Origin of the sequence: Frigoribacterium sp. PhB160 (genome assembly GCF_003751785.1) — a bacterium.
In the GTDB taxonomy this organism is placed as follows: domain Bacteria; phylum Actinomycetota; class Actinomycetes; order Actinomycetales; family Microbacteriaceae; genus Frigoribacterium.
This window is the reverse complement of sequence record NZ_RKIE01000002.1, coordinates 622,458-677,888: the sequence shown is the minus strand read 5'-3', so window position 1 is coordinate 677,888 and position 55,431 is coordinate 622,458. Positions and strand designations below refer to the sequence as shown.

At 73.6% G+C, this 55,431-nt stretch carries 56 protein-coding genes, 2 tRNA genes and 1 riboswitch (2 of these 59 running past the window's edge); of the genes, 22 read left to right on the top strand and 36 right to left on the bottom strand.

Annotated features, from left to right (window positions below; genetic code table 11):
- Nucleotides 1-134, top strand: the 3' portion of a protein-coding gene (locus EDF38_RS12180) for a Dps family protein (protein ID WP_043597026.1). The gene continues 355 nt to the left of window position 1, outside the view; the window shows 134 of its 489 coding nt (coding positions 356-489); its start codon lies off the left edge, out of view; the stop codon is at nt 132-134.
- Nucleotides 135-210: 76 nt separating this feature from the next.
- Here the strand turns inward: EDF38_RS12180 and EDF38_RS12175 are convergent, their stop codons facing one another.
- The 5 genes from EDF38_RS12175 to EDF38_RS12155 form a co-directional block, all read right to left on the bottom strand.
- Nucleotides 211-1,743 carry an amidohydrolase gene (locus tag EDF38_RS12175; protein WP_123355637.1) on the bottom strand — a complete coding sequence of 511 codons (1,533 nt, stop codon included), beginning with the start codon at nt 1,741-1,743 and terminating at the stop codon, nt 211-213.
- Nucleotides 1,740-2,363, bottom strand: a complete 624-nt coding sequence (locus EDF38_RS12170) for an FMN-binding negative transcriptional regulator (protein WP_123355636.1) — start codon at nt 2,361-2,363, stop codon at nt 1,740-1,742. The genes EDF38_RS12175 and EDF38_RS12170 overlap by 4 nt, the downstream gene beginning before the upstream one ends.
- A gap of 26 nt (nt 2,364-2,389) precedes the next feature.
- Nucleotides 2,390-3,364 (bottom strand): Fpg/Nei family DNA glycosylase, encoded by a 975-nt coding sequence (locus tag EDF38_RS12165; RefSeq protein WP_123355635.1) that lies wholly within the window; start codon nt 3,362-3,364, stop codon nt 2,390-2,392.
- Between the two features lie 96 nt (nt 3,365-3,460).
- The gene (locus tag EDF38_RS12160) at nt 3,461-3,946 is read right to left on the bottom strand and encodes a ribose-5-phosphate isomerase (protein ID WP_123356060.1); all 486 of its coding nucleotides are present in this window, start codon (nt 3,944-3,946) and stop codon (nt 3,461-3,463) included.
- Between the two features lie 91 nt (nt 3,947-4,037).
- Nucleotides 4,038-4,664, bottom strand: coding sequence for a DsbA family protein (locus EDF38_RS12155; RefSeq protein ID WP_123355634.1), 627 nt, complete (start codon nt 4,662-4,664; stop codon nt 4,038-4,040).
- 94 nt (nt 4,665-4,758) lie between these two features.
- On the opposite strand from EDF38_RS12155, the gene pepN reads away from it, so the two are divergent.
- The 3 genes from pepN (at nt 4,759) to EDF38_RS12140 (ending at nt 9,077) form a co-directional block, all read left to right on the top strand.
- A complete protein-coding gene (pepN, locus tag EDF38_RS12150; RefSeq protein ID WP_123355633.1) occupies nt 4,759-7,299 on the top strand; it encodes an aminopeptidase N in 2,541 nt (846 codons plus the stop codon).
- A 168-nt stretch (nt 7,300-7,467) separates the two neighbouring features.
- Nucleotides 7,468-8,472, top strand: coding sequence for a mechanosensitive ion channel family protein (locus tag EDF38_RS12145; protein ID WP_233572418.1), 1,005 nt, complete (start codon nt 7,468-7,470; stop codon nt 8,470-8,472).
- 236 nt (nt 8,473-8,708) lie between these two features.
- The gene (locus EDF38_RS12140) at nt 8,709-9,077 is read left to right on the top strand and encodes a globin (RefSeq protein WP_370275634.1); all 369 of its coding nucleotides are present in this window, start codon (nt 8,709-8,711) and stop codon (nt 9,075-9,077) included.
- Here the strand turns inward: EDF38_RS12140 and EDF38_RS12135 are convergent.
- The gene (locus EDF38_RS12135; RefSeq protein ID WP_123355631.1) at nt 9,074-9,745 is read right to left on the bottom strand and encodes a hypothetical protein; all 672 of its coding nucleotides are present in this window, start codon (nt 9,743-9,745) and stop codon (nt 9,074-9,076) included. The genes EDF38_RS12140 and EDF38_RS12135 overlap by 4 nt on opposite strands.
- Before the next feature lie 21 nt (nt 9,746-9,766).
- On the opposite strand from EDF38_RS12135, the gene EDF38_RS12130 reads away from it, so the two are divergent.
- Entirely contained in the window at nt 9,767-10,639 is an 873-nt protein-coding gene (locus tag EDF38_RS12130; protein ID WP_123355630.1) for an acyl-CoA thioesterase II, read from the top strand.
- 13 nt (nt 10,640-10,652) lie between these two features.
- Here EDF38_RS12130 and EDF38_RS12125 read toward each other — a convergent pair whose 3' ends face one another.
- From EDF38_RS12125 to msrA, 6 genes are all read right to left on the bottom strand, one after another.
- Nucleotides 10,653-11,126, bottom strand: a complete 474-nt coding sequence (locus EDF38_RS12125) for a thioesterase family protein (protein ID WP_123355629.1) — start codon at nt 11,124-11,126, stop codon at nt 10,653-10,655.
- Between the two features lies 1 nt (nt 11,127).
- Nucleotides 11,128-12,813 carry an energy-dependent translational throttle protein EttA gene (gene ettA, locus EDF38_RS12120; protein ID WP_123355628.1) on the bottom strand — a complete coding sequence of 562 codons (1,686 nt, stop codon included), beginning with the start codon at nt 12,811-12,813 and terminating at the stop codon, nt 11,128-11,130.
- Between the two features lie 39 nt (nt 12,814-12,852).
- A complete protein-coding gene (locus tag EDF38_RS12115) occupies nt 12,853-13,329 on the bottom strand; it encodes a hypothetical protein (protein WP_233572417.1) in 477 nt (158 codons plus the stop codon).
- Nucleotides 13,330-13,397: 68 nt separating this feature from the next.
- On the bottom strand, nt 13,398-14,018 hold the full coding sequence (gene ssb, locus EDF38_RS12110; protein ID WP_123355627.1) for a single-stranded DNA-binding protein: 621 nt from the start codon (nt 14,016-14,018) through the stop codon (nt 13,398-13,400).
- 97 nt (nt 14,019-14,115) lie between these two features.
- Nucleotides 14,116-14,361 carry a methyltransferase gene (locus tag EDF38_RS12105; RefSeq protein WP_233572416.1) on the bottom strand — a complete coding sequence of 82 codons (246 nt, stop codon included), beginning with the start codon at nt 14,359-14,361 and terminating at the stop codon, nt 14,116-14,118.
- Nucleotides 14,362-14,416: 55 nt separating this feature from the next.
- On the bottom strand, nt 14,417-14,944 hold the full coding sequence (msrA, locus tag EDF38_RS12100; protein ID WP_123355626.1) for a peptide-methionine (S)-S-oxide reductase MsrA: 528 nt from the start codon (nt 14,942-14,944) through the stop codon (nt 14,417-14,419).
- 117 nt (nt 14,945-15,061) lie between these two features.
- Between msrA and EDF38_RS12095 the strand changes: the two genes are divergently transcribed.
- From EDF38_RS12095 to EDF38_RS12085, 3 genes are all read left to right on the top strand, one after another.
- On the top strand, nt 15,062-16,081 hold the full coding sequence (locus EDF38_RS12095; RefSeq protein WP_123356052.1) for an aldo/keto reductase: 1,020 nt from the start codon (nt 15,062-15,064) through the stop codon (nt 16,079-16,081).
- A 128-nt stretch (nt 16,082-16,209) separates the two neighbouring features.
- The gene (locus EDF38_RS16250) at nt 16,210-16,530 is read left to right on the top strand and encodes a hypothetical protein (protein WP_233572415.1); all 321 of its coding nucleotides are present in this window, start codon (nt 16,210-16,212) and stop codon (nt 16,528-16,530) included.
- A 111-nt stretch (nt 16,531-16,641) separates the two neighbouring features.
- Nucleotides 16,642-17,505, top strand: coding sequence for a hypothetical protein (locus tag EDF38_RS12085; protein ID WP_148061493.1), 864 nt, complete (start codon nt 16,642-16,644; stop codon nt 17,503-17,505).
- A gap of 67 nt (nt 17,506-17,572) precedes the next feature.
- Here EDF38_RS12085 and EDF38_RS12080 read toward each other — a convergent pair.
- From EDF38_RS12080 to EDF38_RS12070, 3 genes are all read right to left on the bottom strand, one after another.
- A tRNA-Arg gene (locus tag EDF38_RS12080) sits at nt 17,573-17,645 on the bottom strand.
- A 49-nt stretch (nt 17,646-17,694) separates the two neighbouring features.
- Entirely contained in the window at nt 17,695-17,955 is a 261-nt protein-coding gene (locus tag EDF38_RS12075; RefSeq protein WP_123355624.1) for a thioredoxin, read from the bottom strand.
- A gap of 86 nt (nt 17,956-18,041) precedes the next feature.
- Nucleotides 18,042-18,326: an oligoribonuclease gene (locus EDF38_RS12070; RefSeq protein WP_123355623.1), complete on the bottom strand. Its 285-nt coding sequence runs from the start codon at nt 18,324-18,326 to the stop codon at nt 18,042-18,044.
- Nucleotides 18,327-18,454: 128 nt separating this feature from the next.
- Between EDF38_RS12070 and EDF38_RS12065 the strand changes: the two genes are divergently transcribed.
- The 5 genes from EDF38_RS12065 to EDF38_RS12045 all read left to right on the top strand — a co-directional run bounded on the left by EDF38_RS12065 (nt 18,455) and on the right by EDF38_RS12045 (nt 21,729).
- A complete protein-coding gene (locus EDF38_RS12065) occupies nt 18,455-18,910 on the top strand; it encodes a MarR family winged helix-turn-helix transcriptional regulator (protein WP_123356048.1) in 456 nt (151 codons plus the stop codon).
- A 74-nt stretch (nt 18,911-18,984) separates the two neighbouring features.
- Nucleotides 18,985-20,190, top strand: coding sequence for an MFS transporter (locus EDF38_RS12060; RefSeq protein WP_123355622.1), 1,206 nt, complete (start codon nt 18,985-18,987; stop codon nt 20,188-20,190).
- Nucleotides 20,191-20,242: 52 nt separating this feature from the next.
- The gene (gene orn / locus EDF38_RS12055; RefSeq protein WP_123355621.1) at nt 20,243-20,863 is read left to right on the top strand and encodes an oligoribonuclease; all 621 of its coding nucleotides are present in this window, start codon (nt 20,243-20,245) and stop codon (nt 20,861-20,863) included.
- Between the two features lie 40 nt (nt 20,864-20,903).
- Nucleotides 20,904-20,976, top strand: a tRNA-His gene (locus EDF38_RS12050).
- Nucleotides 20,977-21,447: 471 nt separating this feature from the next.
- On the top strand, nt 21,448-21,729 hold the full coding sequence (locus tag EDF38_RS12045; protein ID WP_123356046.1) for a metallopeptidase family protein: 282 nt from the start codon (nt 21,448-21,450) through the stop codon (nt 21,727-21,729).
- Here the strand turns inward: EDF38_RS12045 and EDF38_RS12040 are convergent.
- The 5 genes from EDF38_RS12040 to EDF38_RS12020 form a co-directional block, all read right to left on the bottom strand.
- Nucleotides 21,726-22,322 (bottom strand): hypothetical protein, encoded by a 597-nt coding sequence (locus EDF38_RS12040; RefSeq protein WP_123355620.1) that lies wholly within the window; start codon nt 22,320-22,322, stop codon nt 21,726-21,728. The two genes, EDF38_RS12045 and EDF38_RS12040, sit on opposite strands and share 4 nt — an antisense overlap.
- Nucleotides 22,315-23,109, bottom strand: coding sequence for an energy-coupling factor transporter transmembrane protein EcfT (locus EDF38_RS12035; protein ID WP_123355619.1), 795 nt, complete (start codon nt 23,107-23,109; stop codon nt 22,315-22,317). Before EDF38_RS12035 ends, EDF38_RS12040 begins: the two co-directional genes overlap by 8 nt.
- Entirely contained in the window at nt 23,106-24,596 is a 1,491-nt protein-coding gene (locus EDF38_RS12030; RefSeq protein ID WP_123355618.1) for an ABC transporter ATP-binding protein, read from the bottom strand. Before EDF38_RS12030 ends, EDF38_RS12035 begins: the two co-directional genes overlap by 4 nt.
- A 12-nt stretch (nt 24,597-24,608) precedes the next feature.
- Entirely contained in the window at nt 24,609-25,268 is a 660-nt protein-coding gene (locus tag EDF38_RS12025) for an ECF transporter S component (RefSeq protein WP_233572414.1), read from the bottom strand.
- Nucleotides 25,260-25,370, bottom strand: a riboswitch (TPP riboswitch). Its footprint overlaps the gene before it by 9 nt.
- Nucleotides 25,371-25,407: 37 nt before the next feature.
- Nucleotides 25,408-26,355 carry an NAD-dependent epimerase/dehydratase family protein gene (locus EDF38_RS12020; protein ID WP_370275628.1) on the bottom strand — a complete coding sequence of 316 codons (948 nt, stop codon included), beginning with the start codon at nt 26,353-26,355 and terminating at the stop codon, nt 25,408-25,410.
- A 159-nt stretch (nt 26,356-26,514) separates the two neighbouring features.
- On the opposite strand from EDF38_RS12020, the gene glgX reads away from it, so the two are divergent.
- The 3 genes from glgX to treZ all read left to right on the top strand — a co-directional run bounded on the left by glgX (nt 26,515) and on the right by treZ (nt 33,016).
- Nucleotides 26,515-28,713 carry a glycogen debranching protein GlgX gene (glgX, locus tag EDF38_RS12015; RefSeq protein ID WP_123355616.1) on the top strand — a complete coding sequence of 733 codons (2,199 nt, stop codon included), beginning with the start codon at nt 26,515-26,517 and terminating at the stop codon, nt 28,711-28,713.
- A complete protein-coding gene (locus tag EDF38_RS12010; protein ID WP_123355615.1) occupies nt 28,710-31,151 on the top strand; it encodes a malto-oligosyltrehalose synthase in 2,442 nt (813 codons plus the stop codon). The genes glgX and EDF38_RS12010 overlap by 4 nt, the downstream gene beginning before the upstream one ends.
- Before the next feature lie 107 nt (nt 31,152-31,258).
- Nucleotides 31,259-33,016, top strand: a complete 1,758-nt coding sequence (gene treZ, locus EDF38_RS12005) for a malto-oligosyltrehalose trehalohydrolase (RefSeq protein ID WP_123355614.1) — start codon at nt 31,259-31,261, stop codon at nt 33,014-33,016.
- Nucleotides 33,017-33,073: 57 nt separating this feature from the next.
- On the opposite strand, the gene EDF38_RS12000 is transcribed toward treZ, so the two are convergent.
- From EDF38_RS12000 to EDF38_RS11965, 8 genes are all read right to left on the bottom strand, one after another.
- On the bottom strand, nt 33,074-33,625 hold the full coding sequence (locus tag EDF38_RS12000) for a DUF805 domain-containing protein (protein ID WP_123355613.1): 552 nt from the start codon (nt 33,623-33,625) through the stop codon (nt 33,074-33,076).
- A 272-nt stretch (nt 33,626-33,897) separates the two neighbouring features.
- Entirely contained in the window at nt 33,898-34,701 is an 804-nt protein-coding gene (locus EDF38_RS11995; RefSeq protein WP_123355612.1) for a polyprenol monophosphomannose synthase, read from the bottom strand.
- A gap of 57 nt (nt 34,702-34,758) precedes the next feature.
- Nucleotides 34,759-35,442: a class F sortase gene (locus EDF38_RS11990; protein ID WP_123355611.1), complete on the bottom strand. Its 684-nt coding sequence runs from the start codon at nt 35,440-35,442 to the stop codon at nt 34,759-34,761.
- Nucleotides 35,442-36,623 (bottom strand): glycosyl hydrolase family 8, encoded by a 1,182-nt coding sequence (locus EDF38_RS11985; protein WP_123355610.1) that lies wholly within the window; start codon nt 36,621-36,623, stop codon nt 35,442-35,444. Before EDF38_RS11985 ends, EDF38_RS11990 begins: the two co-directional genes overlap by 1 nt.
- A 143-nt stretch (nt 36,624-36,766) precedes the next feature.
- Nucleotides 36,767-37,633: a DUF4397 domain-containing protein gene (locus EDF38_RS11980; RefSeq protein WP_123355609.1), complete on the bottom strand. Its 867-nt coding sequence runs from the start codon at nt 37,631-37,633 to the stop codon at nt 36,767-36,769.
- A gap of 86 nt (nt 37,634-37,719) precedes the next feature.
- Nucleotides 37,720-39,714: a glycosyltransferase family 39 protein gene (locus EDF38_RS11975; protein WP_123355608.1), complete on the bottom strand. Its 1,995-nt coding sequence runs from the start codon at nt 39,712-39,714 to the stop codon at nt 37,720-37,722.
- The gene (locus EDF38_RS11970; protein WP_233572413.1) at nt 39,711-41,225 is read right to left on the bottom strand and encodes a glycosyltransferase; all 1,515 of its coding nucleotides are present in this window, start codon (nt 41,223-41,225) and stop codon (nt 39,711-39,713) included. The genes EDF38_RS11975 and EDF38_RS11970 overlap by 4 nt, the downstream gene beginning before the upstream one ends.
- A gap of 3 nt (nt 41,226-41,228) precedes the next feature.
- Nucleotides 41,229-41,762 carry a GtrA family protein gene (locus EDF38_RS11965; RefSeq protein WP_123355607.1) on the bottom strand — a complete coding sequence of 178 codons (534 nt, stop codon included), beginning with the start codon at nt 41,760-41,762 and terminating at the stop codon, nt 41,229-41,231.
- Nucleotides 41,763-41,895: 133 nt separating this feature from the next.
- On the opposite strand from EDF38_RS11965, the gene EDF38_RS11960 reads away from it, so the two are divergent.
- On the top strand, nt 41,896-42,900 hold the full coding sequence (locus EDF38_RS11960) for an aldo/keto reductase family protein (protein WP_123355606.1): 1,005 nt from the start codon (nt 41,896-41,898) through the stop codon (nt 42,898-42,900).
- A gap of 122 nt (nt 42,901-43,022) precedes the next feature.
- A complete protein-coding gene (locus EDF38_RS11955) occupies nt 43,023-43,574 on the top strand; it encodes a YceI family protein (protein WP_123355605.1) in 552 nt (183 codons plus the stop codon).
- 98 nt (nt 43,575-43,672) lie between these two features.
- On the opposite strand, the gene yidC is transcribed toward EDF38_RS11955, so the two are convergent.
- Entirely contained in the window at nt 43,673-44,449 is a 777-nt protein-coding gene (yidC, locus tag EDF38_RS11950) for a membrane protein insertase YidC (RefSeq protein WP_123355604.1), read from the bottom strand.
- A 63-nt stretch (nt 44,450-44,512) separates the two neighbouring features.
- The gene (locus tag EDF38_RS11945) at nt 44,513-44,818 is read right to left on the bottom strand and encodes a DUF6412 domain-containing protein (protein ID WP_123355603.1); all 306 of its coding nucleotides are present in this window, start codon (nt 44,816-44,818) and stop codon (nt 44,513-44,515) included.
- Nucleotides 44,819-44,953: 135 nt separating this feature from the next.
- Here EDF38_RS11945 and EDF38_RS11940 point away from each other — a divergent pair, with 135 nt between their 5' ends.
- Entirely contained in the window at nt 44,954-45,511 is a 558-nt protein-coding gene (locus tag EDF38_RS11940; protein WP_123355602.1) for a TIGR03086 family metal-binding protein, read from the top strand.
- Nucleotides 45,512-45,626: 115 nt separating this feature from the next.
- Nucleotides 45,627-47,327 (top strand): long-chain-fatty-acid--CoA ligase, encoded by a 1,701-nt coding sequence (locus EDF38_RS11935; RefSeq protein WP_123355601.1) that lies wholly within the window; start codon nt 45,627-45,629, stop codon nt 47,325-47,327.
- Nucleotides 47,328-47,399: 72 nt separating this feature from the next.
- Here EDF38_RS11935 and lepB read toward each other — a convergent pair whose 3' ends face one another.
- From lepB to EDF38_RS11920, 3 genes are all read right to left on the bottom strand, one after another.
- Nucleotides 47,400-48,011 carry a signal peptidase I gene (gene lepB / locus EDF38_RS11930; RefSeq protein ID WP_123355600.1) on the bottom strand — a complete coding sequence of 204 codons (612 nt, stop codon included), beginning with the start codon at nt 48,009-48,011 and terminating at the stop codon, nt 47,400-47,402.
- A 37-nt stretch (nt 48,012-48,048) separates the two neighbouring features.
- Nucleotides 48,049-48,966 carry an oxygenase MpaB family protein gene (locus EDF38_RS11925; protein ID WP_123355599.1) on the bottom strand — a complete coding sequence of 306 codons (918 nt, stop codon included), beginning with the start codon at nt 48,964-48,966 and terminating at the stop codon, nt 48,049-48,051.
- A gap of 139 nt (nt 48,967-49,105) precedes the next feature.
- Complete coding sequence (locus EDF38_RS11920; RefSeq protein WP_233572412.1) at nt 49,106-49,924, bottom strand: SDR family oxidoreductase; 819 nt, start codon at nt 49,922-49,924, stop codon at nt 49,106-49,108.
- 188 nt (nt 49,925-50,112) lie between these two features.
- Between EDF38_RS11920 and EDF38_RS11915 the strand changes: the two genes are divergently transcribed.
- Nucleotides 50,113-51,795 (top strand): long-chain-fatty-acid--CoA ligase, encoded by a 1,683-nt coding sequence (locus EDF38_RS11915; RefSeq protein WP_123355598.1) that lies wholly within the window; start codon nt 50,113-50,115, stop codon nt 51,793-51,795.
- Nucleotides 51,796-51,847: 52 nt separating this feature from the next.
- Nucleotides 51,848-53,275 carry a serine hydrolase gene (locus EDF38_RS11910; RefSeq protein ID WP_123355597.1) on the top strand — a complete coding sequence of 476 codons (1,428 nt, stop codon included), beginning with the start codon at nt 51,848-51,850 and terminating at the stop codon, nt 53,273-53,275.
- A gap of 8 nt (nt 53,276-53,283) precedes the next feature.
- Here the strand turns inward: EDF38_RS11910 and EDF38_RS11905 are convergent, their stop codons facing one another.
- The 3 genes in view from EDF38_RS11905 to EDF38_RS11895 are tightly spaced (each overlapping or abutting the next) and all read right to left on the bottom strand, a layout consistent with a single transcriptional unit that may run on beyond the window.
- Entirely contained in the window at nt 53,284-53,739 is a 456-nt protein-coding gene (locus EDF38_RS11905) for an SRPBCC family protein (RefSeq protein WP_123355596.1), read from the bottom strand.
- Nucleotides 53,736-55,241 carry an NAD(P)/FAD-dependent oxidoreductase gene (locus EDF38_RS11900; protein ID WP_123355595.1) on the bottom strand — a complete coding sequence of 502 codons (1,506 nt, stop codon included), beginning with the start codon at nt 55,239-55,241 and terminating at the stop codon, nt 53,736-53,738. Before EDF38_RS11900 ends, EDF38_RS11905 begins: the two co-directional genes overlap by 4 nt.
- Nucleotides 55,238-55,431, bottom strand: the 3' end of a protein-coding gene (locus EDF38_RS11895; protein WP_233572411.1) for an SDR family oxidoreductase. Its footprint extends 826 nt past the window's final position; only the last 194 of its 1,020 coding nucleotides appear in the window; its start codon lies beyond the right edge, outside the window; its stop codon occupies nt 55,238-55,240. Before EDF38_RS11895 ends, EDF38_RS11900 begins: the two co-directional genes overlap by 4 nt.

Here is a 55,431-nt window from a genome sequence, read left to right as displayed (position 1 = left end):
CCTCGCTCGTCGCCGTCCGCGAGGCGATCGACGAGCTCGGCGAGCTCGACGCCTCGAGCCAGGACGTCGCCATCGAGATCTCCCGCGGCCTCGAGAAGGACCGATGGTTCCTCGCCGCGCACGTCGCCGGCTGAGCGACGCACCCCGACCGAGGACGACGGCCGCTGCCCCTCGGGGCGGCGGCCGTCGTCGCGTGCGGGGCGACCGCCCTCAGAGCGCCCGGTGGGTGAAGCGGCCGGCGAGCAGGGTCGCCGAGACGACGAGGCTCCGCAGCTCGGCGTCGGTGGCCGTCAGTGGGTCGGCCTCGGTGACGACGAGGTCCGCGACGGAGCCGGCCTCGACCCGCGACCGGCCCCCGGTCGACGCGGCGAGCGCGGTGCGGGCCGCGATCCGCTGCTCGGGGTGCCACGGGTCGCGGCCGTCCCGGGCACGCCAGACGGCGGCGGCGATCGCGACCCAGGGGTCGAGCGGCGCGACCGGGGCGTCGGACCCCAGCTGCAGCCGCACGCCCGCCGCCGCGAGGCTCTCCCACGCGTACGAACGCCCGGTGCGGCCGGCCCACAGCCGGTCGGCGACGTCGCGGTCGTCCATGGCGTGCTCGGGCTGCACGCTCGCGACGATCCCCAGCCGTGCGAACCGGGCGAGGTCGGCCGGGTCGAGCAGCTGCGCGTGCTCGATCGACCCGCCGCAGCCGACCTCCTCGAGGGCGTCGAGGGCCGACGCGTTCGCCGCGTCGCCGATGGCGTGCACCGCGGGGACCAGGCCCGCCGAGGAGGCGCGCCTCAGGTGCGCGACGAGCGCCTCCCGGTCGTAGGTGGCCACGCCGTGCGCCCCGGGGTCGCCCTCGGTGCCGACGTACGGGTCGTGGCACCACGCCGTCCGCGTGCCGAGCGAGCCGTCGGTGATGACCTTCGCGGGGCCGACCGTGACGAGGCCGTCCGTGCCGGGGACGACGTCGCCGGTGCGCAGGCCCCGCGCGATCGCCTCGTCGAGGTCCTGCGGGTAGACGCCCGCCCGCACCCGCAGCGACGTCGTGCCGGCGGCCACGCGCCGTGCCCAGCGGTCGACGGAGAACGTCATCTCGAGGTCGACGATGCCGACGACGCCGCGCGCGGCCGCGGCCCGGGCGGCCTCGCCCACCCACTCGTCGAGCTGCCGCTCGGAGACGGCGCTGACGGCCGTGCTGACCGCGAAGGCCTCGGCCTCGCGCAGCAGCCCGGTCGGGTGGTCGCCGTGGCCGTGCGCCGCGAGGGCGCGGGAGTCGAGCCAGACGGAGTGGAGGTCCTTGCTGACGAGCACGACCGGCACGTCGCCGCTCACCGCGTCGAGGAGGGCACGGGTCGGCTCGTCGGCCCAGAGCGCGTCCTGGAAGCCGTAGCCGACGAGCGGCTGGCCGGGCGCGAGCGGCCTCGACCGCAGCCGCTCCCCCACGAGCGACGCGGCCTCGGCGGCGGACCGGGCCGACGACACGTCGAGGCGACGGCGGACGAGCGCCCACTGGTCCATGTGCACGTGCGAGTCCCAGAGCCCGGGGCCGAGCCAGCGGCCGTCGAGGTCCACGACCTCGACGTCGGCAGCCGTGCCGACCCCGGCGGAGGGCTCGATCACCGCGACGTGCCCGTCGCGGAGCAGCACGTCGACCCGGTCGGCGTCGCCGGGGGCGTGGACGCCGGTGAGGCGGGCGTTCCTCAGGAGGACGGGACGCGCCTCCGCGGGTCCGAGGTCGGAGATGGGGCCCGTCATCGGCCGTGCACCCGGCGCATCTCGGCGGCGAGCGCGGGCTGCGCGTAGTGCTCGCCGTGCTCGAGCTCGGCGACGATGCGGTCGACGACCTCGGGCGCCTTGTTCTGGCTGAGCTTCGCGCGGGCGTCGAACCGTCCGACCCGGAGGCGGATGCCCACGGTGCCGAGGGCCATGCGCCGAGCACCCTCCTCGTCGAGCTCGAGGCTGACCGGCTCGGGCATGACGGCCTCGAAGTGGTCGACGAGCTCGCCGAGCACGCGGTAGTTCTCCTCGGCCGAGAGGATCTCGGGCGTGCCCCAGAGGTGCGCGGTGACGTGGTTCCAGGTGGGGACGATCTGCTCGGCCGGGTACCAGGCCGGCGACACGTAGCCGTGCGGGCCCTGGACGATCACCATCACCTCGTGCTCGCCGAGCTCGTGGGAGCGCTCGTCCGGGCGCCCGACGTGGCTCACCAGCACGATCGCGTCGGGGTCGGCAGGGTCGTCCTCGAGCACCACCGGGTAGTGCGAGGCGACGATGCCCGCCGCGGTCGACGACACGATCGTCGCCCACGGGTTCTCACGGACGAGCCGCTTCACCTCGTCGACGTCGGACAGGACGAAGTGGGGGGTGTGCCTCATGCGAGAACACTGCCACAGGAGGCGCGTCACACCTGGTCGGTCGGGCACCAGTAGAGCTTGCGGCCCGCGGCCATCTCCATGACGATGTTCGTCCCGCAGACGCGGCACGGCAGGCCCTCGCGGTGGTAGACCCAGTGTCGGTCGGCGCGGCTGCGCAGCGCCTTCGCGTGCTGGGCCTTCGTGAGGCCGTCCATCGTCATCATCTGGCCGAGCTCGACTCCGCTCTTCAGCAACTTCGTCCAGTCCTTGTACAGGGCCCGCAGGACGTCCTCGGGCACCTGGTTCCCGGGCGTGTGCGGGTCGAGCCGGGCGCGGAACAGCAGCTCGGCCCGGTAGATGTTGCCGATGCCGCTGACGACCGACTGGTCCATCAGCAGCAGGCCGATCGGCGTGCGCTTCTTCCGCACCGTCGCGACGAAGCGGTCGCTGCCCTTCTTGGGGCCGTCGACGAGCGGGTCGGGCCCGAGCTTCGCGATCGCGGCCGCGACGCCCTCGTCGTCGAGCACCTCGCACTTCGTCGGGCCGCGCAGGTCGCCGACCACCGCGTCCGTGAGCAGGCGGACGCGCACCTGGCCGACCGGCTCGGGCGGGAACGACTCGATGTCGTCCTCCGCCTTCTCCTGCTCGGCCATGCGCACCCGGCTGCGGCGGGGCGCCCCGATGCTCGACATCGAGTCCTCGCCGTCGTCGTCGGGCGTGGCCTCGGCCTTGCGCGTGCGGGCCCGGCGGGTGCGTGACTCGGCCATCGAGTGCCCGGTCGCGATGTCGCCCGCGAAGTCCCACGCGCCGTAGAGGCCGAGGTGCACGTGCAGCCAGAGCCCGTTGTCGAACTCCAGGAACATCTGCTTGCCCACCGCCTTGGCGTCGACCATGGTCGCGCCGTCGAGCTTCTCGGCCCCCGCGGCGAAGCGCCCCTGCGGCGAGCTCACCTCGCAGCGGCTGCCGACGAAGGTCTGCTCGAACTGGTTGGCGATGCGGTGGACGGAATGGCCCTCGGGCACGGTGGGATCCCTCTCGGTCGGGCGACGCGGCACGAGGGCCGGGACGACGGAGCGGCGGGGCCGTCAGCCGGCCCCGCCGCCCTCGACGTTACGTCGTCAGTCGACCGGGTGCCCGGCGATCGCGCCGGTGGTCTCGTACTCGCCGACCTGGGCGATGCGGCGCACGTGGCGCTCGTCGTTGCTGAACGGCTCGGCGACGAACGTGTCGATGAACGCGAGGGCCTCGGCCTCGGTGTGCTGGCGGGCCCCGATCGCGATGACGTTGGCGTCGTTGTGCTGCCGGGCGAGCTTCGCGGTGGAGTCGTTCCAGACGAGGGCGGCGCGCACGCCCTCGACCTTGTTCGCCGCGATCTGCTCGCCGTTTCCCGAGCCGCCGAAGACGACGCCGAGGGCCTCGTGGCCGGCCCGCTGGTCGCGGACAGTCGCCCGCGCCGCCGCGATGCAGAACGACGGGTAGTCGTCGAGGGGCTCGTAGCTGGTGGGTCCGTGGTCGGTGACCTCGTGGCCGGCGTCGGAGAGGTGACGGATGACGGTCTGGCTGAACTCGAGGCCGGCGTGGTCGGTCGCGACGTGGATGCGCATGGTGATCATCCTAGAACCGGGCGCGGGGGCGGCCGACGCCGTCCGCGCCTCCTCGTCGGGGTCGTCCCGGAGCACGAGGAGGCGCGGCTCGTCAGTCGAAGACCGGCCCCGTCGTGCGCGTGCGCTTGATCTCGAAGAAGCCCGGGTACGAGGCCACGGCCACGACGCCGTCCCACAGGCGGAGGGCCTCGTCGCCCTTCGGCGCGGGCGAGATGACGGGACCGAAGAAGGCGACGCCGTCGACCGCGATGACGGGGGTGCCGACGTCCTGGCCGACGCGGCCGATGCCGTCGAAGTGGCTGGCACGCATCTGCTCGTCGTACTCGTCGGTGTCGGCGTGCCGGGCGAGGTCGGCGGGCAGGCCGACCTCGGCGAGCGCCGCGGGGATCACGACGTCGGCGTCGGTCTCGCCGCCGGGGTGGATGCGCGTGCCGAGGGCGTCGTAGAGGGGCTTGACGACCTGCTGGCCGTGCAGCTCGCCCGCGGCCGTGACGAGGCGGGTGTAGCGGAGCATGCGGGCGAAGTTGGCCCTGTACTCGTCGCTGACGTCGGCGTCCTCGTTCAGCACGGCGAGGCTCATGACGTGGAAGGTCACGTCGAGGTCGCGGTGGCGGGCGACCTCGTCGACCCAGCGGCTGGTCATCCAGGCCCAGGGGCACGAGGGGTCGAACCAGAAGTCGACGGAGGTGTGGGGAGCGGGGGCGACGGTGTCGGTCATGCGCCCCAGTGAACACCCCGGGCCGGGAGGGCCGGTCTAGGCTCGTCCCCGGACCACGAGTCCCCCACGACACCTGACGACGCTAGGAGCAACCGTGCCCGGAGAGAACCTGACCCGACTCGAGGCGCAGGAGCGCAAGAGCGTCGTCGACGTGCAGTCGTACGACGTCGAGCTCGACCTGACCCGCGGCGAGGAGGTCTTCGGCAGCACGACGACCGTGCGCTTCACCGCGACGCCGGGCGCCTCGACCTTCATCGACGCCCTCACGCGCACCGTGCACTCGGTGACGCTGAACGGCGCCGCCCTCGACGCGGCCGCCGTCTCGGACGGCGTGCGCATCCAGCTCGCCGACCTGGCCGCCGAGAACGTGCTCGAGGTCGTCGCCGACGCCGAGTACACCAACACCGGCGAGGGCCTGCACCGCTTCGTCGACCCCGTCGACGGCGAGGTGTACCTCTACTCGCAGTTCGAGGTGCCCGACAGCCGTCGCGTCTTCGCCGTGTTCGAGCAGCCCGACCTCAAGGCGACCTTCCGCTTCGTCGTCACCGCTCCCGCCCGCTGGCAGGTCGTCAGCAACCAGCCGACGCCCGAGCCCGTGGTCGACGGCGAGTCGGCGACCTGGAGCTTCTCCCCCACGCCGGTGCTCTCGAGCTACGTCACGGCGATCATCGCCGGCCCGTACGACGTGGTGCGCAGCGAGCTGACGAGCTCCGACGGCCGCACGATCCCCCTGGGCATCTTCACCCGTCGCTCGCTCACCGAGCACCTCGACGCCGACTACATCTTCGAGAAGACCCGTCAGGGCTTCTCGTACTACGAGGAGAAGTTCGACTTCCCCTACCCCTTCGACAAGTACGACCAGCTCTTCGTGCCCGAGTTCAACGCCGGCGCGATGGAGAACGCGGGCGCCGTCACCTTCGTCGAGACCTACGTCTTCCGCAGCAAGGTCACGGACGCCATCAAGGAGCGACGGGTCGTCACGATCCTGCACGAGCTGGCCCACATGTGGTTCGGCGACCTCGTCACCATGAAGTGGTGGGACGGCCTCTGGCTCAACGAGTCGTTCGCCGAGTGGGCGTCGACCATCTCGACCGCCGAGGCGACGGAGTGGACCGAGGCCTGGACCACCTTCCAGGCGATGGAGAAGAGCTGGGCCTACCGCCAGGACCAGCTGCCCTCGACCCACCCCGTCGTCGCGACCATCAACGACCTCGAGGACGTGCAGGTCAACTTCGACGGCATCACGTACGCCAAGGGCGGCTCGGTGCTCAAGCAGCTCGTCGCGTGGGTCGGCATCGACGCCTTCTACGCCGGCGTCGCGGCCTACTTCACGAAGCACCACCACTCGAACACCGACCTCCGCGACCTGCTCGCCGAGCTCGAGGCCACCTCGGGCCGCGAGCTCACCAGCTGGAGCGAGAAGTGGCTCGAGACCGCGGGCGTCAACACGCTGCGCCCCGAGCTCGAGACCGACGCCGACGGCGTCGTCACCTCGTTCGCCGTGCTGCAGGAGGCGACCGCCGAGCACCCGACGATTCGTCCCCACCGCCTCGCCGTCGGCCTCTACGCCCTCCGGGACGGGTCGCTCGTCCGCACCGAGCGCGTCGAGATCGACGTCGACGGCCCGCGCACCGAGGTGCCCGAGCTCGTCGGCCTGCACCGCGGCGACCTCGTGCTCATCAACGACGACGACCTCGCCTACGCGAAGATCCGCCTCGACGAGCAGTCGCTCGCGACGGCGCTCGCGCACCTGTCGGGCATCGCCGACCCGCTGGCCCGCGCCCTCGTCTGGGGCTCGGTCTGGGACGCCACGCGCGACGCCGAGACCTCGCCGTCCGACTACGTGCGCCTCGTGCTCGACAACATCGCGACCGAGACCGAGTCGACGACCATCCGCACGACGCTGGCGCAGCTCGCCCAGGCCGCCCGCAGCTACGTCGAGCCCGCGCGCCGCGCCGCCGTCCTCGCCGAGGTCGGCGACGGGCTCTGGACCCTCGCCCAGGAGGCGCAGGCCGGCTCGGACGCGCAGTTCCAGTTCGTGAAGGCGTTCGCCGTCGTCGCCTCGACCGAGTCGCACACCGCGGCGCTCCGGGGCCTGCTCGACGGCTCGGTCGCGCTCGACGGCCTGACGATCGACACCGACCTCCGCTGGGAGCTGCTCGAGGGGCTCGTCCTCGTGGGCGACGCCGGGCACGACGAGATCGACGCCGCGCTCGAGGTCGACAACACGGCCAACGGCGCCCAGGCGGCCGCGCGGGCCCGCGCGACCATCCCGACGACCGAGGCGAAGCTCGCCGCGTTCGCCTCGATCGTCGACAGCTCCGACCAGCCGAACGCGATCGTCCGCGCCACGGCCCAGGGCTTCCAGCACGTGAACGACCCCGAGGTGCTGCGCCCGGTCGTCGAGCGCTACTTCGCCTCGCTCACCGGCATCTGGGAGACGCGCAGCTACCACATCGCCGACACCCTCGTCTCGGGCCTCTACCCGGCGGCCCTGGCCGACCGGCAGCTCGTCGAGGCGACGGAGGCGTGGCTCGCCGCGAACCCGGAGGTCCCGGCCCTGCGCCGCATCGTCGTCGAGAGCCTCTCCGGCGTCGAGCGCGCGCTGCGCGTCCAGGCTGTCGACTCGCAGTAGCACCGACCGGGGTGCGGGCACCTGCCGGCCCGCGCCTCCGGTGCCGGCCCTCCGCGACCGCACTCCTCCGCCCGCGACCGAGGGCGGGTCCTGCACACAGGACCCGCCGTCGGTCCGTCCAGGGGGCTCACCGCGGGGCCTTGCACCGTCGTGCTTGACTTGTCGGCGATGAACTCGCTCCTCGCCGCCGCCACCGTGCCCGCCCCCTCCGACTTCGACTGGGACGCCTTCTGGGCGATGTGGGGTGTCCCGATCCGCATCGTCGCCATCCTGGTCGTCGCGGTGCTCGTCCGCGTCGCCCTGCACTTCATGATCCGCCGGGTGGTCGACCAGGTCGTCAACGGCATCAAGCGCAAGCAGAACGTCGACGACACGCAGGCGCTCGTCGCCTCGCCGCTCGCGGCCGTCCGCGTCGTGCAGCGCACCCGCACGCTCGGCAGCGTCCTCAACAACCTGGTCACCGTCGTCATCTCGGCGGTCGCCCTCGTGCTCGTGCTCGGCGAGCTCGACTTCGACGTCGTCGCCATCGTCGGCGCGGCGAGCGTCGTCGGCGCCGGCCTCGCCTTCGGCGCGCAGAACATCGTGAAGGACCTGCTCAACGGCATCTTCATGGTCGCGGAGGACCAGCTCGGCGTCGGCGACGTCGTCGACGTCGGACCCGCGACCGGCGTCGTCGAGGCCGTGGGCATCAGGGTCACCCAGATCCGCGACGTGAACGGCGTGCTCTGGTTCGTCCGCAACGGCGAGATCCTGCGCGTCGGCAACATGTCGCAGGGCTGGGCCCGCGTCGTCATCGACCTCGCCGTGCCCTACGCGACCGACGTCGACGCGGTACAGGCCCGCATGCTGGCCACCGCGCAGGAGATGGCGGCGACGCCGAAGTGGGCCCGCACGGTCATCGATCAGCCCGAGGTCTGGGGGCTGCAGTCGATCGCGGAGGAGCACGTCGTGATCCGCATCGTCATGAAGACCCGCACGGCCGAGCGCGACGACGTCGACCGCGAGCTCCGCGCACGGCTGAAGGCCGCCACCGACGAGATGGGCATCACGCTGCCGTCGCTGACCAGCGTCGTGCTCACCGGCTTCGACGGCGCGGGCTCGGTGGGCGGCGCCCGCCCCCCGCGCACCGTGCCCACGCCGCACCAGCAGGCACCGAGGGGACGCCGACGATGACCGATCTGCCCCTGCCGCCCCGCGCCTCCGGGCTGCCGGTCGGGCCGCCGTCGCCCCGCTCCTCCGGGCTGCCGGTGGGGCCGCCGTCGCCCGCCGACCCGGCCGCCGTGCCGGGCGCGCCCGCCGACCCCGCCGTCGCCCTCGCGGCCGAGTCGGGGCCCGCCGTGACGGCGCAGCCGGCGACCCTCCGCCGCGGCCCGGGCGGAGACGCCGTCCAGGGCGTCTTCTGGCAGCAGATCGGCGGCCGCCCGACGTTCGAGAGGCTCGTCCGCCGGTTCTACGAGGGCGTGCAGACCGACGACGTGCTCTGGCCGATGTACCCGGAGCACGACCTCGAGGGCGCGATCCAGCGCCTCACCGGCTTCCTCGAGCAGTACTGGGGCGGGCCGACGACCTACAGCGACGAGCGCGGCCACCCGCGCCTGCGGATGCGGCACATGCCGTTCACCGTGACGCCGGAGGCGCGCGACCGGTGGCTGCACCACATGCGCACCGCGGTCGACGAGCTGCGGCTGTCGCCGCTCGACGACGCGACCCTCTGGGGCTACCTCGACCGCGCGGCCCACGCCATGGTCAACGCGATGCCGCCGGTGGGCGACCGCTAGAGCAGGCCGCCGCGGCGCTTCACGAGCACGTGACCGCGGCTCGTCGTGAGCCGGGTCCACGGGCCGGTCTCGAGGATCGAGACGGGCTCGTCCTCCGCGAGGAAGCCCAGGCTGAGCGCCGCGAAGGCCGCGCCCGCCGGCACGTGCGGGGCCCCGTCGACCGGGCGCGACCACACCTGCGACCGCACGCGGTGCACCACCGCCTCGCCCGCGTCGGTGGGGACGGTCGCGGCCACCTCGTCGATGCCGGCGGAGGCGGCGGACCGGAGCTGCGCCTCCTCCGCTCCCGGCAGCGGCGACCAGCCGCCCCGGGGCGGCGAGATGGCGGCCCAGGTCACCGTGTTCACCTCGATCGGCAGCGTGGCGGTGACCGGCGCGGTGGGGTCGACGACGTCGTTCTGGAGGCGCACGAGGCGCTCGGTCAGGCTGCGCACCGGGACGACGGCGTCGAAGACGGGCGCGTCGTCGAGCTGGAACGTCCGCAGGCCGAGCACCGTGGGGCTCTCGTCGAGCAGGCCCGACGGGTACAGCACGGCGACGTAGACGGCGAGCACGCCGGAGCCGGCGATGAGGCGTACCGAGCCGTCCTCGACGCGTGCGGCGCGGCCGAGATAGGTCGCGAGATCGCTGAGGGACAGGGAGTCGGGGAGGGTGAATGTACGGCTCATCAGCGCCCTAAACTACATCGGATGACCGCCGATCCCCTGCAGAGCCTGCTCGCCACCCTCGACCTCGCGCCCGCCGGCAACGTGGGCGGACAGGACGTCTTCACGGGCACGTCGCAGGACGACCCGCTCGGCCGGGTCTTCGGCGGCCAGGTCATGGCGCAGTCGCTCGTCGCGGCCCAGCGCACGATCGGCACCGAGCGTCCCGTGCACTCGCTGCACGCGTACTTCCTCCGCCCGGGCGACCTGTCGATCCCCATCACGTTCACCGTCGACCGCATCCACGACGGCCGGTCGTTCGCCACCCGCCGCACGCAGGCCTCGCAGGACGGCGTGCCGATCCTGTCGATGATCGCCTCGTTCCAGACGCCCGACGACGGCCTCGACCACCAGGTCGACATGCCCGAGGGGCTGCCCGAGCCCGAGTCGGTGCCGAGCGACCGCGACCTGCTGTCGACAGTCGACCACCCGATCGCGCAGTCGTGGGCGAACGACCGCCCCTTCGACATGCGCCACGTGCCCTCGCCGGTCTACTTCGTCGTCGAGGGGGCCCGCGTCCCGCACCAGGCCGTCTGGCTCAAGGCGACCGGGCCGATGCCCGACGACGCCGACCTGCACCGCGCCGCCCTGCTCTACGCCAGCGACTACTCGATCCTCGAGTCGGTCTACCGCCGCCACGGCGTGCCGATGGTGACGCCCGGCCTCAAGGCCGCGAGCCTCGACCACGCGATGTGGTGGCACCGTCCGGCCCGCGCCGACGAGTGGCTGCTCTACGTGCAGGAGTCGCCGAACGCGGTCGGGGGCCGCGGCCTCGCACTCGGCCGTCTCTACGACCGGTCGGGCGTGCTCGTCGCGAGCGTCGCCCAGGAGGGGATGGTGCGGGTCCCCCGCCGCTGATCCCCGGGCCGACTCACCGTCGTCGGAACGACAGGGGTTCTCCGACGTAGGGCGCCCACGCCGCGCGCTCGACGTCGGAGATGCGCCGCGGCGCCCCGGTCGACGAGTCGACCAGCACGATCGTCGTCGCCGCCTTGGTGAAGAGCTGCGCGGGGACCGTGCCGACGGGCGACCAGACCTCGTAGCAGACCTCGAGGCTGGCGCCGCCGAGCCGGCCGACCCAGACCTGCACGTCGAGGGGCGCCCGCAGGTACGGGATCGGCGCGAGGTACTCGAGCTCTTGCCGGGCGATGAGCGTCATCGTGTCGGACTCGGGCCTGCCGTCGAGCACGGCCGCGCCCGACGTGGGCGCCACCGAGGCGTCGGGCGACCAGAACGCGTCGATGCGCGCCTCCTCGAGGAGGCGCAGCATCGACGCGTTGTTCACGTGCCGGTACCCGTCGAGGTCGCTCCAGCGGACCCGCGTCGGGACGTGCAGCCGCGTCACGTCAGTCGCGCGTCAGCTTGCGGTACGTCGCCGAGCTGGGCTTGGCGGCGTCGGCCCCGAGGCGCTCGACCTTGTTCTCTTCGTACGACTCGAAGTTGCCCTCGAACCAGTACCAGTTGGGGGTGCCGTCGTCGTTCAGGCCCTCCCAGGAGAGGATGTGCGTGGCGATCCGGTCGAGGAACCACCGGTCGTGGGTGATGACCACGGCGCAGCCGGGGAACTCGAGCAGCGCGTTCTCGAGGCTGCCGAGGGTCTCGACGTCGAGGTCGTTGGTGGGCTCGTCGAGGAGGAGGAGGTTGCCGCCCTGCTTGAGGGTCAGCGCCAGGTTCAGGCGGTTGCGCTCACCACCGGAGAGCACGCCGGCCTTCTTCTGCTGGTCGGGGCCCTTGAAGCCGAACTGCGAGACGTAGGCCCGCGAGGGGATCTCCGTCTTGCCGACCTGGATGTAGTCGTGCCCCTCGGAGACGACCTCCCACAGGTTCTTGTTCGGGTCGATGCCGCCGCGGCTCTGGTCGACGTACGAGATGTCGACCGTCTCGCCGACGCGGAGCTCGCCGCCGTCGAGCGGCTCGAGGCCGACGATGGTCTTGAACAGCGTCGTCTTGCCGACGCCGTTCGGGCCGATGACGCCGACGATGCCGTTGCGGGGCAGCGTGAAGGTGAGGTCGTCGATGAGGACGCGCTCGCCGAACTGCTTGTGCAGCTTGTTCGCGTCGATGACCTGCGAGCCGAGGCGCGGCCCCACGGGGATCACGATCTCCTCGAAGTCGAGGACCCTCGTGCGCTCGGCCTCGGTCGCCATCTCCTCGTAGCGGGCAAGGCGGGCCTTCGACTTGGCCTGACGCCCCTTGGCGTTGCTGCGCACCCACTCGAGCTCGGAGGCGAGGCGCTTCGCGAGCTTCGCGTCCTTCTTGCCCTGCACCTGGAGGCGCTCGCCCTTCTTCTGCAGGTAGGTCGAGTAGTTGCCCTCGTACGGGTAGAGGCGACCGCGGTCGACCTCGGCGATCCACTCGGCGACGTGGTCGAGGAAGTACCGGTCGTGGGTCACGGCGAGCACGGCGCCGGGGTACTTGCTGAGGTGCTGCTCGAGCCAGAGCACGCTCTCGGCGTCGAGGTGGTTGGTGGGCTCGTCGAGGAGCAGCAGGTCGGGCTTCTGCAGCAGGAGCTTGCAGAGGGCCACGCGGCGCTTCTCACCGCCGGAGAGGTTCGCGACGTCGGCGTCGCCGGGGGGCGTGCGGAGCGCGGACATCGCCTGCTCGAGCTGCGAGTCGAGGTCCCACGCGTCGGCGGCGTCGATGTCCTCCTGCAGGGTGCCCATCTCGGCGAGCAGCGCGTCGAAGTCGGCGTCGGGCTCGGCCATCGCGGCGGAGACCTCGTTGAAGCGGTCGAGCTTCTGCTTGATCGGGCCGACGCCCTCCTGCACGTTCTCGAGGACGGTCTTCGTCTCGTCGAGCTCGGGCTCCTGCATGAGGATGCCGACCGTGTAGCCGGGCGAGAGCTTCGCCTCGCCGTTGCTCGGGGTGTCGAGCCCCGCCATGATCTTGAGGATCGTCGACTTGCCGGCGCCGTTGGGCCCGACCACGCCGATCTTCGCTCCCGGGATGAAGGACATCGTGACGTCGTCGAGGATCAGCTTGTCGCCGACCGCCTTGCGGGCACGGACCATGGAGTAGATGTATTCGGCCATGGGGTCGAGTCTATCCGTGGGGGGCCGCGCCCCCGCCCCTCACCAGTCGATGGTGCGCGTGGTGCCGACGAGGCACGTGCCGCTGCCGAGCACCGGTGCCGACTGGCTCGAGTAGCCCGCCGCCCCGGCCTGGCCGATGAGGCAGTCGTCGCCCCGCAGCACCGAGAACTGCACGGAGTCGGCGGCGTGGCCGCGCGAGGTCGTGTCGCTCGTCACCTGCATCGCGGTCTTGTCGAAGCCGGCCGCGACGAGCGCGTCGACGATCGTGCGGCCGTCGCGGGCCCCGTCGCCGTCGACCACCTGGCGGGCCACCGAGTCGAAGTAGGCGTACGCCTCCTCCGTCGTGGAGTCGGGCCCGAGGGTCGGGGCCGCCGTCGGGCCGGCCTCGGCCGCCGACGAGGTCGGGGCGGGGGCCGGGGCCTCGGAGGTGCAGCCCGCGAGACCGGCCGCCGCGAGGACGACGGTCGCGACGCGGAGGGCGACCGGGCGGAGGGCGACGATTCGCGTCGTGGTCACGGGGCACCTTCCTCGGGCGGACGACCCGGGCGGGCCGAGACGATCCTACGGGACGGCGGACCGGCCGCTCAGAACGGCGGACCGCCTACGGAGGCGCGCTCGGCAGCGGTCGGCGCGGCTCCCCCGGCACCGCCGTCCGCGGCCCCGTGCGGGTCGGCGAGGGCCTCCGACGGGTCGGCCACGCCCGAGCCGTCGCCCTCGTCGGGCCCGGGCCCCTCGCCGGGCGACAGCGGCGCGGCCCAGCCCGGGCCGGCCTCGGCCGAGGCGGGTGCCTGCGGGGCGGAGGCGTCTCCGGCGGGCTGCACCGCGCCTCCGGACGGGGCCGCGACCGCGGTGCTGGTGCGGAGGTAGGTCGAGCGCCCCCAGCGGAGGTCGTGCCCGACGGTGTCGGCGTCGACCTCGACGGTCGTGCCCGACTTGTCGCCGGACTCCCACGAACGGACGCGGAGGCGCCCCGTCACGACCACGCGGTCGCCCTTGCTCACGCAGGCCGCCACGTTCGCCGCGAGCACGCGGAACGCCGTGATCGTGTACCAGTTGGTGTCGCCGTCGACCCACTCGTCCTTCGAGCGGTCGTAGCGGCGCGGGGTGGAGGCGAGCCGGAAGCTCGCGATGTCGAGCCCGGCGGTCGTCGTGACGGTGCGGGGGTCGGTGGCGGCGATGCCGATGAGGGTGATGGTGTCGTTCATGCCGGGAGTCTGGCGAGGCGGCGCCGGTGCGCGGGACGGCCCCGCGCCTCCGGGTGGAGGACACGGGGCCGTCGACGTCCGGGGAGGGACGACCTGCTCAGTGCTCGCGGAAGTCGGGGTACTCGGCCCCCGGGCCGAGGGCGGCGAACAGCGCGCTCTTGGCCACCGACAGCGTGGGGTACTCGCCGCTGAACTCGTCGCGTCCGGCCAGCCTCACGGCGAAGCCGCCGGCGGTGCGGTGGACGGTGCCGACGGCACCGGCGGGGCCGACCGCCAGCCACGACTGGCCGGTCAGCTCGGGGGCGGCGGAGCCCGCCCGGTCTCGGGTCATGTGGTCGCTCATCGTCGAGCACCTCTCTCCTCTTCGGGGGCCCCGCCGCGGTCGCGACGGGGACGACTCAGGACGCCGCCGCCCACCGGGCGAACGAGCGTCGGACCTTGGCGACCTCGGGCGAGACGACCGCCGCGCAGTAGCCCTGGCCCGGGTTCTTCGCCGCGAAGTCCTGGTCGGCCTCGTCGGCGGGGTGCCAGGGGCCGAGCGGCTCGAGGGTCGTGACCACCTCGCCCTCCCAGGTCGCGGACGCGCGGGCGACGGCCCGGGCGAAGTCGGCCCGCTGCTCGTCGTCGGCGGGGAACAGGGCGGAGCGGTACTGGGTGCCGACGTCGGCGCCCTGCCGGTCGAGCTGCCGCGGGTCGTGGACGGCGAAGTAGACGTCGAGGACGACGTCGGACGGCACGACCTCGGGGTCGAACGTCACCCTCACCGCCTCGGCGTGGCCCGTCGCGCCCGTGGCGACCGACGCGGAGGTCGGGTGCGGGTCGTCGCCGCCGACGTAGCCCGACTCGACGTGCGTGACCCCGTCGAGCGACCGGAAGACCGCGTCGAGGCACCAGAAGCAGCCGCCGGCGAGCACGAACGTGGTCATGTCCCGGGACGGTACTCCCCGGTCGTGCCCGACCGTGCCGCGCAGGCTGGGAGGCTGCCGTGCAGTCGGGGTGCGGCGGCGGTCAGCGGACCGTGGGCGAGCCCTAGGGTGGGCACCATGAGATCCCCCTTCACCCCCTACGTCGCCGACGACGCACGGTACTCGAAGCTCGACTACGTCCGCACCGGCCGCAGCGGCCTCAAGCTCCCGCGGATCTCGCTCGGCCTCTGGAACAACTTCGGCACCGACCGGGCCCTCGAGACGCAGCGCGACATCGTCCTCCGCGCCTTCGACCGCGGCGTCACGCACTTCGACCTCGCCAACAACTACGGCCCGCCCTACGGCTCGGCGGAGGAGCAGTTCGGCCGCATCGTCGCCGCGAACCTCGCGCCGTACCGCGACGAGCTCGTCGTGTCGTCGAAGGCCGGCTACGACATGCGCCCCGGACCCTACGGCGACGGCGGCTCGCGCAAGTACCTGCTCAACTCCCTCGAGGCGAGCCTCGACCGCATGGGCCTCGACTACGTCGACGTCTTCTACTCGCACCGCCCGGACCCCGAGACGCCGATCGAGGAGACGATGGGCGCCCTCGCCACCGCCGTGCACCAGGGCAAGGCGCTCTACGCCGGCATCTCGAACTACGGCCCCGAGCAGACCCAGGCCGCCATCGACGCCCTCGCCGACGAGGGCGTGCCGCTGCTCATCCACCAGCCGCGCTACAACATGTTCGACCGCGCGCCCGAGCGCGGCCTCTTCGAGACGCTCCTCGACAACGGGGTCGGCTCGATCGTCTTCTCGCCGCTCGCCGGGGGCCTGCTCACCGGCCGCTACCTGTCGGGCAAGGCCCCGGCGGGCTCTCGCGCGGCCGAGGGCCGCTGGTTCACCGAGGACGCCCTCAGCGAGACCTACCTCGAGCGCGTCCGAGGACTGAACGGCATCGCGGAGGCGCGGGGCCAGTCGCTCGCCCAGCTCGCCCTCACCTGGGTGCTGCGGCAGCCGGCCGTGACGAGCGCCCTCATCGGCGCGTCGTCGGTCGCGCAGCTCGACGACAGCCTCGACGCGCTGCACGGCGCGGAGCTGTCGGACGACGAGCTGGCGGCGATCGAGCCCCTGGCCGTCGACGGCACGGGGCGCTGACGCCCCGGTCCTGACCCGTCGTCGGCCCGGCCGACGACGCTCCTGGGGTCGTCCTCCGATGTCGGTGGTCGCCCGTAGCGTCCGAGGTGTTCTCGACAGCATCGGCCGGATGACCTCAGGAGCACCTCATGACCAGCACCGTCCTCTCCCCAGCGCCCGTCCGCGGCCTCTCGAGCCTCGGCTCCCCCGTCGCGGTCCTCCCCGACCCGGTCGACCACGGCGCACCTCTCCGCGAGGCACGCGGCGGCCTGCGCATCGTCCAGGTCCGTGACGACCTGGCCCGCGTCACCAGGGCGAACGGCGAGGTGCTCGGCTACGTCGAGCGGCACGACGACCCCCAGGGCGACCGGTTCCGGGCCAAGCGGTTCATCGCTCGGCAGCGCCGCTTCGTCGAGATCGGCGACTTCTGGAGCCGCGGCGACGCCACGGACTGCTTCCGGTTCGCGTGATCAGCGGGGCGGCGTGACGGCGGAGCTCGCAGTTCGCGGGCGCCGCGACGTCCGGCAGCACGCCCGCCGGGTGCGGATCCAACCTTCGACCTCGGCTGTAGTGTTCGCGCCATGCAGTGGTGGAACAGGGTCATGGACTGGATCTCGTCCGACGAGGGGTGGCGGATCGTCTCCGGCGCCGTCGTGCCGTTCGCGGCGATCGTCGTCGCCGGCGTCGTCGCGGCCCTGATCGGTCGCGCGGCCCTCCGCCGGGTCGTCCGCCTGCACGACGACGAGGCCCGCTCGGCCGCCGTCGCCGGCATCGTCTCCGCCGCTCGCAAGGCGTCGGTCTGGAGCTCGCTCGGCGCGGAGGAACGCACCTACGTCGATCACCTCGCCCACGAGAGCTCGGTGCGGCTGCGGCTGCTGCCGATCGCCGGGTCGGGGCTCGCCGCGAACTGGGCCGAGCACGAGCTCGCCGACATCAAGCGCGACAGCGTCAGCTTCAGCTTCCAGGCCGAGCAGTCGCTCGCCGACTTCCGCGACCGACTGATCGACTGGCAGCACCGACCGTCGAAGGCGAAGAAGCTCTTCAAGACCGACCTCGAACGCTGGAGGCACGAGGAGGCCGAGACGGCGTCGACGCCGAACGAACGCCCGCGCGACTGGACGGCCCCGACGGAGCCCGCGACGCCGCGTGCCGCGCCGGAGCGGCCCGCTCCTGCTCCGATGTCGCACGACGCGTTCCGACCTGCGGAGTCCGCGCCGGCCGTCCGACTGGCCGACCCGGCCCCGGTGTCGCCGGCCGCGCCGAGCGCCGCGCCCTCGACGACCGTCGACGACCGTCCGACCGACCCGCGTGAGGCGCGGGCCCTGCCCGTGACGAGCGCCCGACCGTCCGCCGACGACGGCTCGGACGACGACCAGACCTACGGCCAGCCGGTCAGCGCGCACCAGGTGCGTCGCCGCACGAGCCCGGACGCCCGCGACGACTGAGCGGTGCCCTCGGCAGGAATCGAACCTGCGACCAAGAGATGAGAAGCACCACGTGGATCGTCGTCGGTGCCCTCGGCAGGAATCGAACCTGCGACCAAGAGATTAGAAGGCTCCTGCTCTATCCGCTGAGCTACGAGGGCGTCCCGCAACGATAGCGTGCGGCCCTCGCGTCGCGGGGAGCCTCCGCCGTCAGACGGCGAGCGCCAGGGCTCCGAGGAGCTGGTCGAGGCGAGGCACGCCGGCCGAGCGGAACACCGCGTCCCCGTCCGGCCCGACGACCACGATCGTCGGGGTGCTGGTGACGCCGCGGGCCTCGGCGGGCCCGGGCTGGAGGGCGACGTCGGCCACGACCACGTCGAGACCCGGCAGCAGCGCCTCGGCCTCGGCCACGACGGCGCGGGCCGCGTGGCAGGGTCCGCAGAAGGCGGACGTGTACAGCTCGAGCTTCATGCCCTAGGACAACGAGGAGGCGCGGGTGGATGTTCCCCCGCGCCTCCTCGTGGCCGGCTCACCCGCGGGCGAGCCGTCGTCCGGCCTCAGGTGTCGAGGTCGTCGTTGCGGTCCTCCGGGTCGTCGACCGGGTCGCTGTCCTTGACGTCGAGCGAGTAGTGCACCTGCAGCTGCTCGCCGTTCATCTTCGCCTCGCCGGCGGTGTAGACGAAGCCCGTCTCGATGCCCTCGATGAGGACGTAGTCGACGATCTCCTCGTCGTACGACCCGTTCGTGCTGACACGGGTGTCGGTGCGGCCGTCGCTCGGGCCGCCCTCGAAGAAGACGACGTACTCGGATCCCTCGGCCACGGTGGGCTTGCTGTCTGTCATGGGGCCGTTCTACCAGGCGGCGCGCATCCCGCGTCCAGGATCGACCCGCCCACCGTCCCGCCCGGGCGTGCATCCGCACGGGCGTGATGCATAGCCAAGCTATATAGCTGAGCTATATGATGGCCACCATGACTTCTTCGCCGACGGACATCCTCGATTCCCTCCTGTCGTCGACCCATCGCCTGACGCGGATCGCCGCGCAGGAGACCGGCCGCACCACCTCCCCCGCCGTCTGGCGCACGCTGTCGATCCTGACGACCGACGGCAGCCTGCGCATCGGCGAGCTCGCCCGGGCGAGCCGCGTCAGCCAGCCGACCATGACGCGCCTCGTCCAGAACCTCGCTGAGGACGAACTCGTCTACCGCATCGCGGACGTCGACGACTCGCGCGCCTGGCTGATCGCGGTGACGGAGAAGGGCACGGCGGCTCTGCTCGAGTGGCGCGGCCAGCTCGCGGACGCCCTCGGCCATCTCTTCGACGACCTCGACGAGGGCGAGTGGGCGGCCCTCGACCACGCGGCTCAGCTGCTCGCCGCCCGCGTCGGCACCGAGTCGCGCCTCGACGCCGAGGCGGTGACGGCGTGAGCGCCGCGGCACGCCCGGGCGCGGCCGGAGATCCCGGGGCGGGCGGCAGCGCCGGGACGACCCGCAAGCCCCGCATGCTCGAGCAGCCGACGGCCGTCTGGGCCATCGCCTTCGCCTGCGTCGTCGCCTTCATGGGCATCGGCCTCGTCGATCCGATCCTGCCCGCCATCGCCGAGTCGCTGAAGGCGAGCCCGACCCAGACCGAGCTGCTGTTCACGAGCTACCTGGCCGTCACCGGCGTCGCCATGTTCTTCACGAGCTGGGTCTCGAGCCGGCTCGGCGCCAAGAAGACGTTGCTCATCGGCCTCGCCCTCATCGTCGTCTTCGCCCTCCTCGCGGCGACCAGCGGCGACGTGTGGTCGGTCATCGGCTTCCGTGCCGGATGGGGCCTCGGCAACGCCCTCTTCATCTCGACCGCCCTCGCGACGATCGTGGGCGCCGCCTCCGGGGGCACCGCCTCCGCGATCATCCTGTACGAGGCGGCGCTCGGGCTCGGCATCGCGATCGGACCGCTGATCGGCGGGCTGCTCGGCTCGGTCAGCTGGCGCGGGCCGTTCTTCGGGGTGACGACGCTCATGGCGATCGCGTTCGTCGCCATCGTGCTCTTCCTCAAGGGGGGCGCGACCGAGAAGCCGACGCCGACGCCGCTCTCGGCGCCGTTCCGCGCCCTGGCCGTGCCGGCCCTCGGCACCCTCGCGGCGACGGCCCTCTTCTACAACATCGGCTTCTTCGTCCTGCTGGCGTACACGCCGTACCCGTTGGGCTTCGGCGCGATGGGCATCGGGCTCACCTTCTTCGGCTGGGGGCTCGGCCTCGCGATCACGTCGGTGTGGGTGGCCCCGCTGCTCACCGCGCGCCTCAAGCGCACCACCGTGCTGCGGATCGCGCTGCCGTTGCTCGCCCTCGACCTGCTCGCCGCGGCTCTCGTCGTCGGCACGCCCGCCGCGCTCGTCGCGTGCGTCGTCGTCGGCGGCCTCGTGCTCGGCGTGCTCAACACCGTCCTCACCGAGTGCGTCATGGAGGCGACGGACCTGCCGCGCTCGGTCGCCTCGAGCGCGTACTCCGCGGTGCGCTTCATCGGCGGCGCCGTGGCCCCGCCCGCGGCGACGCTGCTCGCCGACCTCATCTCGCCGAGCGCCGCGTACGTGTTCGCCGCTGCCAGCGTCACGGTCGGCCTGCTGGTGGTCGTCCTCGGCCGCCGGGCCCTGCGGCGCGTCGACGACGGCCCCGAGGGCGCGCGCGTCGAGGCCGAGGCGATCTCGGCCGGCGAGGTCGCGTAGGCGACCGGTCCGCTCGACCGGCAGTGTCGGCGGGCCGGTCTAGAGTGGCGACATGGCTTCAACCAACGACCGTCTGGTCTGGATCGACTGCGAGATGACCGGGCTCGACATCGCCGTCGACGAACTCGTCGAGGTGGCGGTCGTCATCACCGACTTCGACCTGAAGCCGGTGCACCCGGGCTTCAGCATCGTCATCAACCCCGACCGGTCGGCGCTCGACAACATGGGCGAGTTCGTGACCGAGATGCACACGTCGTCGGGCCTGCTCGACGAGATCCCGAACGGGGTCAGCCTCGCCGAGGCCGAGTACGAGGTGCTCGAGTACATCCTGAAGTTCGTGCCGACCGAGCAGCACGCCCCTCTCGCCGGCAACACGATCGGCACCGACCGGGCCTTCCTCGCGAAGTACATGCCGCGGGTCGACGGCCACCTGCACTACCGCAGCGTCGACGTGTCGTCGATCAAGGAACTCGCCCGCCGTTGGTTCCCCCGCGTCTACTTCAACGCCCCGCAGAAGAACGGCGGGCACCGCGCCCTCGCCGACATCCTCGAGTCGATCCGCGAGCTCGAGTACTACCGACGGGCGGGCTTCGTCGCCGACCCGGGTCCGACCACCGACGACGTCCAGGCGATCTCGAAGGCCGTCGTGGACGAATGGGCCTCGCGGCTGTAGTAGAGTCTTCTCGTTGCGATCGCTCTGGCGGTCGCACATGGTGGGTATAGCTCAGCTGGTAGAGCGCCTGGTTGTGGTCTAGGAGGCCGCGGGTTCAAGCCCCGTTACTCACCCTGATGAAGTTCCTCCCCTCACGGGGAGGAGCTTTCGTCGTTCCCGGACACCGGCGACGAGTCGCGCGAGGACGGGTCGTGCGCGAGGGGCGTCGGACGCTGGGCCCGCGGGGCCGTGCGACGCCTGCGTGGCCGCGAGCACGGCGCATCCACCGCGCCTCCTGCCGCCTGACCCCCGACCGTCCCAGCCCGTGCGCCCACGCCTGCGCCCTTCCGACACGGTCGAGGGCGGGTCTTCGTGGCCGAGGGCGGGTCGGGACGGGCCCGCCCTCGGGCACGAAGACCCGCCCTCGCGCACGGAGACCCGCCCTCGGCGAGGAGGCGGAGGCGGGCGTGTGCGAGGCTGACCGGGTGGACGACGACGCGACCCCGAGCCCGACACCGCCCGCCGCGGGCATCGACCCGGGCTCGCTGAGCGCCGAGCGGTTCGACGAGCTCGTCGTCGCCGAGCTCGACGAGCTGCCCGACGACATGGTCGACGGCCTCGACAACGTCGTCTTCGTCACCGAGGACCGCCCCGAGGACGGATCCCTCGACCTGCTCGGCCTCTACGACGGCGTCGCACTCACCGAGCGCGGCACGTACGGCTTCGGCGAGCTGCCCGACCGCATCATCCTGTACCGCGAGCCGCACCTGGCGGCGGTCGACACCGAGGACGAGCTCCGCGACGAGATCCACGTCACGCTCGTCCACGAGATCGCCCACTTCTACGGCATCGACGACGCCCAGCTGCACGAGCTCGGCTGGGCCTAGGCGACCTCGACGACCACGTCGGCCAGCTCGCGCGGCCGCTCGACGGCCAGGTGCCGCGCCTCCTGCTCGGCCCAGACGTCCCACCACGGCTCGTAGCTCGCCCCGTCGCGGCCGAGGGCGCGGGCGCGGCGCACCTGAGCGTCGAGCTCGAGCCACACGGTCAGCGTCGCCAGGCACGAGGAGGCGCGGGTCAGCGACCCGGCGCCCTCGACGACCACCGAGACGGCCGGGTCGAGCCTCCGTCGCTCCCCCGGCGCCCCGCGGTCCCAGTCCCACGTCGTCCAGCCCGGGTCCGTCGCGGAGAGCAGCGACGACTCGACCACCCGCGACGCCGCCGCCAGCCCGTGCCAGCCGGGGTAGACGTCGTCGAGGTGGACGAGCTGCACGGGCCCGAGGTCGCGGGGCCAGGCCGCGACCAGGCGACCGGCGAGCGTCGTCTTGCCCGAGCCCGAGCGCCCGTCGACGAGCAGCACCACGCGGTCAGAGCCGACCCGCGCCTCCCGCGCCCGGGTGAGGAGGTCGGCGACGAGGTCGTCGCCGACCCGCGCCTCCCGCGCCCGGGTGAGGAGGTCGGCGACGAGGTCGTCAGGCAAGGACGAACTCCCACGTGCCGGCGAGCACGGCGGCGGTGATCGCCGCCGCGGCGACCGCGACCCCGATCGCGACGAGCACGACGTCGCGCGGCCCGACGGTCGACGGCCGGGCCCAGGTGCGGGGCGCGTCCGAGCCGAACCCCTTCGCCTCCATCGCCGTGGCGAGCTTGCTGCCGCGCCGCACCGAGAGCACGAGCAGCGAGAACGCCTGGCCGCCGAAGCGGCGCACGGCGCCGATCGGCCCGCCGCTGTCGGCCACGCCCCGGGCACGCCGGGCGAGGGCGAGCTGCCGCCAGTCGTCGGCGAAGAGGCCGACCAGCCGGAGCCCGGCCAGCCCGCCGAGAACGAAGCGCGCGGGCAGCCGCAGCACCTGGGCGAGCCCGTCGGCGAGGTCGGTCGGGTCGGTCGTCGCCAACAGCACGATGCCCGGGATCCCCACGGCCAGGATGCGCAGCCCGATCGCGAACGCGAGCGACACCGATCCCTCGGTGACGCTGATCCACCAGAACTGGGCGAGCACCGCGCCCTCGTCCCGCCCGTAGAGGACGGTCGCGACGATCGACAGCGGTGCCGCGAACCACAGCGGGGAGGTCCGCCGCAGGAGCTGGCGGGCGGTCAGGCCGGCCCACGGCAGCAGCAGGACCTCGAGGGCGAGGGCGACCCCCGCCGAGACCCAGTCGATGGACAAGAGCAGCGCGACCGCGAGCACGAGCGCGGCGAGCAGCTTCGCCACGGGGTTGACCCGGCCGACGACGCCGGGCGCGACGACCGGCGCGAGCACGCTCACGCGGCGACCGTCCGAGCGCCGGCGGGCAGCACGAGCCGGTCGTCGGCCAGGGCCTCGACGAACTCGGCGTCGTGGGTCACGGCCGCGACGGCGCTGCCCTCGTCGAGCAGCTCCGCCAGCAGCAGCACCAGCTCGCGCCAGGTGCGGGCGTCCTGCCCGAAGGTCGGCTCGTCGAGCACGAGGAGGCGCGGCCGCGTCGCGAGGACGGTCGCCACCGACAGCCGCCGCTTCTCGCCGCCCGACAGGGTGAACGGGTTCGCGAGGGCCAGGTGGTCGAGGCGCAGCCGCTCGAGGAGGTGGTCGACGCGGTCGGCGACCCGTGCGGGCGGCGCGCCCAGCGCCTCCGGCCCCACGGCGAGCTCGGCCCGCACCGTCGCGGTGAGGAACTGGTGCTCGGGGTCCTGGAAGACGGTGCCGACGCGGGTGAGGAGCTCGCGCGAGCGCCACCGCGACGGGGTCGGCCCGGCGTCGTCGGCGAGCTCGGGCGAGGCGACGAGGCTGCCGCCCGCGGTCGACAGGAGGCCCGCGAGGGTCAGGGCGAGGGTCGACTTGCCCGCCCCGTTCGGCCCGGTCACGGCCAGCGCCCGGCCCGACGAGACGGTCAGGTCGACGCCGGTCGCGACGGCCGGGCCGCGTCGCCCCCGCCGGCCGACCGCGAGGTCGTCGGCGGTGAGCAGGGTCGTCGCCGTCGTGCGGGTGCGCGGCGGGACGACGGGCGCGACCCCGGGCACCCAGACGCCGGCGGCCGTCAGCCGGTCGCGTTCCGCGACGAGCACGTCGTCGGGGTGCCCGTCGGCCAGCACTCCCCCTCCGGCGGCGAGCACGACGACCCGGTCGACGACGGGCGACCAGACCGAGACGCGGTGCTCGACGACGACGAGCGTGGCGCCGGTGCGGTCGAGGGCGCGGTGCACGCTGTCGCGCACCTCGACGACGCCGGCCGGGTCGAGCGAGGCGGTGGGCTCGTCGAGGAGGACGAGGCCCGGGCGCATCGCGAGGGCACCGGCGAGCGCGAGGCGCTGCTTCTGCCCGCCGCTCAGGGCCGACGTCGACGCCGACCGCGGCAGGTCGAGGCCGACGTCGTCGAGGGACTCGTCGACGCGCCGCCAGATCTCGTCGCGGGGCACGCCGAGGTTCTCGCAGCCGAAGGCGACGTCGTCGCCGACGCGGGCGAGCACGACCTGCGAGTCGGGGTCCTGCAGCACGAGGCCGACCCGCCCTCGCTGGTCGGCGGGGAGGCGGCCGTCGACGAGCAGCTCGCCGGTCGCGTCGCCCTCGTCGTCCCCGCCGAGGACCCCGGCGAGCCCCGCCAGCAGCGTCGACTTGCCCGCGCCCGAGGCGCCGAGCAGCAGCACGCGCTCTCCGGGCTCGACGACGAGGTCGAGGTCCGAGACCGCCGGCAGACGGCGACCGGCGTGCCGCCAGCCCCAGCCCCGGGCGTCCACGCGGGCGCCGCGGTCGCCGCGGTCGGCGGACCGGTCAGGCACGACGGGCGCGCCTCAGACGCGCACGTCGGCGCTGCGACCGGAGGCGAACCGCGACAGTGCGCCCGTCCGGGCGAGCCCCCGGGTGGCCAGCCACGACAGCAGGCCGGCCAGCACCACGCCCGACACGACGGCGCTGACGCCGTAGACGAGCTTGTACTCCGGCGCGAGGGCGGCGATCGAGTCGCTGAACGAGGTGTCGAGCAGGGCGACGGCGAGGCCGGCGGCCGCCCCCGAGAGCAGCGCGACGTGCAGCCGCCACGACGAGTAGAGGAAGAGCGCCAGCACGAGCTCGGCTCCGAGCCCCTGAACCACGCCCCAGATCAGCGTCGAGAACCCCCACTGCGTGCCGATGAGCATGGAGACCACCGCCGCCATGACCTCGGTGTAGAGCGCGGCGCCGGGCTTCCGCACGACGAGCCCGCCGAGCACGCCGGCGAAGAGCCAGCCCCCCGCGAGCAGCCCTGAGAGGCCCGGCGTGAAGGCCAGCAGGCCGCTCAGGGGGGTCCAGGCGATGCCCCAGGCCCAGAAGACGACGCCGCAGGCGACCCCGATGACGCTGGCGACGACGATGTCGACGACGCGCCAGCGACGCGACGGCCTCCTCGGCGAGGTGGCGGCGGGTCGCTCCTGGCGACCGGGGGTCGACCCGTTCGCGGACATGGTGACGGACATGTTCTCTCCTCCCTGCGCTGGCATGATCCAGATCAGGTTCGACGGTCGAAGCGTGGATCGCTTCCTCTCAGCCCGGCTCACCGGACTCCCGTGTGTGTGTGGGGCGAGCATACCTCCCGCTCGACCCTGCCCGCGCGGCTCAGCCGAGCGTGAGCTGCCCGTCGGCCCGCAGCCACTCGAGGCCCTCGACGACGGCCTCGACGGTCGTGTACCGGGGCGCGTAGCCGAGCAGCCGGCGGGCCTTGTCGATGCTCATCGAGTGGCTGCGCGACAGGTGCTCCCACGACGCGTCGGCGGACTCGGGGCTGCGCTGCGCACGGAACTCCTCGAACGAGGCGGGCCGCAGCCGCGCCTCCCGGCCGTAGTTGCGGGCGATCTGCTCGGCGAGGCCGCGCAGCGTGATCGCCCGCTCGCTGACGACGTGGAACGACTCGCCGACCGCCTGCGCCGGCCGCTCGACGGCCCGCTGGAAGGCCTGGGCGACGTCGTCGGCGTGCACGTGGTGCACGGTCTCGAGGCCGAGCCCCGGCATCACGACCTCGCGGCCCGCGGCGAGCGCCTCCCACACGTCGAGGTCGAGGTTGCCGACGGCGTTGATCATCGGCCAGCCCGGCCCGGTGATGTGTCCGGGGTGCAGCACCGTGCTCGGCACGCCGCCGGGGCGTCGCGACTCGGCGAGCAGGAAGGCCTCGATCTCGGCCTTCTGCGTGCCGTACTCGCCCTCGGGGGCGCGCCGCGCCTCCTCGGTGACGGGCACCTCGGCCGACGGGCCGTGCACCCAGATGGTGCCGCAGCTGACCAGCACCGTGCCGCTGCCCCGCAGCGCCTCGACGAGCGACCGGGCCGACGCGAGGGTGAAGCAGATCATGTCGACGACGACGTCGGCCCCGAGGGCGGCGACGGCGCGCCCGAACGAGCCGTCGGCGTCGCCCGCGTCGCGGTCGAGCCGCACGCGCTCGACGCTCGCCCACGCGGCGTGCGGCCGGTACGGCTCGGACGTGCCGCGGCTGACGGCGACGACGTCGTGGCCCGCCTGCACGAGCCGGGGCACGAGGTACCCGCCGACGTGCCCGGTGGCGCCGATCACGACGACCCTCACGAGGCCACCGCCACGAGGAGGCGCGGACCGGGGTCGAGGACTGCTGCCGTGGGCAGCGCTGCTGACGTCATGCCCCGACGGTAGGCGCGGCGGCCCTGCCGCGCCCGCTGCCCGTAGGCTGACGTGGTCCACGACCCGGAGGTCCGATTGCACACCTGGCCAGGCAACCCCTACCCGCTCGGAGCCACGTACGACGGCAGCGGCACCAACTTCGCGATCTTCAGCGAGGCGGCCACCAAGGTCGAGCTCTGCCTGTTCGACGCCGACGGCACCGAGACGAAGGTGCCGCTCACCGAGGTCGACGCCTACGTCTGGCACGCCTACCTGCCGACGGTGCAGCCCGGGCAGAAGTACGGCTACCGCGTGCACGGCGACTACGAGCCCGAGAACGGCTGCCGCGCGAACCCGAACAAGCTGCTGCTCGACCCCTACGCGAAGGCGACGAGCGGCGACATCGACTGGGACGAGGCGCTCTTCGCCTACCGGTTCGGCGACCCCGACTCGCGGAACGACGACGACAGCGCCCCGCACATGATGCTCGGCGTCGTCATCAACCCCTTCTTCGACTGGCAGGGCGACCGCGCCCCGAAGTACAGCTACGACGAGACCGTCATCTACGAGGCCCACGTCAAGGGGCTCACCGAGACGCACCCCGACATCCCCGAGGAGCAGCGCGGCACCTACGCCGGCGTCGCCCACCCGGCGATCATCGACCACCTGCAGAAGCTCGGCGTGACGACCCTCGAGCTCATGCCGGTGCACCAGTTCGTCCAGGACAACACCCTCCTCGAGAAGGGCCTCAGCAACTACTGGGGCTACAACACCATCGGCTTCTTCGCGCCGCACGCCGCCTACTCGGCCACGGGCGACACGGGACAGCAGGTGCAGGAGTTCAAGACGATGGTGCGGGTGCTGCACGAGGCCGGCATCGAGGTCATCATCGACGTCGTCTACAACCACACCGCGGAGGGCAACCACCTCGGCCCCACGCTGTCGTTCAAGGGCATCGACAACGGCGCGTACTACCGCCTGATGGAGGACGACCCCCGCTACTACCGCGACTACACCGGCACGGGCAACAGCCTCAACGTGCGGCACCCGCACTCGCTGCAGCTGATCATGGACAGCCTGCGGTACTGGGTGACCGAGATGCACGTCGACGGCTTCCGCTTCGACCTCGCCGCGGCCCTCGCCCGCGAGTTCTACGAGGTCGACCGGCTCTCGACCTTCTTCGAGCTCGTGCAGCAGGACCCGATCGTCTCGCAGGTGAAGCTCATCGCCGAGCCCTGGGACGTCGGGCCCGGCGGCTACCAGGTCGGCAACTTCCCCCCGCAGTGGACGGAGTGGAACGGGCAGTACCGCGACACCGTCCGCGACTTCTGGCGCGGCGAGCCCTCGACGCTCGGCGAGTTCGCGAGCCGCATCACGGGCTCGGCCGACCTCTACGAGCGCGACGGGCGTCGACCGGTCGCCAGCATCAACTTCGTGACCGCGCACGACGGCTTCACGATGCGCGACCTCGTCAGCTACGACGAGAAGCACAACGACGCCAACGGCGAGGGCGGCGCCGACGGCGAGAGCCACAACCGGTCGTGGAACTCCGGCGTCGAGGGCGAGACCGACGACCCCGCGATCAGGGCGCTCCGCGAGCAGCGCCAGCGCAGCTTCCTGGCGACGCTGCTGCTCAGCCAGGGCGTGCCGATGCTGCTGCACGGCGACGAGCTCGGGCGCACCCAGCGCGGCAACAACAACACCTACGCGCAGGACAGCGAGCTGAGCTGGGTCGACTGGGAGAACGCCGACCGCGACCTCGTCGAGTTCGTCGCCGAGGTCATCAAGCTGCGCCACGACCACCCGACCTTCCGACGCCAGCGCTACTTCAACGGCCGGCCCGTCACCCGCGGGGAGGGCGAGCCCCTGCCCGACATCGTCTGGCTGACGACCGAGGGCGACGCCATGCAGGAGGGCGAGTGGAACGAGTCGTACGCCAAGGCGATCGGCATGTTCCTCAACGGCGACGGCATCCGCGGCCGCGACCACCGCGGCGGCCGCATCACCGACGTCAACTTCGTCCTCTACTTCAACGCGAGCGCCGAGACGGTCACCTTCGTCCTGCCGCCCGACGAATACGCCGAGGGCTGGGAGGTCGTGGTCGACAGCACCGTGACGGCCCCGCCGCCGGCGCCGAGCGCCGCCCCCCGCACGCTGACCGCCACGCGGTCGGCCACCACCGTCCAGCCCCCCAGCACGCCGCAGGTCCCCGCGTCGCTGCTCGCCGGCGACCGGCTCCCCGTGGCGGGCCGCTCCCTGGTCGTCCTCCGAGCCACGGCCGAGGAGCAGTCTTGAGCACGTTCGACCACCCCCGTTCCACCTACCGCGTGCAGGTCAAGGCGGGCTTCGACCTGCACGCGGCCGCCGCGCTGGTGCCCTACCTCCGTGACCTCGGCGTCGACTGGGTCTACCTGTCGCCGGTGCTCGAGGCCGAGCCGGGCAGCGACCACGGCTACGACGTCGTCGACCACTCGCGGGTCGACCGCGACCGCGGCGGCGAGGCCGGCCTGCGGGCGCTCTCCGAGGCGGCCCACGGGCTCGGCCTCGGCGTTCTCGTCGACATCGTGCCGAACCACGTCGGCGTGGCCACCCCGAAGGCCAGCACCTGGTGGTGGGACCTGCTCACCCACGGCCGGGAGAGCCGGTACGCCGACGCCTTCGACGTCGACTGGGCCGCCGGCGGCGGCAAGGTGCTCGTGCCCGTGCTCGGCGAGCCCGCCGACGCCGACGGCCGCATCGAGGGCCTCGAGATCGTCGACGGCGAGCTGCACCACTACGACACCGCCTACCCGATCGCGCCGGGCACCCTCGGCGAGGGCGACGACGCGGCGACGGTGCACGCCCGCCAGGCCTACGAGCTGGTCCACTGGAAGCGCGCCGACACCGACCTCAACTACCGCCGCTTCTTCGCCGTGAACACCCTGGCCGGCATCCGCGTCGAGGAGCCCCGCGTCTTCGACGAGTCGCACGCCGAGATCGGTCGCTGGTTCCGCGAGGGGCTCGTCGACGGCCTCCGCGTCGACCACCCGGACGGCCTCGCCGACCCCAAGGGCTACCTCGACCGGCTCGCCGAGCTGACCGGCGGCGCCCACGTGCTCGTCGAGAAGATCCTCGAGGGCGACGAGCGCCTCCCGGAGGACTGGGCGACGGCCGGCACCACCGGCTACGACGCCCTCGCCGACCTCGACCGGGTCTTCGTCGACCCCCGCGGCGCGGGAGCGCTCGACCGGCTCGACGCGCGCCTCCGGGCCGACGCCGAGGCCTCCGGCCCGGCCGCCGACGAGGCCGAGGCGGCGGGCACGTCCGCCCCGGCGGCCCCGACCGGCGCGACGACCGACGCCGAGGCGACGGACCACGAGGCGCTCGACTGGCACGCCATGATCCTCGGCACCAAGCGGGGCATCGCCGACGGCATCCTCGGCAGCGAGATCCGCCGCCTCGCCCGCCTCGTCTCCGACGACGGCCGGGCCGACGACCGCGTCGTCGACGCCCTCGCCGAGCTCGCCGCCGCGTTCCCCGTCTACCGCAGCTACCTGCCCCAGGGGGCCGACCAGCTCGCCCGCGCGGCCGAGGTCGCGACCGAGCACCGCCCCGAGCTGGCCGACGTGATCGCCTCGGTGACCGCGGTGCTCGCCGACGAGGCGCACCCCGCCTCCGTCCGGTTCCAGCAGACCAGCGGCATGGTCATGGCCAAGGGCGTCGAGGACACGGCCTTCTACCGCTACAGCAGGCTCGCCACCCTGACCGAGGTCGGGGCCGACCCGGCCGAGTTCGCCCTCCTGCCGGCCGAGTTCCACGCCCGCCAGCAGGCCCGCCTCGCCGAGCGGCCCTTCGGCATGACGACCCTGTCGACGCACGACACGAAGCGGAGCGCCGACGTGCGCTCGCGCGTCAGCGTGCTGTCGGAGATCGCCGACGAGTGGAGCGCCACCCTCGAGCGACTGCGCGAGCTCGCCCCGATGGGCGACGGCCCGTTCGAGAACATCCTCTGGCAGAGCGTCGTCGGGGCCTGGCCCGCGTCGCGCGAGCGCCTGCACGACTACGCCGAGAAGGCGAGCCGCGAGGCCAGCACCTCGACCACGTGGACCGACCGCACCGCCGAGGCCGAGGCCTTCGAGGAGCGCATGCACGCCGCCGTCGACGCCGTCTTCGACGACGAGGAGGTGCGGCACGAGATCGAGCGCATCGTCGACGTCGTGCGCGCCCCCGGCATGAGCAACGCGCTCGGGCTCGCGCTGCTGCAGCTGACCGGGCCCGGCAGCCCCGACGTCTACCAGGGCGGCGAGCTGTGGGACCGCTCGCTCGTCGACCCCGACAACCGCCGCGAGGTCGACTACGACGAGCGTCGCCGCCACCTCGAGGCCGTCCGTGGCGGGGCGACCCCGGCCGTCGACGAGACGGGCGCGGCCAAGCTGCTCGTGACGCATCGCGCGCTCGAGCTGCGCGGCGACCGCCCCGAGCTCTTCACCCGCTACGCGCCCCTGCCGGTGTTCGGCGAGCAGGCCGACTCGGCGATCGCCGCCGACCGGGGCGGCGCCCTCGTCGTCGCGACCCGCCTGCCCGTCTCCCTCGAGCAGGCCGGCGGCTGGGGCGACACCGTCGTGCTGACCCAGGGCCGCCGCTGGCGCGACGTGCTCACCGGGCGCACCCACCGGGGCGGCGACCTGCGCCTCGCCGAGCTGCTCGACACGTACCCCGTCGCACTGCTCGTCCCGGCGGACGACCAGGACTAGCACCCCGCCGCACGACTACCGTCGACCCCCTGCGGGTCGGCGGTCGTCGTCGTGCCCACGGCGCTGCACCCCGAGAACCCGAACCCCACCACTCCCCGAGGAGACCGATGAGCGTCTACGACGTCTGGGCACCCACCGCGACCACCGTGCGACTGCACCTCGACGGCGAGGTGCTGCCGCTGGAGCACGAGGCCTCCACGGGGTGGTGGCGCGCCCCCGCCGACCTCGACCGGGGGCCCGGCCACCGCTACGGGTTCCTGCTCGACGACGGCGAGACGCCGCTGCCCGACCCGCGCTCGCGGCGCCAGCCCGACGGGGTGCACGGCCTCAGCGAGACCTGGGACGGCGACGCGTTCGACTGGACCGACGCCTCCTGGACGGGTCGTCAGCTCGCCGGCTCGGTCGTCTACGAGCTGCACCTCGGCACCTTCACCCCGGGAGGCACGCTCGACTCGGCGATCGAGAAGCTGCCGCACCTCGTCGGGCTCGGCGTCGACCTCGTCGAGCTGCTGCCGGTGAACGGCGTCAACGGCCGCTGGAACTGGGGCTACGACGGGGTCGACTGGTTCACGGTGACGGACGCCTACGGCGGGCCGGACGCCTACCAGCGCTTCGTCGACGCCGCGCACGCCGCCGGCCTCGGCGTCGTGCAGGACGTCGTCTACAACCACCTCGGCCCCTCGGGCAACTACCTGCCCGCCTACGGTCCGTACCTGTCGAGCAAGCACGCGAACACGTGGGGCGACAACGTCAACCTCGACGACGAGGGCTCGCACGAGGTGCGCGAGCTCATCCTCGACAACGCCCTGATGTGGTTCGAACGGTTCCACGTCGACGCGCTCCGGCTCGACGCCGTGCACGCGCTCGTCGACGACAGCCCGGTGCACCTGCTGCAGGAGATGGGCGAGCGCACCGCGGCCCTCAGCGCCCACCTCGGTCGGCCGCTGACGCTGATCGCCGAGAGCGACATGAACGACGCCCGCCTCGTCACGCCTCGCGACGGCGGCGGCTTCGGCCCCGAGCACCGCCAGGGCTACGGCCTCGACGGCCAGTGGAGCGACGACTTCCACCACGCGCTGCACGTCGCCCTCACCGGCGAGACGAACAGCTGGTACGCCGACTTCGCGTCGCTCGACTCGCTGGCCAAGGTCGTGACGAAGGGCTTCTTCCACGACGGCACCTGGTCGTCGTTCCGCGAGGCCGACCACGGCCAGCCCGTCGACACCGCCCACATGCCGACCTGGCGCCTCGTCGTGGCGAACCAGAACCACGACCAGATCGGCAACCGCGCCGTCGGCGACCGCCTCGCGGCGACCCTCGACGACGGTCAGCTGCAGATCGCCGCCGCGATGACGCTGACCTCGCCCTTCACGCCGATGCTCTTCATGGGCGAGGAGTGGGCGGCGTCGACCCCGTGGCAGTTCTTCACGTCGCACCCGGAGAAGGACCTCGGGGAGGCCACCGCGAAGGGCCGCATCGCCGAGTTCGCGAAGTCGGGCTGGGACGAGTCGGTCGTCCCCGACCCGCAGGACCCGTCGACGTTCCAGAACTCGAAGCTCGACTGGTCTGAGCTCGCGACGGGCCGCCACGCGACCCTGCTCGAGGCCTACCGGCGGCTCACCGCCCTCCGCCGGGCCGAGCCCGAGCTGACCGACCCGCGCTTCGGCACGACCTCGGTCGAGCACGACGCCGAGGCCGGCTGGTTCGTCATGACCCGCGGCACGATCCGGGTGGCCGTGAACTTCGGGACGCAGGAGGCGCGGCTCGCCGTGCCCTCCGCCTCCGTGCTGTTCGCCAGCGACGGGTCGATCGAGGCCGGGGAGGCGCTCGTCCTGCCCCCGCACTCGGTCGCGATCGTCCGCTGACCGAGGGCGGGGCCGGCCGCCGCGGCGACCTGCCCCTCCCTCGCGTCGCTGCCGCGGCTACAGGCGCGGGCGGTCGAACCGGGCGCCGGCCGCCTTCGCGGGCAGCAGGCTCATGACGAAGGGCACGATGCCGCCGAGCGGGACGAGCGTCAGCAGGATGAAGTTGCGGTTGAAGCCGGCGTCCTGCAGGCGACGGGCCAGGACGGCGTAGCTCGGGAAGATCGTGCCCAGCACGACCAGCAGCCCCAGCACGACGAGCACGGCCGGCGCGAGGCTGTCGCCTGCGCCGCTCAGCGACACCGCGAGGTACGTGGCGCCGAGGAGCGCGTACACGACGACGTTCTGCAGGCCCACGGCCCACCAGTACTCGCTCAGGCTCGCGCGCCCGGTGAAGTCGCGGTACTTGCGGAAGAAGCGGCCGAGCGCCTGGCCGGGGGTCGCGCCGTAGAGGGGCTCCCAGAGGGGCACGTCGGCGTCGTCGGGAGCGCGGAACGGCTCGTGGTGGCCGGCGGGCGGCGAGGCCGGGGCGACGGGGCGGACGACGGCCGGGACGACGCCGGCGGCGGGGCCGTAGGGCGACTGACCGAACGGTGACGTGGTGACGGTCATCAGGTGTCCTCTCGTCCGATCGATGCGTGCGCATGAGCCGGTGTCCTCACTTTAGAGGACACACGCCTCCGCGCCACGTCCCCAGAACGAGGGCCGCTCACCTCTGGTGGCGCGGTGGGCGGCACGGCGAGCGGCACGGCGGGCGGCCGCCGACGCCGATGTGCGTCGACGCCGCCGCCGACGTGGAGGCCCGCAGCCCGGTCTGACCTTCCGGGCTCCGGGCCCCCGTCGGGAGGCCGGGCTCGTCGGACGAGCCCGGCGGTCGGGGGGGCCTAGTGCGTCGTCAGGGTGCGCGCGGGACGCACGCGGTGCGACGAGGCGCGGACGCTCGGCAGGCGGCGGTGGCGGACGACCAGCTCGACGAGGGCCCGGCCGCGGCGTCGGAGGCCCCAGAGGGTCACCTTCGTCAGCGACTCGCGCACGATCGAGCCGCTCATCTTCGAGGTGCCGTGCACGCGCTCGGTGAAGGTGATCGGCGTCTCGACGACGCGGAGCCCGGCCTGCAGGGCCCGCCAGAGCAGGTCGACCTGGAAGCAGTATCCGCGCGACTCGACCTGCTCGAGGTCGATGCGGCGGAGAGCGCTCGAGCGGAAGGCGCGGTAGCCGCCGGTGGTGTCGGCGACGCTGATGCCGAGGGCGCCGCGGGTGTACCAGCTGCCGCCCCGGCTCAGCAGCTCGCGGTGCAGCGGCCAGTTCTCGACCGCGCCGCCCGGCACCCAGCGCGAGCCGAGCACGAGGTCGTTGTCGGCGAGCAGCTCGATCATCTCGGGCAGGTACTCGGGGTGGTGCGAGCCGTCGGCGTCCATCTCGACGAGCGCGTCGTAGCCGCGCGCCAGGCCCCAGTCGAAGCCGGCGAGGTAGGCCGCGCCGAGGCCTGCCTTCTCGGTGCGGTGCAGGACGTGCACGCGGTCGTCGCGGGCGGCGTAGGCGTCGGCGAGCGCGCCCGTGCCGTCGGGCGAGCCGTCGTCGACGACCAGGACGTCGGCGCGGGCGCCGGAGGCGAGGACGCGGCCGACGATCCAGTCGAGGTTGTCGCGCTCGTTGTAGGTGGGGATGATGACGAGGGTCTCGTTCACGGAGCAGTCCTTCCGGGGGGGTGCGGTGTCGGGTGGGGTGCCGGCGGGGGCGACCGGTCAGACGACCAGGTCGGCGAAGACGATCAGGTTGTCGTCGTAGTGGCCCGTCGACGTGTCGAAGCGGCCGTCGCAGGTGATGAGGCGGAGCGACGGCGTCGGGCTCGACCCGTAGACGTCGGAGGTGGGGAAGGCGGCCTTCGCGGCCCGCTCGCTGCCGGTGACGCGGAAGGTCTCGACGGAGCCGGTGGACAGGGTGACGAGCACCTCGTCGCCCGGCGCGAGGTCGGCCAGGTCGACGAACACCGCGGGGCCGGTCGACGAGTCGATGTGGCCGGCGATGATCGCGGGCCCCACTCCCCCGGGCACGACGCCGCCGGCGTACCAGCCGGCCGACTCCCAGGCCGTCGGCGGGTCGAGCTCGCCCGCCGCGCCGATGCCGAGGTCTTCGAGACCCGAGTCGACGCCGATGGACGGGATCTGCACGCGGGTCGGGACGGCACCCGCCGGAGGCGCGGTGTACGACGGCGCCGCCGGGTCCTGGAAGCCGTCCGCCGCCGCCGATCCCGGGGTGCCGGTCGTCGACGGTGCGGCCTCGCCCGGGGCGTCGCCCGCGGCCTCGACGGACCGGTCGGGCGTCGCGGCGACGGCCGCCACGGCGACCCCGCCGACGAGCACCACGAGGGCGGCGCCGAGGGCGATCGCGGCCCGCTTGTGGGCGGAGAGCCAGCTGGTGACCGGCATCAGCCCTCCACCTCCATCGGGCTGCAGGCCCCGAGGCCGGTGGTCTCGAGCTGCAGGGCTCCGAGGGCGGCCCAGGCCGAGCCGTAGTACGTGGGGGTGCTCGTCGAGAGCTGGTCGGCGGTCCGGAGGTCGGCCTCGGCCGCCGTGGGGTCGCCGGCGCTCGCGTGGGCCGCGGCGCGGGCGACGTAGGCCAGCGGGCTCTGGTCCTTCCCGACGGCCTGGCCGCCGAGGTCGAGCTGCATGGGCAGCTCGCCGTAGCGGGACAGCACGGGGGCGAGGCGGGCGGCGAGCGCCACGTCGGCCGGCTGGCACGACTCGGCGTACCGGAGCGCCAGGCGGCCCGCGTCGTAGCTGTACTGCACGGTGCCCGACGAGCCGTCGGCGCTCGGCAGGGGCACGACGCTGCCGTCGACCTGCACCTGCGCCCAGTCGCTCGGCAGCGCGGTCGAGTCGAGCACGGCCGTGGTCACGGCGCGGGAGCCCGCGGCGAGCTCGTCCCAGCGGGGGTCCCCGCTCGCCTCGCCGAGCTGCTCGAAGCTGGCCGGCGACGCGTAGGAGGGGTTGTACGACCAGGGGCCGGGGCCCTGCGCCCAGAGGCCGGGCAGCAGGACGAGGCCGTCGGGCACGGGCGCGGTCATGGTGTCGAGCACGACCGAGCCGAGCTCGACGCCCTGGGCGGTCCACTCTGGCCGGTCGAACGCGTCGCCGGCCACGACGAGGGCCCGGGCGGCGTCGACGTCGGCGTCGCTGGCGGGGCCGTCGTCGACGACCGCGCCGTCGTCCCACTGCCAGGCGAGCAGGCCGTCGGGCCGCACGAGGTTGTCCTCGGTCCACTGCCAGATCGAGTCGAAGGAGCGCTCGTCGCCGACGGCCGCCGCGACGAGCATGCCGTAGGCCTGCCCCTCGCTCACGGTGTCGTCGCCCTGGTCGCGTCGGACGACGCGGCCGTCGTCGTCGACCCAGTCGGCGAGGAAGTCCTCGCCGATCTCCGTCGCGGTGCGGCCCGCCGAGGCGGACGGGTCGATGCCGGGGTCGGTGGTCTCGCCGGTGTCGGTGCCGGTCGGCCGGGCCTGGTCGGCGCGGTCGCCGAACGGTCCGACGACGAGCGAGGCGATGCCCGCCGTGACGGCCAGGGCCGCCACGACCACGGCTGCGAGCAGCAGCGTCGTCTTCTTCGTCATGTCGTCAGTTCCCTCGCTGGGTGTGGGGGTCGGGGAGGCGCGGCGCGCGCACGGCGCAGCCCGCGCCTCCTCGTCGGTCCGGTCGGTGGACCGGGTCGGTCGGTCGGCCCCGCCGTCGCTCGACGGGGGGCCGGCGAGCCGGGTCAGGCGATGCCGAACCAGCCGCGGACGGTGGCCCAGAAGCCGGTGTCGGCCTCGTCGGACGGGTGCTCGGCGAGGTAGCCGCCGCCGGTCTGCACGCCGCCGACGGGCGTCTGCGCGGTCGCGGCGCTGTCGACGACGGGCACGACGGTGAGGCCGCCGGTCGAGTTGTCGAGCACGAACAGCGTCGAGATGCTGCCCGCCGCGAGGTCGACCTTCGCCGACCCGTCGACGCTGTCGCCGGTCAGCTCGAGGTCCCAGGGACCGGCCGCGACGCTGGCGTAGCCGGTCGCGCTGCCGAAGGTCGCGCCGTCGGCGATGGTGGTGCCGGTGCTCGTCGCGACGTCGACCGTCTTCGTGACGGTCGCGGCCTGCACGAGGCGGATCTTCGCCTGGCCGGCGGCGGGCGCGGTCAGGTCGTCCTTGAACACCTGCGTGCGCAGCTGGTCGCTCTGGCCGTACGCGACGACCGTCACGGGCTGGCCGCTCTCGACGTTCACGTTCGCGCTGATGACGGGCGCCATGTTCGTGGTGGCGTCGGCCGCGGTCATCGACACGATGTACGTGCCGGACGGCAGCGCCTGGTACGGGCTGACCTGGCCGTAGGTGACGTCGTCGAGGTCCATGACGACCTGGCCGCCGGAGAGCGCGGTGAGCGTCACGTCGACGGCCTTCGTGTCGGGCGAGAGGTGCCCGACGCGCACCCAGCCGTCGCCCTCGGCGGCGTGCGCCGGGGCGCCTCCGACGAGGGCGGCGGCGACGGCGGCGACCGTGGCGGCGGTGAGCGCGAGCGTCGTCGTGAGGCGACGACGCCCGGAGGTCCGGGGCGCGGAGGCGCGGGGTGCGGTGGTGCTGGTGGCGTGGGCCATGGTGGTTCCTTTCCGGTCGGGACCCGCCCCGGGGGGCGGACGGTGAGGAGGGGCGGGGCGCGTCGGGCGACGCGCCCCGTGTGACGTCAGTCCAGCACGCCCGAGGGGGCGATGGCCGACCAGGTGAGGAGGAGGCCGTCGCCGGACTCCGTGACCGACTCGGGGGCGAAGGTCGCCCCGAGGCCGTCGACGTAGCCGCGGAGGTCGGCCGTGCTCTGGCCGTCCTGCGGCGTGACGAGGAACTGCCGGTAGACGTTCTCGGCCTCGCCCGGCAGCGCGTCGGGGTCGGCGACCGAGATCGCACCGCCCGTCGCGAGCTGTCCGAGGCCGATCACGGCGCGGCTGTCGACGCGGCCGTCGGCCAGGGCCTGACGGAAGGTGTCGGAGACGGCGAGCGCCGGGTTCTGCGCCAGCTGGCTGCCGGCGGCGGAGCGGGCCGCCGCGGCGGCGTCGGCGTCCGCCGACGCCTGGGCGGCGCCGTCGGGGTGGATCTGCCGCACGGCCACCTCCTGGTCGCCCTCGCCGAACGTGGCGACGACGGTGGAGTTGTCGAGCGCGGCGCGGATGTCCGCCGAGCTCGAGCCCGAGGTGCGGACCGACTCCGTCGTGATGATGAAGTCGGAGTCGCGCCAGCCGTTCGGCGACTGCGCCTCGACGGCGCCGTCGGTGTCGATCTTGTAGAACCAGACGACGTTGTCGCGGGCGAACCCGTCGTCGACGAGGTCGACCCACATGGCGTCGTCCACGAGCAGCCGGCTGTCCTTCGGCACGTTGTCGGCCACCCAGTTCTCGGCGTTCCGCATGGGGGCGTCGAGGTCGGACAGGAAGAAGCCGCGCAGCTGCGTCGTCCAGAGCGGGACGGCGGCGACGACGGCGGCCGTCGCGAGCGCCAGCCAGACGACCGACCCGCCGCGGGCGGCGAGGGTCCCCGCGCGCCCGGCCCGGCGGGCGCGGGCCGCGGTGACGGCCGCGCTGCTGACCGCGGCGATCAGCAGGGCCGCGAAAGGCAGCAGCATGATCACGTAGGGCACCGGCAGGTAGCCGCCCGGGCGGAACATGAACGCGATGAGGAAGACCATCATGGCCGCGAAGGGCCGCACTCGGCGGAGGAAGAGGCCGACCACGCTCGCCAGCGTGCCGAGCACGATGAGCACCTGGTCGAGCTGCCACCACTGCGAGACCGTCGCGAAGAACAGGCTGCCGGTGTCGAGCACCGACCCGCTCGACGCACGGGTGCCGAGCTGGAAGGTCACGCCCTCCAGCAGGCTCACGCGTCCGGCGCCGGGCAGGAGTTCGCCCTTGACCGCCGCGAGGGCGACGTAGCCGAGGCCGACGAGCACGAGCAGGCTCGCGGCGATCGACAGCGTGTAGCGACGGGTGCTCTTGTCGGCGTTGCGGATCATCACCCAGGCCAGGAACGGCAGGGCCAGCAGGTACGTCTCCTTCGACAGGACGGCGATGCCGAACGTCGCCGCCGAGGCGGCGAAGCCGGCCAGCTGGTACCGCTTGCTGAGCGCGAGCAGGAACGCGGCCAGCAGCCACGGCGTCGCCACGTTGTCGAGGTACACCGTGCGGTGGAACTGCACGGCGAGGGGAGACACGGCGAAGACCAGGGCGGCGACCGAGGCGGCCGCGCGGCCCAGCCCGACCTTGCGGGCGAGCAGCCAGAGCAGGGCGACCCCGACGACGGTGAAGGCCACCATCGCCTCGCGGGCGGCGAGCACGGCGATGTCGTACCGGCCGAAGGCGCCGGTCAGGGCCGTGTAGGCCGAGATCTGCAGCCAGCCCACGGGTGGGTGGTCGTACCAGTACGTGTAGTGGGCGAGCTCGCCGAGGTTCTGCACGGCCCAGGCCTGGGCCGTGTAGGTGCCCTCGTCGTCGATGCGCTGCGGCGAGCCGGCCATGTTGAGGGCCTGCACGACGGCGGCGATCGCGAGCACGGGCAGCAGCCAGGCGAGCGAGGCGCCGTGGCGGCGGAGCCAGTCGCCGACGGGCGAGCCCTGGCGGGCCGGCTCCGGCGCGTGGGTGCGGGGGACGGAGGGGCGCGTCTCGATGGTCGGACGCTCGAGCGTGGCGCTCATCGGTCGCCTCCCGAGAGGACGTAGTCGTGGCTGGGCTGCTCGGTCGCGAGGGGCGGCGAGGCGGGGGCGACCGACGCGGCGCCGGCCGGGACGGCCTCCGCCGGACGGTGGGTGCCCGAGTGCTCCGTCTTCTCCCACGCGTTCATGCCGCGCAGCTGGCGCCAGACGGCACGCACCGCGGCGAGGGCGAGGAAGATCTGGTAGGGCAGCAGGCCCCAGACGAGCCGGAAGTAGTCGCGGGCGCGCACCTTCTGGTCGTAGGTCTGGCCGAACTCGCGCAGCCCGGTGAACTCGACCGCGAGGAGCACGAGCGTCGGGGCCAGCGGGACGAACGACACGAGCGCGATGGCCGTCGGCACCTTCACGGTGAGGATGAGGATCACCGAGACGGGGATCAGGAGGCCGGTGGCCGCCTGGATGAAGGGCATGGTCAGCAGGTAGCGGGCCATCATGCGCTGGCGCAGCGTCGGCAGCTGCTTCCACTCCCCCTTGCCGTAGACCTGCATGAAGCCCTGGTTCCAGCGGGTGCGCTGCTTGAGCAGCGAGACGAAGGTGCCGGGGGTCTCCTCGCGGGTGACGACCTCGGGGCTGTAGGCGACGACGACCTTCGCGCCGGCGCTCGACAGGCGGACGCCGAGCTCGCAGTCCTCGGCGAGGCAGGAGGCGTCCCAGCCCTCGGACCAGTCGAGCCACTCCTTGCGGACGAACACGGTGTTGCCGCCGAGCGGGATGAACTTCTCCTTCGCGTGGAAGTGCAGGCGCGACCGGAACCAGAAGTAGTACTCGAGCACGTTGCGGAGGCTCCACCAGCTCGACTGGAAGTTCATCAGCTGGACGCCGCCCTGCACCACGTCGGCGTCGGTCTCGGTGAACCGCGAGTCGACGAGCGTCAGCAGGCGGGGGTGCACGTCGTCCTCGGCGTCGAACACGCCGACGATCTCGCCGCGCGAGGTCTGCAGCGCCAGGTTCAGTGCCTTCGGCTTGTTCTTCGGCACGCTCGAGTCGACGATCACGCGGATCAGCTCGGGGTGGCGGGCCGCGGCCTCGCGGGCGACCCGCTCGGTGCCGGGGTCGTCGTGGCCGACGATCGCGATGATCTCGAAGTCGGGGTGGTCCTGCTGCGCGAGGCGGTCGAGGGTCTGGCCCATGACCTCCTCCTCGTGGCGACCGGGCACCAGCAGCGTGAACGAGTGCGCGGGGTCGAGCGGCGCGTCGCTGAACTGGCTGCCCTCGAGGTCGTCCTTCGAGCGCCAGGCGTGCAGCATCCACGAGAGGGTCGAGACGGCGACGGCCGTCAGCAGGATCGTCACGACGATCAGGGCCGAGTAGCCGATCCACTCGAGCGGGGTCCAGTCGGGCAGCTGGAAGCCGGCGATGGCGTCGCCGGTCGAGGTGCTGCCCCGGTTGGGGACGATGTCTGCGGGGCTCGCGGGGGCCTGGGGCGTGAGCAGGGGTGCGGGCTCACCAGCGGCCACCAGGGGGTTCGTGAGGGGCGTCGGGTCAGTCGACACGGGTCACTCTCCTGTCGGGGTCTGGGGTGTCGGGGTCGGGTTCGGTCGGGTGTCGCGGCTCGGCGCGAACACGAACCACCGGTACGCGACGTACCGGAAGGTCGTGCCGAGCACGAGGCCGACGACGTTCGCGGCGACGTTGTCCGCGAGGCGGCTGGTGAAGCCGAGCAGGTAGTGGGAGACGAAGAGGCAGAGGGAGGCGATCAGCAGGCCGCCGACGTTCACGAGCGCGAACTGCACGGCCTCCTTCACCACCGATCCGCTGCGGTCGTCCCGGAAGGTGAGGTAGCGGTTGCCGAGCCACGCCACCGCCGTCGCGACGATCACCGAGACGACCTTCGCGCCGATGGGCTTGTCGTCGAGGACGGTGGCGCGCAGCAGGTTGTAGATGCCGACGTCGGTGACGAACGCGATGCCGCCGACGGCACCGAACGTGACGAGCTCACGGAGCCGGGCCCGCGCGGCCGTCGCACGCCCGACGGGTCGGGAGGGCTCAGGAGGCGCGCTGGGCAGGTCGAGGATGGTCGCGTCGGGCATGCCGTCGGTTCGGGCTCCCCCCGAACGGGGGTTTGGTAGGGGTACATCGATCCGGGCCGGTTGCCAGGCAACGGGGGCAGACGGACCGGGTGTCCCCCGTCCCGGGGGCACGCGCCGCGCGTACGGTGGCGGCATGGAATTCAGATACCTCGGCGACAGCGGGCTCAAGATCTCGGAGATCACCTACGGCAACTGGCTGACGCACGCGTCCCAGGTCGAGAACGACGTGGCGACGCAGTGCGTCCGCGCGGCCCTCGACGCCGGCATCTCCACCTTCGACACGGCGGACGCCTACGCGAACACGGCGGCGGAGCAGGTGCTCGGCGACGCCCTGCGCGGCGAGCGCCGCGAGAGCCTCGAGATCTTCACGAAGGTCTACTGGCCCACCGGGCCCCTCGGCCACAACGACGTCGGCCTCAGCCGCAAGCACGTCATGGAGTCGATCGACGGCTCGCTGACGCGCCTCGGCACCGACTACGTCGACCTGTACCAGGCGCACCGCTTCGACAGCGAGACTCCGCTGGAGGAGACCATGCAGGCCTTCGCGGACGTGGTCCGCCAGGGCAAGGCCCTCTACATCGGCGTCAGCGAGTGGACCGCCGAGCAGATCCGCGCGGGCCACGAGCTCGCGGTGAAGCACGGCGTGCAGCTCATCTCGAACCAGCCGCAGTACTCGATGCTCTGGCGGGTCATCGAGCAGGACGTCGTCCCGACGAGCAAGCAGCACGGCCTCGGCCAGATCGTCTGGTCGCCGGTCGCGCAGGGCGTGCTGACCGGCAAGTACAAGCCGGGCGCCGAGCTGCCCGCCGGCAGCCGAGCGACCGACGAGAAGGGCGGCGCGAACACGATCAAGCGCTTCCTCACCGACGAGGTGCTGACGGGCGTCGCGAAGCTCGAGCCCATCGCGGCCGACCTCGGCCTCTCGATGGCGCAGCTCGCCATCGCCTGGGTGCTGCAGAACGACAACGTGTCGTCGGCGATCATCGGGGCGTCGCGCCCCGAGCAGGTGGCCGACAACGTGAAGGCGGCGGGCGTCACCCTCCCCGCCGACGTCATGACGGCGATCGACGACGCCCTCGGCGACCTCGCCGAGAAGGACCCCGCGAAGACGGTGTCGCCGAGCGAGCGCCCGGCCTGACCGCGCCGACGGGTCGCCGACGGATCGGGAATGCCCCGCGCGTGCATGCGCTTGCATATACTCGTACCGACCGTCGGTGACACGTCATCGACCTACAGACCCCCAGACATCAGGAGAACACCATGGCCATCACCGCAGAGAAGATCCCCGCCGGCACCTGGAACCTCGACCCCACGCACAGCGAGGTCTCGTTCAGCGTCCGCCACCTCGCCATCAGCAAGGTCAAGGGCTCGTTCGAGTCGTTCGACGCCTCGCTCGAGACGGCCGACGACCACACCGCCAGCAAGGTCACCGCGTCGATCGACGTGGCCTCGATCAACACCAACCAGAAGGACCGCGACGGCCACCTCCAGACCGGCGACTTCTTCCTCGCCGAGGAGCACCCGAAGATGACGTTCGTCTCCTCGAGCATCGAGGAGAAGGGCGACGACTCCTTCCTCGTGCACGGCGACCTCACCCTCCGCGGCGTCACGAAGCCCGTCACCCTGAAGAGCGAGTTCGGCGGCCTCGTCGTCGACGGCTACGGCCAGACCAAGCTCGGCTTCTCGGCCACGACGAAGATCGACCGCACCGAGTTCGGCGTCAGCTGGAACGCGGCCCTCGAGGCCGGCGGCTTCACCCTCGGCAACGACGTCACCGTCACGCTCGAGATCCAGTTCGTCCTCGCCGCGTAGCACCGGCCATCCCGGTCCGAGGCGACTCGGACCACCCGGCGCGAGAGCGCCCGCCCGAGGGCCCGTCCCCGCGTCAGCGGAGACGGGCCCTCGTCGCGTCACGCCGCGGCGGCCTCCCCGGGCACCGGGGACGGCCCCCGGCCGAGCACGCGCCGCAGCACGACCCGCTCGACCACGGTCCACGTCGCGCTGGTGACGAGGTAGAGCGCCGCCGCGAGGGGCGCCAGGGCGGCGAACGCCACGCTGACGAACGGCAGCACGCGCAGCGCCGTCGACATCCCCGGCACCGCCGGCGTCGGGTCGGCGACGCCTCCGGTGCCCGTCCGGGCGAAGCGCTCGTTCAGGCGGCGACCGACCTCCACGACGACGGCGAGCACGGCCAGCAGCACGAGGTACGGCCAGACGGGCGCCCCGCCGGCGGCGAGGGTCGTCGGCAGGTTCGCCCCGAGGGCGACCCCCGCGAGGGTCTCGCCGAGCAGGGCGTTCGCGTGCCCGGCGATGCTCGGGTGCGCGAAGACCGAGTAGACGGCGATCAGCACGGGCGTCTGCGCGAGCACCGGCAGGCAGCCGGCGAGGGGCGAGACCCCCGCCGACGAGTACAGCTCCGTCAGGGCACGGCTGCGCTCCTGCGGGTCGGTCACGCGGCGGTTCAGCTCCGCGACGCGGGGCGCCAGGCGACGGCGGCCCAGCTCGGCACGCACCTGCGACGCCCCCACGGGGACGAGCACGAGGCGGACGACGAGCGTGAGCAGCACGACGGCCACGGCGGAGGCGGCGTCGCCCGCGACGGGCTCCGCGAGCGAGGCGAGCAGGGCGACGGACGAGCTGAGGCCGTCGAGCACGACGGCGAAGGGCGGGAAGGCGGACAGGTCCACGAGGACTCCTCGGTCAGAGAGACGATGGGTGTCTTCTGGCCGCCGACGAGGCGCGGGATGCGCTCAGGCGGCCGCGAGGAGCATGCCCGGCGCCCGGGACCGCACGTGCCCGTCGGCGTCGGGGTCGCGCTGCCAGACGAGGAGGCGCGTGTCGGCCCCCTCGCGCAGCTCCGCCCGCGGCGGCGCCGACGACATCGCCCCCACCGCCAGCAGCACCCGCGCCAGCCCGGTCGCCACGAGCACCGCGGCGGCGCCGAGCACGCCGACGACGAGCGTCGCGGCGAGGGGCGCCCCGGGGGCGAGCAGCACGGGCGCGATCGCCTCGAGCGGCGCGAGCACGCGCGCCAGGAGCTCGAGGACCGTCGTCATGCGAGAGACCCTAGCCCCCGAGGCGCTACGGTGACGGGAGTTCCGCTGTGGGCGGTGTCGGGAAGCGAGCCGCGCCTCCGGCGGTTGCTGCCCACCAGACGGCGCGACCGCGCGTCGACCACCCGGGAGGACCACATGACCGTCGACTGGATCACCCTGCAGCAGCGCGCCCACGACGAGTTCGCCCGACGCGTCGAGGCCGTCACCGACTGGGACGCGCCGACGCCCGACACCCAGTGGCGGGTGCGCGACCTCGTCGCCCACGTGACCCGCGAGCAGCAGTGGGTGCCGCTGCTGCTCGACGGCGGCGACCCGGCCGAGTCCGAGAACGCGATCGAGCCGCTCGGGGCCGACCTGGCCGCGGAGTGGCGTCAGTGGTCGGCCGCGGCGACCGCCGCCTGGCAGGGGGCCGACCCCGAGGCCGAGGTGCGGCTGAGCGCCGACGTCGTGCCGGTGTCGGAGTACCTGGCCGAGCACGTCGCCGACGTGACCATCCACACCTGGGACCTCGCCCGCGCCGTGGGCACGGACGAGGAGCTCGACGACGACCTCGTCGCCGCGGTGTGGAGCGTCTTCGAGCCGCAGCGGGACGCCCTCGAGGCGTCGGGGCTGTTCGCCGGGCCCGTGCCGGTGGGCGACGACGTGCCCCTGCGGGTGCGGCTGCTCGCGCTGACCGGCCGCGACGCGCGCTGAGAGCCGGCGACCACCGGTCGACGACGGGCGCCGAGCGTCCACCGACCGCCGCCGGGCGAGGCGGCTCCGGGCGTCCGCGCAGGTCGTTCGCACGGGCGGCTGGTTCGATGGCCCCATGAGCCTCGCGCCCGAGACCGACCGACCCTGGCTGCACAGCTACGCCCCCGGCGTGCCGCACGACATCGACCCCGTGACGGGCACGCTCGTCGACCTCATCGACGACGCCGTCGCCGCGCACCGCGCGAGGCCGGCGCTCGAGTTCTTCGGTCGCGAGACGAGCTACCGCGACCTCGGCGACGAGATCGCCCGGGCCGCCGAGGGCCTCCGCAAGCTCGGCGTCACCGCCGGCGACCGGGTGGCCCTCCTGCTGCCGAACTCGCCGCAGCACGTCGTCGCGTTCTACGCGGTGCTCCGCCTCGGCGCCGTCGTCGTCGAGCACAACCCGCTCTACACCGACCGCGAGCTGCGCCACCTCTTCGAGGACCACGGCGCGACGGTGGCGATCGCGTGGGACAAGCTCGTCGACCGCCTGCGCGCCCTGCCCGACGACGTGCGGTTCCGGTCGCTCGTCTCGGTCGACGTGACCAAGGGCATGCCCCTCGCCACCCGGCTCGCCCTGAAGCTGCCCGTGCCCGCCGCCCGCAAGTCGCGCGACGCCCTGACCTCGTCGGCCCGCGGCGACCTCACCTGGCCCGAGCTCGTCTCCGGCCGGGGGCTGCGCCGCCGCCACCCCCGGCCCGCCCTCGACGACGTCGCGCTGCTGCAGTACACGAGCGGCACGACCGGCTCGCCGAAGGGCGCCGTGCTCACGCACCGCAACCTCGTGAGCAACGCCGCGCAGGGCCGCGCCTGGGTGCAGGGCATCCGTCACGGCGCCGAGACGGTCTACGGGGTGCTGCCCTTCTTCCACGCCTACGGCCTCACGCTGTGCCTCACCTTCGCGATGAGCATCGGCGCACGTCTCGTGCTCTTCCCGAAGTTCGACGTCGACCTCGTGCTCAAGGCGGCCCGCAAGCACCCGCCGACCTTCCTCCCGGCCGTGCCGCCCATCTACCAGCGGCTCGCCGAGGCCGCCGTCGAGCGCGGCGTCGACCTGAGCTCGGCCCGCTTCGCGATCTCGGGCGCGATGAACCTGCCGACGTCGACGGTGACCGCCTGGGAGGGGGTCACCGGCGGCGTGCTCGTCGAGGGCTTCGGCCTCACCGAGACCTCGCCCGTCGCGCTCGGCAACCCGATGGGCCCGACCCGCCGCCCGGGCACGGTCGGCGTGCCGTTCCCCTCGACCGAGGCGATGGTCGTCGACCGCGACGACCCCGATCCCGCACGACCGGTCGTCGCGGGCGCCGCGGGCGAGCTGCTGCTGCGCGGCCCGCAGGTCTTCCGCGGCTACTGGAACCGGCCCGACGAGACGGCCGACGCCTTCCTCGAGGGCGGCTGGTTCCGCACCGGCGACATCGTCAGCATGAGCGCCGACGGCTACGTGACGATCGTCGACCGCATCAAGGAGCTCATCGTCACCGGCGGCTTCAACGTCGCCCCCTCCGAGGTCGAGGAGGCCGTCCGCGGCGCCGCCGGGGTGGCCGAGGTCGCCGTCGTGGGCGTGCCGCGCGAGGGCGGCGGCGAGGACGTCGTCGCGGCGGTCGTCGCCGAGCCCGGCGCGACGGTCGACGTCGAGGCCGTCCGGGCGCACGCCCGCGAGCAGCTCGCCGCCTACAAGGTGCCGCGCCGCGTCGTCGTCGTCGACGAGCTGCCGCGGTCGCTCATCGGCAAGGTGCTGCGCCGCGAGGTGCGGGACGCGCTGATCGCCCGACGGTAGCGGCGCCCGGGGGTCGACCCGCGCCTCCGCGTGGTCGCGACGGGCCCGCCCCGACCGGGCCGGGCCGGCGGGCTAGAGCCGCGCCCAGCGGTCGACCGGCCAGACGACGGCGACCGCGCGACCGATCACGAGCCGCTCGGGCACGAAGCCCTCGTACGGGCCGCTCTGGTGCGAGCGCGAGTCCGCCGAGTCCTCGCGGTTGTCGCCCATCACCCAGAGCGCTCCCTCGGGCACGGTGACGTCGAAGGCCTGCAACGACGCCGGGTCGCCCGGCGGCACGAGCACGTAGGGCTCGTCGAGCGGCTCGCCGTCGACCAGCAGCCGCCCCTCGGCGTCGCAGCACGCCACCGTGTCGCCGGGCAGCCCGACGACCCGCTTGATCAGGTCGCCGCCGGGCCCCGTGTCGAGCCAGCCGCCCGGGTCCTCGAAGACGACGACGTCGCCGCGGTGGAGGTCCATGAGCCCGGGCGCCAGCTGGTTCACGACGACGCGGTCGTCGATCATCAGGGTGTTCTCCATCGACGCCGACGGTATGTAGAACGACCGCACGAGCCAGGTCCGCACGCCCCACGACACGAGCAGGGCGACGAGCACGACGACGAGCACGTCGCGCAGCAGCCGTGCGGGGCCGCCGGCCCGACGAGCGGGGGGCGGAGGAGGCGCGGCGTCGGTCGGGTCGGTCATCCCGCCATCCTGGCAGCGACCGCCCCGCGCCCCGTGCTCACGCCGCTCGCCAGCCGATGCGCTCGAGCCGGGCCAGCGCGTGCTCCTCGGCGACGGGGCGCGGGCCGAGCACGGCGCCGATCGAGCCGAGCATCGCCTTCGCGGGTCCGCTGGTCGGCAGGGCGACCGGGCCGAGGTGGGGCGGCTGGAGCTGCAGCAGCTCGCGGAAGCGGGGCTGCAGGGTGCCGACCGCGCCGTTGAAGAGCAGCGGGTAGCCGGCGCGCAGCACGGGGAAGAGCGGCGGGCGGCGGATGAAGCGCACCACCTGGGCGGTGCGCTCGGTGCGCTCGAGCACGCCGCGCCGGTCGAACTCCATGAGCTGGTCCTGCATCTCGGCGACCGTGGTGGGCGGGTGGAGGACGCCCATCAGCTCGCCGGCGGTCGCCCACTCGCGGACGTAGGCGTCGGGCCCGCCCGGCACCTCGGCGCCGCCCCACTCCTGGTAGGCCGCGAGGAAGGAGTCGGCGAAGGCCATGTGCACCCAGCTGAGCAGCTCGGGGTCGTTCGCCGCGTAGTCGTGGCGCACGCCGTCCCGGTCGTCGTAGCTGCCGACGACCTTCGTGTGCAGGCGCGAGACCCACCGCGACGCCTGCGTGGCCGCCTCGCGGCTGCCGTACGAGACGGTGTAGATCCAGCGGATCGTCCCGGCCAGGCGGCCGAGCGGGTCCTCGCGGAAGCGCGAGTGGTCGTGCACCCCGGCGAGCGCCCCCGGGTGCAGCGCCTGGACGAGCAGCGCGCGCACGCCCGCCGCGATGGTCGACATCGAGCCGTGCACGGCCCACACGGCCGATCCCGGCAGGAAGAAGCCCTCGTCGTCGCCCTTCTCGAGGTCGGTGACCCACTCGGGCGTGCCCGTCGACTGTCCGTTGAACGTGTACTGCAGGCGCGAGCGGAGGGGCTCTGTCAGGGCGGGCATGCCTCGATCATGCGCCGCGCCTCCTGGGCGGGCCCGGTGCGGGGCCCGGGCGGCGCCCCGGCCACACCTCCCCCGACGACGGACGCCGCGCCTCCCACCCCGAGGGCAGGAGGCGCGGCGTGTGCCGGGCGGACGAGCGTCAGTTCCCGTGCGCTTCCTCGGCGACGGGCTGCCACTCGTTCCAGGTGGCGAGGCGCGACTCGTAGTCCTTCGTCGCGATGCCGAGCGGTGCCTTGCCGAAGAAGACGCGCAGCGGCGGCTCCTCGGCGTCGACGACCTTCATGATCGCCGTGCGGGTGGCCTTCGGGTCGCCCGGGTCGGCGGCCGAGGGGCGCTTCGACGCGGCCTCGCGGACCTCGGCGTAGGCGGGCAGCTCCTCGCTGCGCGACGCCGACGGGCCCGACCAGTCGGTGGAGAAGCCACCGGGCTCGACGAGCGTCACGTGGATGCCGAACCCGGCGACCTCCTGCGACAGCGCCTGGCTGAGGCCCTCGAGGGCCCACTTCGACGCGTGGTAGATGCCGACGGTCGGGAACGCGCTGATGCCGCCGATGCTCGACACCTGCACGATGTGGCCCGAGCCCTGCTCGCGCATGATCGGGAGGGCGGCCTGGGTGACCCAGAGCGCGCCGAAGAGGTTGGTCTCGAGCTGGCCGCGCGCCTCCTCCTCGGTGAGCTCCTCGACCATGCCGAAGTGGCCGTAGCCCGCGTTGTTGACGACGACGTCGAGTCGTCCGAACCTCTCGGCCGCCTGCTGCACGGCGGCGACGCCGGCCTCGCGGTCGGTGACGTCGAGCTGCAGCGGCAGGAAGGCGTCGGGGTACTGCTCGACCAGGGGCTGGACGTCGTCCAGCTCGCGGGCGGTGCCGGCGACGCTGTCGCCGCGCTCCAGGGCGGCCTCCGCCCACTCGCGCCCGAATCCCTTGGACGCTCCGGTGATGAACCAGACCTTGCTCACGGTGTTCCTTCTCTCGTCGGGGGGACCGCCCCTCATGCGGACGGCCAGGGACATCCTGCGCCGCGCCTCCTGCACCGGCGTCCAGCGCACGTCGAGGCGGCGCCCAGGCCTGTCCCCCGGTCGACGCGGCCGGCCGGCCCGGCCCGGCGACCGACGCCGGCGACACCCGTTCGCCCTAGAGTGGCCGGGTGACCATCGAGACCCCGCGTCCCTGGCTGAACTCGTACGCCCCCGGCGTGCCGACCGACATCGAGCCCGTCACGGGCTCCCTGCTCGACATCGTCGAGGGGTCGGCCGCGGCGTACCCGAAGGCGGTGGCGCTCGAGTTCTTCGGGGCGACGACGACCTACTCCGAGCTCGTCGAGCAGATCTCGCGGGCGGCCGAGGGCCTGCGGGCGCTCGGGGTGGGCCACGGCGACACCGTCGCCCTCGTCATGCCCAACAGCCCCCAGCACGTCGTGGCGTTCTACGCCGTGCTGCGCCTCGGCGCGATCGTCGTCGAGCACAACCCGCTCTACACGCCGCGCGAGCTGCGGCACCAGTTCGAGGACCACGGCGCGAAGGTCGTCGTCGCGTGGGACAAGGTCGTCGAGACGCTGCAGGCCTTCCCCGCCGACGTCGCGCCCGACGCGATCGTCTCGGTCGACGTCACGCGCGGCATGCCCTTCGGCACCCGCGCGGCCCTCCGCCTGCCGATCTCGAAGGCCCGCGAGTCGCGTGCCCGGCTCACGACGAGCGTCCGCGGCACGACGCCGTGGGAGAAGGTCGTCGGCTCGTCGCGCATCAAGGCCAAGCACCCCCGCCCCGAGACCTCCGACCTCGCGGTGATCCAGTACACGAGCGGCACGACGGGCACGCCGAAGGGCGCCCAGCTCACGCACGCCAACCTGCTCTCGAACGCGGCCCAGTCGCGGGCCTGGGTGCCGACCATCACGCGGGGCGACTGCACCGTCTACGCCGTGCTGCCGATGTTCCACGCCTACGGCCTCACCCTCTGCCTCACCTTCGCGATGAGCATGGGCGCGCGCCTCGTGCTCTTCCCCGCCTTCGACCCGGCGCTCGTGCTCAAGGTCATGAAGAAGCGACCGCCGACCTTCCTGCCGGCGGTGCCGCCGATCTACACGCGCCTCCGCAAGGCGGCCGACGACGCCGGCGTCTCGCTGCAGGGCGTCGAGGTCGCCATCTCGGGTGCGATGCCCCTGTCGGCCGAGGTCGTCGAGCCGTGGGAGGCAGAGTCGGGCGGCTGGCTCGTCGAGGGCTACGGCCTGTCGGAGTGCTCGCCCGTGCTCATGGCCAACCCCGTCGGCCCCACCCGCCGCGCCGGCACCGTCGGCCTGCCGCTGCCGAGCACCGAGGTGCGGGTCGTCGACCCCGAGCACCCGACGGTCGACGTGGCCCCGGGCGAGAGCGGCGAGCTGATCGTCCGCGGCCCGCAGGTCTTCAGCGGCTACTACCGCAAGCCGCAGGAGTCGGGCGAGGTGTTCGTCGACGGCGACTGGTTCCGCACCGGCGACATCGTGACGATCGACGACGACGGCTTCGTGCGCGTCGTCGACCGCATCAAGGAGCTCATCATCACCGGCGGCTTCAACGTGAGCCCGTCCGAGGTCGAGACCGTCCTGATGCGCTGGGAGGGGGTGGCCGAGGCCGCCGTCGTCGGGCTGCCGAGCCCGGGCGGCGAGCAGGTGGCCGCGGCCGTCGTGCTCGAGCCGGGCGCCACGCTCGACGTGCAGGCGCTCCGCACCTTCGCGCGCTCGCACCTCACGCCGTACAAGGTGCCCCGCCGCATCGTCGTGCTCGACGAGCTGCCGAAGTCGCTCATCGGCAAGACGCTGCGCCGCAAGGTGCGCGACGAGCTCGCCGACCGCTGAGCCCGGCGCGGCCGCGCCCCCACGCGACACCCGGGTCGTCTACCCTCGTGCCGTGACCCACGACGCGCTCCCGACCCGTGCCCCCTCCGACGAGGGAGTGGACGCCGCGGGCGTGCTCGCCTTCGTCGACGCCCTCGAGGCGCGACCCGACGTCGAGCCGCACGGGCTCATGGTGCTGCGCAGCGGCGCCGTGCTCGCCCAGGGCTGGTGGGCGCCCTACTCCCCCGAGCGCCCGCACCTGCTCTACTCGCTCAGCAAGAGCTTCACGGCGACGGCCGTCGGCCTCGCCGTCGACGAGGGCCTGCTCGGCCTCGACGACACCGTCCTGTCGCACGTGCCCGAGCTCGACGCCGACGTCGCCGACGAGCGCAGCCGGCGGATGCGCGTCCGCGACCTCCTCGCCATGGCGAGCGGGCACCGCGACGAGACGCTCGACCGGGCGCTCGCCGCCGATCCCGACGACCTCGTCCGCGGGTTCCTCCTCACCCCGCCCGACGCCGAGCCCGGCTCGGTGTTCGCGTACAACCAGCCCTGCACCTACACGCTCGCCGAGATCGTGCGGCGGGTCTCGGGGACGTCGCTCGTCGACTTCCTCACGCCGCGCCTCCTCGAGCCGCTCGGCGTCGACGCCTTCGCCTGGCAGCGCGACCCCTCGGGCCGCGAGCTCGGCTTCAGCGGGCTGCACTCGACCACCGACGCGATCGCCAAGCTCGGCCTGCTGTACCTCCAGCGCGGGCTCTGGCAGGGCCGGCAGCTGCTGTCGGCGGCCTGGGTCGACGAGGCGACGCGCGAGCACGTCGCGAACGGCGACGACCCCGGGTCCGACTGGGCGCAGGGCTACGGCTTCCAGTTCTGGATGGCCCGCCACGGGTTCCGCGGCGACGGCGCCTACGGCCAGTTCTGCGTCGTGCTCCCCGAGCACGGGGTGGTCGTGGCCTACACCGGCCAGACCGTCGAGATGCAGGTCGTCCTCGACCTCGCGTGGGAGCACCTGCTGCCGGCCTTCGACGGCCCCGGCACCACCGAGGCCGACGCCCGCCTCGCCGAGCGCCTGGCGGGGCTGCGCCTGCCGGGGGTCGAGGCCCCCGTCGCCGGGGCGCGGCGCACGACCGCGGTCGGCGCGGCCCCGAGTCCCCTCACGGGCACCTTCGCGACGGCCGCGGGCAGCGACCAGCCGAGCCTCACGAGCGTCGAGCTGACCGCCGACGGCCTCGTGCTCGTCGACGGTGACGACCGCCTCGAGGCCGCGCTCGGGGGCCGGGAGTGGGTCGTCACCGGCCCGCTCGCCACGAGCGCGGCCCGTGACGGCGACCGCCTCCGCGTCGACGTCGCCTTCGTCGAGACGCCGCACCGGCTGCACCTCGTCGTCGACCCCGCCGCGGGCACCGTCACGGCGCGCTGGCAGACCGCCCCGCTGCACGGCCGCGCCCTCCGGTCCCTCCGCGCACCGGGACCCGGCGAGGTGCTCGCCGCGATCTGAGGCGCGGCTCAGCTCGGCGAGACCCGCTGCCGCGTCCGCCCCTCGGCCAGCCACGCCAGCCGTCGGAGCGCCTCGCGGTTGCGCACGTGCAGCGGCACGTCCATCAGGGGCCGCGGTACGAGCGCGCCCGGCCCGCTGACGGCGTCCTCGGTCATGCGCACGACGCAGCCGCCTCGACGGTCGCGCACCTCGAGCGTGACGCGGGCCTCGCCGAGAGGCCAGCCGCGCGCGAGGAAGACGGCGCGCGACGGCGCCTCCCACTCGAGCACCGTCGTCGTGTCGTCGACGACGAACGGCCACGAGCCGAACGAGTGGTGGATGCGGGCGCCGACGTCCGGCCACGTGCTGCCGACGTCGCGGATGCGGGAGGCGCCGACCACCCAGCTGGGGAAGAGCCAGCCGTCCGAGAGCACCTCGAAGACGTCGTGGGGCGACGCCTCGACGAAACGGGTGTCGCGGCTCATCGGGAGCTCCTCCCCGTGCGGGCCGGCGCGGCGGGACCCGGCGTCGTCGTGGCGTCGGGACCGAGCGACGGCAGGCGCTCGATGCCGAACTCGTGACGGAGGGCGCTCCGGGCCGCGTACGCCCCGCCCATGCCGTGCACCGACGGCCCCGGCGGGACCGACGACGACGCCAGGTAGGTGCCGGGCACCGGCGTCCGCCACGGGTCGGTCGAGACGACGGGCCGGGCGACGAGCTGACGCATCGTCGGGGCCCCGGAGGCGATGTCGCCGCCGACGTAGTTCGGGTCGTGGGCCTCGAGCTCGGTCGCGCTGTGCGAGCTCGACGCGAGCACGAGGTCCCGGAAGCCGGGGGCGAAGCGCTCGATCTGCGCCGTGATCTCCTCGGTCATGTCGCGGGTGCTGCCGTTCGGCACGTGCGCGTAGGTCCAGAGCACGTGCTGCCCGGCCGGCGCGCGCGTGTCGTCGACGACGCCCGGCTGGACCGCGAGCACGAAGGGCTGGTCGGGGTGGCGGCCGCGGGCGACGTCGCGCTCGGCGAGGGCGATGGCGGCGCGGTCGCCGCCGAGGTGCACCGTCGGCGAGAGCCGCAGGTCGGCGGCCTCCCAGGGCACCGGCCCGCTGAGGGCGAAGTCCACCTTGGAGGCGCCTCCCCCGTACCGGAACCGCTCCAGCCGCCGACGGTAGCCGGCCGGCATCTCGTCGCCGGCGATCGCGACGAGCTGGCGGGGCGTCACGTCGAGGAGCCTCACCCGCGCGTCCAGCTGGCCGAGCCGCGTCACGTCGACGCCGGTCTCGACGACCCCGCCGTGGGCGAGGAAGTCGGCCGCGAGCGCGTCGGCGATCGACTGGCTGCCGCCGCGCGGGACGGCCCAGCCCGAGCCGTGGCCGTGCACCGCGAGGGCCATGCCCGCGGCGGCGGCCGACAGGCTCGGCATCGGCCGGATGGCGTGGGCCATCACGCCGGCGAGCAGGGCGCGCGACTCCTCGCGGCGGAGGCCGGCGTCCCACCAGGGCCCGCCCTGGGCCAGGATCCGCAGGCCGAGCTCGACGACCGTGTCGACGTGGCGCGGCACCTGGAGCAACGGCGACAGCGTGAACTGCGAGATCTCGTCCTCGAGGTCGACGAGCCGCGAGAACATCCGGCGCCAGGTCGGACCGTCGCTGCCGAGGCCCTCCGCGGTGCGCTCGAGGTCGCGCCAGGCGACGCCCGCCCGGCCGCCGTCGAGCGGATGCGCGTACGAGACCTCGGGCACGAGCATCTCGACCCGCTGCTCGAGGCCCCACCGGCGGAAGAAGCCCGAGGCCATCGCCATCGGGTGCACCGCCGAGCAGATGTCGTGCCGGAAGCCCGGCAGCGTCAGCTCGGCCGTGCGCGTGCCGCCGCCCAGCGTGTCGGCCCGCTCCAGCAGCTGCACGCGGAGGCCCGCGCGGGCGAGCACCACCGCGGCCGAGAGGCCGTTCGGGCCCGCCCCGACGACGACGGCGTCGAACGCGGGGCTCATCGGCCCGCGCGCCGCCCGACGAGCGACCCGACGACCGCCGCGCCGGCGCCCACGGCCCCCGCCGCCGCGATCGCGTAGCTCAGCCCGCGGTTGCGGGTGTACCAGACCTGCGGGCTCGTCGACCGCGAGCGGTCGCCGAAGATGCCGCGCGCGCCGTGGTCACCGGCGGTCGGGTCGTAGAGGTTGTCGG

Bases quoted from the DNA above. Each gene is read 5' to 3' on its own strand.
- EDF38_RS12160 (WP_123356060.1), bottom strand. From the start codon at position 3,946: ATGCGCATCCACGTCGCGACCGACCACGCCGGCCTCGAGTTCAGCCAG.
- EDF38_RS12145 (WP_233572418.1), top strand. From the start codon at position 7,468: ATGAACTCGCTCCTCGCCGCCGCCACCGTGCCCGCCCCCTCCGACTTC.
- lepB (WP_123355600.1), bottom strand. From the start codon at position 48,011: ATGACCGACCCGACCGACGCCGCGCCTCCTCCGCCCCCCGCTCGTCGG.
- EDF38_RS11965 (WP_123355607.1), bottom strand. From the start codon at position 41,762: ATGCCCGACGCGACCATCCTCGACCTGCCCAGCGCGCCTCCTGAGCCC.
- EDF38_RS11985 (WP_123355610.1), bottom strand. From the start codon at position 36,623: ATGACGAAGAAGACGACGCTGCTGCTCGCAGCCGTGGTCGTGGCGGCC.
- EDF38_RS11990 (WP_123355611.1), bottom strand. From the start codon at position 35,442: ATGCCGGTCACCAGCTGGCTCTCCGCCCACAAGCGGGCCGCGATCGCC.
- orn (WP_123355621.1), top strand. From the start codon at position 20,243: ATGGCTTCAACCAACGACCGTCTGGTCTGGATCGACTGCGAGATGACC.
- EDF38_RS12105 (WP_233572416.1), bottom strand. From the start codon at position 14,361: ATGAGCGACCACATGACCCGAGACCGGGCGGGCTCCGCCGCCCCCGAG.
- EDF38_RS12075 (WP_123355624.1), bottom strand. From the start codon at position 17,955: ATGAAGCTCGAGCTGTACACGTCCGCCTTCTGCGGACCCTGCCACGCG.
- EDF38_RS16250 (WP_233572415.1), top strand. From the start codon at position 16,210: ATGACCAGCACCGTCCTCTCCCCAGCGCCCGTCCGCGGCCTCTCGAGC.
- EDF38_RS11960 (WP_123355606.1), top strand. From the start codon at position 41,896: ATGGAATTCAGATACCTCGGCGACAGCGGGCTCAAGATCTCGGAGATC.
- ettA (WP_123355628.1), bottom strand. From the start codon at position 12,813: ATGGCCGAATACATCTACTCCATGGTCCGTGCCCGCAAGGCGGTCGGC.
- EDF38_RS12060 (WP_123355622.1), top strand. From the start codon at position 18,985: ATGCTCGAGCAGCCGACGGCCGTCTGGGCCATCGCCTTCGCCTGCGTC.
- EDF38_RS12130 (WP_123355630.1), top strand. From the start codon at position 9,767: ATGACCGCCGATCCCCTGCAGAGCCTGCTCGCCACCCTCGACCTCGCG.
- EDF38_RS12085 (WP_148061493.1), top strand. From the start codon at position 16,642: ATGCAGTGGTGGAACAGGGTCATGGACTGGATCTCGTCCGACGAGGGG.
- EDF38_RS12065 (WP_123356048.1), top strand. From the start codon at position 18,455: ATGACTTCTTCGCCGACGGACATCCTCGATTCCCTCCTGTCGTCGACC.
- EDF38_RS12000 (WP_123355613.1), bottom strand. From the start codon at position 33,625: ATGACCGTCACCACGTCACCGTTCGGTCAGTCGCCCTACGGCCCCGCC.
- ssb (WP_123355627.1), bottom strand. From the start codon at position 14,018: ATGAACGACACCATCACCCTCATCGGCATCGCCGCCACCGACCCCCGC.
- EDF38_RS12070 (WP_123355623.1), bottom strand. From the start codon at position 18,326: ATGACAGACAGCAAGCCCACCGTGGCCGAGGGATCCGAGTACGTCGTC.
- EDF38_RS12025 (WP_233572414.1), bottom strand. From the start codon at position 25,268: ATGTCCGTCACCATGTCCGCGAACGGGTCGACCCCCGGTCGCCAGGAG.
- EDF38_RS11980 (WP_123355609.1), bottom strand. From the start codon at position 37,633: ATGGCCCACGCCACCAGCACCACCGCACCCCGCGCCTCCGCGCCCCGG.
- EDF38_RS11900 (WP_123355595.1), bottom strand. From the start codon at position 55,241: ATGAGCCCCGCGTTCGACGCCGTCGTCGTCGGGGCGGGCCCGAACGGC.
- EDF38_RS11945 (WP_123355603.1), bottom strand. From the start codon at position 44,818: ATGACGACGGTCCTCGAGCTCCTGGCGCGCGTGCTCGCGCCGCTCGAG.
- EDF38_RS11935 (WP_123355601.1), top strand. From the start codon at position 45,627: ATGAGCCTCGCGCCCGAGACCGACCGACCCTGGCTGCACAGCTACGCC.
- msrA (WP_123355626.1), bottom strand. From the start codon at position 14,944: ATGACCACGTTCGTGCTCGCCGGCGGCTGCTTCTGGTGCCTCGACGCG.
- EDF38_RS12095 (WP_123356052.1), top strand. From the start codon at position 15,062: ATGAGATCCCCCTTCACCCCCTACGTCGCCGACGACGCACGGTACTCG.
- EDF38_RS11940 (WP_123355602.1), top strand. From the start codon at position 44,954: ATGACCGTCGACTGGATCACCCTGCAGCAGCGCGCCCACGACGAGTTC.
- EDF38_RS11905 (WP_123355596.1), bottom strand. From the start codon at position 53,739: ATGAGCCGCGACACCCGTTTCGTCGAGGCGTCGCCCCACGACGTCTTC.
- EDF38_RS11975 (WP_123355608.1), bottom strand. From the start codon at position 39,714: ATGAGCGCCACGCTCGAGCGTCCGACCATCGAGACGCGCCCCTCCGTC.
- EDF38_RS12135 (WP_123355631.1), bottom strand. From the start codon at position 9,745: ATGAGCCGTACATTCACCCTCCCCGACTCCCTGTCCCTCAGCGATCTC.
- EDF38_RS12170 (WP_123355636.1), bottom strand. From the start codon at position 2,363: ATGAGGCACACCCCCCACTTCGTCCTGTCCGACGTCGACGAGGTGAAG.
- EDF38_RS11955 (WP_123355605.1), top strand. From the start codon at position 43,023: ATGGCCATCACCGCAGAGAAGATCCCCGCCGGCACCTGGAACCTCGAC.
- treZ (WP_123355614.1), top strand. From the start codon at position 31,259: ATGAGCGTCTACGACGTCTGGGCACCCACCGCGACCACCGTGCGACTG.
- EDF38_RS12155 (WP_123355634.1), bottom strand. From the start codon at position 4,664: ATGACCGACACCGTCGCCCCCGCTCCCCACACCTCCGTCGACTTCTGG.
- EDF38_RS12045 (WP_123356046.1), top strand. From the start codon at position 21,448: ATGGTCGACGGCCTCGACAACGTCGTCTTCGTCACCGAGGACCGCCCC.
- EDF38_RS11925 (WP_123355599.1), bottom strand. From the start codon at position 48,966: ATGCCCGCCCTGACAGAGCCCCTCCGCTCGCGCCTGCAGTACACGTTC.
- EDF38_RS12175 (WP_123355637.1), bottom strand. From the start codon at position 1,743: ATGACGGGCCCCATCTCCGACCTCGGACCCGCGGAGGCGCGTCCCGTC.